The sequence below is a fragment of the Vibrio sp. 1F253 genome (assembly GCF_041439295.1).
GTDB lineage: Bacteria > Pseudomonadota > Gammaproteobacteria > Enterobacterales > Vibrionaceae > Vibrio > Vibrio tasmaniensis_A.
In genome coordinates, this window is sequence record NZ_JBGONU010000003.1 from 1 (window position 1) to 57,671 (window position 57,671).

39 protein-coding genes and 1 other annotated feature are annotated in these 57,671 nt (G+C 45.1%); of the genes, 13 read left to right on the forward strand and 26 right to left on the reverse strand.

Annotated elements, in window-relative coordinates; genetic code table 11:
* Positions 1-363: 363 nt before the first annotated feature.
* Positions 364-1,272 carry a deoxyribonuclease IV gene (nfo, locus tag ACED28_RS02235; protein WP_371709190.1) on the reverse strand — a complete coding sequence of 303 codons (909 nt, stop codon included), beginning with the start codon at positions 1,270-1,272 and terminating at the stop codon, positions 364-366.
* A 326-nt stretch (positions 1,273-1,598) separates the two neighbouring features.
* Here nfo and grcA point away from each other — a divergent pair, with 326 nt between their 5' ends.
* Complete coding sequence (gene grcA / locus ACED28_RS02240) at positions 1,599-1,976, forward strand: autonomous glycyl radical cofactor GrcA (RefSeq protein ID WP_009848415.1); 378 nt, start codon at positions 1,599-1,601, stop codon at positions 1,974-1,976.
* 78 nt (positions 1,977-2,054) lie between these two features.
* Here grcA and thrC read toward each other — a convergent pair whose 3' ends face one another.
* Genes thrC through thrA form a run of 3 tightly spaced genes read right to left on the reverse strand, consistent with a single transcriptional unit; the run spans position 2,055 to position 6,768 of the window.
* Positions 2,055-3,338, reverse strand: a complete 1,284-nt coding sequence (thrC, locus tag ACED28_RS02245) for a threonine synthase (RefSeq protein WP_017098329.1) — start codon at positions 3,336-3,338, stop codon at positions 2,055-2,057.
* Positions 3,335-4,291: a homoserine kinase gene (gene thrB, locus ACED28_RS02250; RefSeq protein WP_371695269.1), complete on the reverse strand. Its 957-nt coding sequence runs from the start codon at positions 4,289-4,291 to the stop codon at positions 3,335-3,337. The genes thrC and thrB overlap by 4 nt, the downstream gene beginning before the upstream one ends.
* A 17-nt stretch (positions 4,292-4,308) precedes the next feature.
* A complete protein-coding gene (gene thrA, locus ACED28_RS02255; RefSeq protein WP_371709191.1) occupies positions 4,309-6,768 on the reverse strand; it encodes a bifunctional aspartate kinase/homoserine dehydrogenase I in 2,460 nt (819 codons plus the stop codon).
* A 29-nt stretch (positions 6,769-6,797) separates the two neighbouring features.
* Positions 6,798-6,916: a sequence feature (Thr leader region), on the reverse strand.
* A gap of 317 nt (positions 6,917-7,233) precedes the next feature.
* Here thrA and ACED28_RS02260 point away from each other — a divergent pair.
* Positions 7,234-7,710 carry a hypothetical protein gene (locus ACED28_RS02260; RefSeq protein ID WP_009848411.1) on the forward strand — a complete coding sequence of 159 codons (477 nt, stop codon included), beginning with the start codon at positions 7,234-7,236 and terminating at the stop codon, positions 7,708-7,710.
* A 29-nt stretch (positions 7,711-7,739) separates the two neighbouring features.
* Here ACED28_RS02260 and ACED28_RS02265 read toward each other — a convergent pair whose 3' ends face one another.
* Positions 7,740-8,225, reverse strand: coding sequence for a putative 4-hydroxy-4-methyl-2-oxoglutarate aldolase (locus ACED28_RS02265; protein ID WP_017098326.1), 486 nt, complete (start codon positions 8,223-8,225; stop codon positions 7,740-7,742).
* A gap of 576 nt (positions 8,226-8,801) precedes the next feature.
* Here ACED28_RS02265 and arcA point away from each other — a divergent pair.
* Positions 8,802-9,518, forward strand: a complete 717-nt coding sequence (arcA, locus tag ACED28_RS02270) for a two-component system response regulator ArcA (RefSeq protein ID WP_004741534.1) — start codon at positions 8,802-8,804, stop codon at positions 9,516-9,518.
* 186 nt (positions 9,519-9,704) lie between these two features.
* Here the strand turns inward: arcA and ACED28_RS02275 are convergent, their stop codons facing one another.
* The 4 genes from ACED28_RS02275 to ACED28_RS02290 form a co-directional block, all read right to left on the reverse strand.
* Positions 9,705-10,148, reverse strand: coding sequence for a hypothetical protein (locus tag ACED28_RS02275; protein ID WP_012603236.1), 444 nt, complete (start codon positions 10,146-10,148; stop codon positions 9,705-9,707).
* 7 nt (positions 10,149-10,155) lie between these two features.
* Positions 10,156-12,543 carry an aerobic respiration two-component sensor histidine kinase ArcB gene (gene arcB, locus ACED28_RS02280; RefSeq protein ID WP_371709192.1) on the reverse strand — a complete coding sequence of 796 codons (2,388 nt, stop codon included), beginning with the start codon at positions 12,541-12,543 and terminating at the stop codon, positions 10,156-10,158.
* Between the two features lie 230 nt (positions 12,544-12,773).
* A complete protein-coding gene (locus ACED28_RS02285; RefSeq protein ID WP_371709193.1) occupies positions 12,774-14,525 on the reverse strand; it encodes a diguanylate cyclase domain-containing protein in 1,752 nt (583 codons plus the stop codon).
* Positions 14,526-14,617: 92 nt separating this feature from the next.
* A complete protein-coding gene (locus ACED28_RS02290) occupies positions 14,618-15,571 on the reverse strand; it encodes a TIGR01212 family radical SAM protein (RefSeq protein ID WP_371709194.1) in 954 nt (317 codons plus the stop codon).
* A gap of 529 nt (positions 15,572-16,100) precedes the next feature.
* Between ACED28_RS02290 and gltB (ACED28_RS02295) the strand changes: the two genes are divergently transcribed.
* The 10 genes from gltB (ACED28_RS02295) to ACED28_RS02340 all read left to right on the forward strand — a co-directional run bounded on the left by gltB (ACED28_RS02295) (position 16,101) and on the right by ACED28_RS02340 (position 33,441).
* On the forward strand, positions 16,101-20,648 hold the full coding sequence (gene gltB / locus ACED28_RS02295; RefSeq protein WP_135382880.1) for a glutamate synthase large subunit: 4,548 nt from the start codon (positions 16,101-16,103) through the stop codon (positions 20,646-20,648).
* Positions 20,648-22,117, forward strand: coding sequence for a glutamate synthase subunit beta (locus ACED28_RS02300; RefSeq protein WP_017098322.1), 1,470 nt, complete (start codon positions 20,648-20,650; stop codon positions 22,115-22,117). The genes gltB (ACED28_RS02295) and ACED28_RS02300 overlap by 1 nt, the downstream gene beginning before the upstream one ends.
* A 430-nt stretch (positions 22,118-22,547) precedes the next feature.
* A complete protein-coding gene (gltB, locus tag ACED28_RS02305; RefSeq protein WP_102352298.1) occupies positions 22,548-27,011 on the forward strand; it encodes a glutamate synthase large subunit in 4,464 nt (1,487 codons plus the stop codon).
* Between the two features lie 16 nt (positions 27,012-27,027).
* Positions 27,028-28,440 carry an FAD-dependent oxidoreductase gene (locus ACED28_RS02310; protein ID WP_009848402.1) on the forward strand — a complete coding sequence of 471 codons (1,413 nt, stop codon included), beginning with the start codon at positions 27,028-27,030 and terminating at the stop codon, positions 28,438-28,440.
* A gap of 171 nt (positions 28,441-28,611) precedes the next feature.
* On the forward strand, positions 28,612-29,040 hold the full coding sequence (locus tag ACED28_RS02315; protein WP_009848400.1) for a DUF1499 domain-containing protein: 429 nt from the start codon (positions 28,612-28,614) through the stop codon (positions 29,038-29,040).
* Positions 29,041-29,167: 127 nt separating this feature from the next.
* The gene (gene mtnN / locus ACED28_RS02320) at positions 29,168-29,863 is read left to right on the forward strand and encodes a 5'-methylthioadenosine/S-adenosylhomocysteine nucleosidase (protein WP_009848399.1); all 696 of its coding nucleotides are present in this window, start codon (positions 29,168-29,170) and stop codon (positions 29,861-29,863) included.
* 10 nt (positions 29,864-29,873) lie between these two features.
* Positions 29,874-30,827, forward strand: coding sequence for a cobalamin biosynthesis family protein (locus tag ACED28_RS02325; protein ID WP_122046584.1), 954 nt, complete (start codon positions 29,874-29,876; stop codon positions 30,825-30,827).
* 1 nt (position 30,828) lies between these two features.
* Positions 30,829-31,698 (forward strand): vitamin B12 ABC transporter substrate-binding protein BtuF, encoded by an 870-nt coding sequence (gene btuF, locus ACED28_RS02330; RefSeq protein ID WP_371709195.1) that lies wholly within the window; start codon positions 30,829-30,831, stop codon positions 31,696-31,698.
* Positions 31,699-31,772: 74 nt separating this feature from the next.
* Positions 31,773-32,390 (forward strand): TRIC cation channel family protein, encoded by a 618-nt coding sequence (locus tag ACED28_RS02335; protein WP_009848396.1) that lies wholly within the window; start codon positions 31,773-31,775, stop codon positions 32,388-32,390.
* A gap of 205 nt (positions 32,391-32,595) precedes the next feature.
* Entirely contained in the window at positions 32,596-33,441 is an 846-nt protein-coding gene (locus ACED28_RS02340; RefSeq protein ID WP_371709196.1) for a LysR family transcriptional regulator, read from the forward strand.
* Here ACED28_RS02340 and ACED28_RS02345 read toward each other — a convergent pair.
* From ACED28_RS02345 to murE, 17 genes are all read right to left on the reverse strand, one after another.
* The gene (locus tag ACED28_RS02345; RefSeq protein ID WP_009848394.1) at positions 33,392-34,171 is read right to left on the reverse strand and encodes a TSUP family transporter; all 780 of its coding nucleotides are present in this window, start codon (positions 34,169-34,171) and stop codon (positions 33,392-33,394) included. The two genes, ACED28_RS02340 and ACED28_RS02345, sit on opposite strands and share 50 nt — an antisense overlap.
* Positions 34,172-34,377: 206 nt before the next feature.
* Positions 34,378-37,608, reverse strand: coding sequence for a carbamoyl-phosphate synthase large subunit (gene carB / locus ACED28_RS02350; protein WP_009848393.1), 3,231 nt, complete (start codon positions 37,606-37,608; stop codon positions 34,378-34,380).
* Positions 37,609-37,624: 16 nt separating this feature from the next.
* The gene (carA, locus tag ACED28_RS02355) at positions 37,625-38,779 is read right to left on the reverse strand and encodes a glutamine-hydrolyzing carbamoyl-phosphate synthase small subunit (protein WP_017101343.1); all 1,155 of its coding nucleotides are present in this window, start codon (positions 38,777-38,779) and stop codon (positions 37,625-37,627) included.
* A 503-nt stretch (positions 38,780-39,282) separates the two neighbouring features.
* Positions 39,283-40,107 carry a 4-hydroxy-tetrahydrodipicolinate reductase gene (dapB, locus tag ACED28_RS02360; protein ID WP_020477212.1) on the reverse strand — a complete coding sequence of 275 codons (825 nt, stop codon included), beginning with the start codon at positions 40,105-40,107 and terminating at the stop codon, positions 39,283-39,285.
* A gap of 92 nt (positions 40,108-40,199) precedes the next feature.
* Positions 40,200-40,598, reverse strand: coding sequence for an 8-oxo-dGTP diphosphatase MutT (gene mutT / locus ACED28_RS02365; RefSeq protein WP_371709197.1), 399 nt, complete (start codon positions 40,596-40,598; stop codon positions 40,200-40,202).
* 357 nt (positions 40,599-40,955) lie between these two features.
* On the reverse strand, positions 40,956-43,682 hold the full coding sequence (gene secA, locus ACED28_RS02370) for a preprotein translocase subunit SecA (protein WP_371709198.1): 2,727 nt from the start codon (positions 43,680-43,682) through the stop codon (positions 40,956-40,958).
* A 388-nt stretch (positions 43,683-44,070) separates the two neighbouring features.
* Positions 44,071-44,988 (reverse strand): UDP-3-O-acyl-N-acetylglucosamine deacetylase, encoded by a 918-nt coding sequence (gene lpxC / locus ACED28_RS02375; RefSeq protein WP_009848388.1) that lies wholly within the window; start codon positions 44,986-44,988, stop codon positions 44,071-44,073.
* A gap of 96 nt (positions 44,989-45,084) precedes the next feature.
* Positions 45,085-46,314: a cell division protein FtsZ gene (gene ftsZ / locus ACED28_RS02380; protein ID WP_012603216.1), complete on the reverse strand. Its 1,230-nt coding sequence runs from the start codon at positions 46,312-46,314 to the stop codon at positions 45,085-45,087.
* 31 nt (positions 46,315-46,345) lie between these two features.
* Complete coding sequence (ftsA, locus tag ACED28_RS02385) at positions 46,346-47,614, reverse strand: cell division protein FtsA (RefSeq protein ID WP_004729844.1); 1,269 nt, start codon at positions 47,612-47,614, stop codon at positions 46,346-46,348.
* Entirely contained in the window at positions 47,607-48,386 is a 780-nt protein-coding gene (locus tag ACED28_RS02390) for a cell division protein FtsQ/DivIB (RefSeq protein ID WP_009848959.1), read from the reverse strand. Before ACED28_RS02390 ends, ftsA begins: the two co-directional genes overlap by 8 nt.
* A gap of 191 nt (positions 48,387-48,577) precedes the next feature.
* Complete coding sequence (gene murC / locus ACED28_RS02395; RefSeq protein WP_371709199.1) at positions 48,578-50,038, reverse strand: UDP-N-acetylmuramate--L-alanine ligase; 1,461 nt, start codon at positions 50,036-50,038, stop codon at positions 48,578-48,580.
* A 13-nt stretch (positions 50,039-50,051) separates the two neighbouring features.
* Positions 50,052-51,113 (reverse strand): undecaprenyldiphospho-muramoylpentapeptide beta-N-acetylglucosaminyltransferase, encoded by a 1,062-nt coding sequence (murG, locus tag ACED28_RS02400; RefSeq protein ID WP_371709200.1) that lies wholly within the window; start codon positions 51,111-51,113, stop codon positions 50,052-50,054.
* Between the two features lie 12 nt (positions 51,114-51,125).
* Entirely contained in the window at positions 51,126-52,322 is a 1,197-nt protein-coding gene (gene ftsW, locus ACED28_RS02405) for a cell division protein FtsW (protein WP_009848956.1), read from the reverse strand.
* Between the two features lie 22 nt (positions 52,323-52,344).
* Complete coding sequence (gene murD, locus ACED28_RS02410; RefSeq protein ID WP_371709201.1) at positions 52,345-53,661, reverse strand: UDP-N-acetylmuramoyl-L-alanine--D-glutamate ligase; 1,317 nt, start codon at positions 53,659-53,661, stop codon at positions 52,345-52,347.
* 57 nt (positions 53,662-53,718) lie between these two features.
* Positions 53,719-54,801, reverse strand: coding sequence for a phospho-N-acetylmuramoyl-pentapeptide-transferase (gene mraY / locus ACED28_RS02415; RefSeq protein ID WP_019824581.1), 1,083 nt, complete (start codon positions 54,799-54,801; stop codon positions 53,719-53,721).
* A complete protein-coding gene (gene murF / locus ACED28_RS02420; RefSeq protein WP_371709202.1) occupies positions 54,798-56,171 on the reverse strand; it encodes a UDP-N-acetylmuramoyl-tripeptide--D-alanyl-D-alanine ligase in 1,374 nt (457 codons plus the stop codon). Before murF ends, mraY begins: the two co-directional genes overlap by 4 nt.
* On the reverse strand, positions 56,171-57,655 hold the full coding sequence (gene murE / locus ACED28_RS02425) for a UDP-N-acetylmuramoyl-L-alanyl-D-glutamate--2,6-diaminopimelate ligase (RefSeq protein ID WP_371709203.1): 1,485 nt from the start codon (positions 57,653-57,655) through the stop codon (positions 56,171-56,173). The genes murF and murE overlap by 1 nt, the downstream gene beginning before the upstream one ends.
* Between the last annotated feature and the right edge of the window lie 16 nt (positions 57,656-57,671).

The window sequence follows — 57,671 nt, forward strand, 5'->3', positions numbered from 1 at the left end:
TATAAATACCCAGCAACTCGCTGCAAAAATCAGCTCGAAAGATCAACACGCCCTATTTATACCTCATACAGCTATCAATAAACATGATGTGTAGGGTTCACTTGTTGATGAATCATAATAATCAGTTCAAGTTGTGTTTATCTCGATTAACCACTTTTCTGCTGTGTACGATGGTGACCGTGGTTATGCACATGACGGTTTGGGGTTGGTAAACGGCGAGCAGCAGATACAGTTGAAGTTTGGGCTTGTGAATACATAAAGGCACCTCCTCTAAGACATCGTGAACTACATATTCACTTTAATACTATGAAAGAAAGGTGCCAATTTTTAGGAGTAGAAGGAAATTAATTATTCCCTCTATTATTACGCTTCTTCGCTCGCTAGCGTTGCTGAGCGGTGGAATATCCTAAGTTGTTGAATTTCCTCTTTCCAGATAGTCGAATCAATGGTTTCTAAAATGAGAGGGATACCATTAAAGCGAGAATCAGAGGCTATATACTCAAAACAATCCCAGCCTATTTCGCCTTTTCCTAAAGAATGATGTCGATCGACTCGACTCGCGAACTCAGCTTTTGAATCATTGATGTGCATTGCTCTTAGATAGTGCATACCCACGATGCGGTCGAACTCAGCAAAAGTATGCTCACACGCTTCTTTTGTCCGTAGGTCATAGCCAGCAGTAAAGGTATGACAGGTATCTAAACACACGCCGACGCGTGACTTATCTTCTACTTGGTGGATGATCTCTGCTAGGTGCTCAAACTTCCAGCCAAGGTTCGTGCCCTGCCCTGAGGTATTCTCAATCACCGCAATCACATCAGGCACCGCTTGGTGAGCCAAGTTAATCGACTCAGCGATCTTAGCCAAACATTCGCTTTCTGAGATTTTCTTTAAATGACTCCCAGGATGAAAATTCAAAAGCGTTAGTCCAAGTTGATTACAACGCTCCATTTCATCAATAAAAGCCGCACGTGATTTCTCTAGCTTCTCTTCTTCTGGTGCTCCTAAGTTAATAAGGTAGGAATCATGAGGAAGGATGTGTTCAGCGCTAAAACCTAACATTTTACAGTTGGCTTTAAAGGCGCTGATGGTTTTGGCTTCTAGCGGCTTTGCTGCCCACTGTCTTTGGTTTTTGGTGAACAGTGCAAAAGCATTGGCGCCAATCTCTCTTGCGCGTATTGGCGCCTGATCAACACCGCCTGCAGCAGACACATGCGCACCAATAAACTTAATATTAGTTTCAGGTTTTGAAGATGAATTATTGTTTGTCATTAAATCACTTTACACTTTCAGGATGCTTAATAATTAAAGGGTCGTATCACTTACAGGTCAATAAAAACACAACAAATGTAGTAAATTTACAACAAATTCCAATGTTAAATATTTTTTATACTTTAAAATATTTTGTAATTGCTTTGTTTTCAAAGGTTTTATTGATTTAACTCAAAGTAATCACCTTGAAAAAAATGAGGTTTTTGGTTGTTTTTTGACTTAAATCAATATTAAACTACCACAAACTAGGTATATATTACTCAGCTCAATAAAATTCGAAAGTTAACACCATAATCAAACCACATAAAGTGGACTAGGAGATAGTTATGATCCAAGGTATTCAAATTACTAAAGCAGCAAACGACGACCTACTAAACTCAATCTGGCTACTAGACAGCGAGAAGAACGAAGCTCGTTGTGTTGTTGCTACTTCAGGTTTCGAAGCTGACCAAGTTATCTCAGCAGCAGACCTAGGCGAGTACGAAAGCCGTGAAGTTGCTATCGAAGCAGCACCACGCATCGAAGGTGGTCAACACCTAAACGTTAACGTTCTTAAGCGTGAAACGCTAGAAGATGCCGTTGCTCACCCAGAGAACTACCCACAGCTAACTATCCGTGTATCGGGTTACGCTGTACGTTTCAACTCTCTAACTACTGAACAACAACGTGACGTTATCGCACGTACGTTCACTGAGTCTCTATAATTTTTAGAGCTTGAATTAGAATACAAAAACGGCGCTCATTGAGCGCCGTTTTTATTTGTTCAACAATACCGGTGTAGGTTACGGTTGAACTCGACGAAGCACTGCTTTTAGCGCTTCAAAATCGTTATCTAGATCTTCAGACAACAACTCCATCACCGCGTGCTTAGCCAGCGGGCCAGGAAGTTCAATGTCAGTACCTAAGATGTCATCAACCACTTCTTTGAATTTAGCCGGGTGTGCCGTACATAAGAACAGGCCTGTCTCATTCTCTTGCAGTTGCTCTTCCAATAGACGGTAAGCAATCGCACCATGAGGTTCACACAGGTAGCCTTGAGCTTTTAGGTCGCGCACTGATTCAGCACTCTGCTCATCAGATACTTTACCTTTACCCAAAGTATCCAGTCCCCAACCTTTCAGTTGGCAAAGCTCTTCGATACGTGGCCAGTTGTTTGGTTGGCTCACATCCATCGCGTTCGATGTTGTCGCAACGGTTGGCTTTGGATCCCATTGACCTGTTTCTAGGTAACGAGGAACCGTGTCATTTTCATTGGTTGCTGCAATGAAGCGTTTAACTGGTAAGCCTAGCGCTTTCGCTAATAGACCCGCAGTTAGGTTACCAAAGTTACCACTTGGTACAGAGATAACCAGATTTTCACGTTGCTCTTTGGTTAGCTGAGAAGCCGCCTCAAAGTAGTAACAGATCTGAGCCATCAAACGGCTGATGTTGATTGAGTTTGCTGAGTTCAAGCCAATCTCTTTGCGCAGTTCAGCGTCGTCAAACGCGTCTTTTACTAGTGCCTGACACGCATCAAAATCGCCATCAATCGCGACAGTATGAATGTTCTTACCTAGCGTACAGAATAGCTTTTCTTGCAGTGGGCTGATCTTGCCTTTCGGGTATAGGATAACAACGTTGATGTTTTCCATACCGTAGAATGCGTGTGCAACCGCAGCGCCAGTATCACCCGATGTTGCCGTTAAGATAGTGATTTGACCACCATCAGAAACCGCAGCCAAAGATTGAGCCATAAAACGGCCACCGAAATCTTTAAATGCTAACGTTGGACCGTGAAACAGTTCAAGTGCGTAAACGCCGTCTTTCACTTGGTTGATCGGTGCTGGGAATTGGAATGCCGCATCCACTAGTTGATCAATCTGTTCCTTTGGTAATTCATCACCAATTAGAGCAGAAAGAATCTTTGAACTACGAGGGACAAAGTCCTCTGCAAGTAGTGCATCGATGTCATCGAACTTAGGCAGCTCTGATGGGAAAAATAGACCTTGATTACGACCTAGACCTTGACGAACGGCTTGGCCAAAAGAGACTTGCTCATCGTTTTCTTTGATGTTGTACAGCTTCATAACTCACTTCCTGTAACGATCGAACCTTGTTTATCTAAGCGACAAACGTGGACGAATCCTTCTTCATTTTGTACGTAATTTTGTTCTAACCAGCGTGCAACACGCTCGGCGACATCTTGTTCTTTGCAAATGCTAAATAGCGTAGGGCCACTACCAGAAATTCCAGTAGCTAATGCTCCTGCTGACGTTGCATATTTACGTGCATCAGCAAACCCTGGAAGCAGTTTCTCACGATATGGTTCAGCAATCACGTCTTTGATCATCTTAGCGGCTAGCTCCGGCTGACCAGAGTGACAAGCATGAATAAAGCCCGCTAAATGACGACCATGGGCAATCACATCTTGACGGCGATACTGAGAAGGCAAGATCTCTCGTGCTTCGGCCGTTGAAACCTTGATGCCCGGATACGCCATTACCCAATACCAATCGTCAAAACATGGAACCTCTTGGCTAATAATGCCAAGCTCTTCCAACATTAATTGCACACCACCAAGGTAACATGGCGCTACGTTATCGTAATGTATGCCACCTGAAATCTTACCTTCCATTTCACCCATCAGAGCAAGCAGTTCAGTTTCATTCAACGGTTGGCCATGAAAACGGTTCAAGGCATCAAGCGCCGCAACAATTGAACATGCACTTGATCCTAAACCAGAGCCGATAGGCATGTTCTTCTCTAGCGTCATCTCTAGATACTTAACTGAGATACCTTTCTTGTCTAACTCGCGAGAGAACACAACCCAGCAGTCGTAGACAATATTTTCTTTGGTTTCAGTTGGCAGCTTAGAAACAAAGCTGCCTGCTGTTTTTAGCGAGAATGGTTCATCACCGGCTTTAACCATTACTCGGTCACCAAGCAATGTGCCATCCACTGGAGACACAGCGGCCCCCAGCACATCAAAACCTACACTGACATTGCCGATTGATGCAGGAGCATAAACAACAACATCCATATCACTTGAACTCATTCCTAAACTCCTAATTTCCAACCAAGAGTACGCATCACATCAGAGAATACGCCTGCTGCTGTAACTTCAGTACCTGCACCGTAGCCACGCAGAACGAGCGGGATTGGCTGGTAGTAACGGCTGTAGAATGCCAGAGCGTTCTCGCCATCTTTAATCTTAAACATTGGGTCATCGCCATCAACAGCTGCGATACGAACCTTACATTTACCTTCAGCGATCTCACCCACATAACGAAGTACTTTGCCTTCTTCTGCTGCGATAGCTGACTGCTCTTTGAAGTATGCATCCGCTTCTGGCAAGCGAGCCATGAACTCGTCAACTGTACCTGAGTCATCAAAACCCGGTGGCAATGCTTGGTCAACTTCAACATCTTCAAGCTCAAGTGCCATACCCGCTTCACGAGCAAGAATAAGCAGCTTACGCGCAACGTCCATACCAGACAGATCATCACGAGGATCCGGCTCAGTGAAGCCGTTATCTTTAGCAATGTTGGTTGCTTGGCTGAGTGTCATACCCTCATCCAGCTTACCGAAGATGTAAGACAGTGAACCAGAAAGAATACCGTTGAACTTCTCAAGCTCATCACCTGCAGAGATTAGGTTCTGTAAGTTTTCGATTACCGGTAGACCTGCGCCTACTGTTGTCTCGTACATCAACTTACGACGAGAGTTACGCGCCACTTCACGAAGCTGATGGTAGTAAGCCATGCTTGCTGTGTTGGCTTTTTTGTTTGGTGTTACAACGTGGAAACCAGCCGCTAGGAAATCTGCGTATTGTCCTGCAATACCTTCGCTAGACGTACAATCAACCAACACAGGGTTGATGATGTGATTACGTTGAACAAGTGCCGCTAAACGCGCTAGGCTAAACTCTTCTGTCGCACTCGACATACGATCACGCCACTGTTCTAGCGGTAGACCATCGCTGTCTAGCAGCAAGCCTTTGCTGTTTGCTAAACCACATACGCGAATCACGATGCCTTTTTCAGCCAGTTTGCCTTGTTGACGTTGGATCTGGTCAACAAGCTCACCACCAACACCGCCAACACCGACAACGAAGACGTCAAGGAAGTGCTTAGAGTTAAATAGGTTTTCATGACACGCTTTGATTGCTTCTGAGATTTTATCTTCCGGGATAACCGCAGAGATAGCGCGCTCTGAAGAGCCTTGAGCAATAGCAACGATGTTAACGTTCACTTCAGCTAAAGAAGAGAAGAACTGAGAAGCAACGCCACGTGATGTACGCATACCGTCACCCACCAGCGTCACAATCGCAACATCATCCATGAACTCAACTGGCTCTAATAGGCCATCTTTAAGTTCGAGTTCAAACGCATCTGATAACACTTGCTTCGCTTTCACTTTGTCAGCCGATTCAATACAGAAGCTGATGCTGTACTCAGAAGAAGATTGAGTAATAAGGACAATAGAAACGCCTGCAGAAGACATCGCGCCGAATACACGACTCGCCATGCCTACCATGCCCTTCATACCTGGGCCTGATACGTTAACCATCGTTAGGTCACTTAGCGTAGTGATACCTTTGATCGCCAGGTTATCTTCGCCAGTGTCTTGGCCAATCAAAGTGCCTGCACCCTGTGGGTTGAAGCTGTTTTTGATCAGACATGGAATATGGAATTGTGCGATAGGTGCGATTGTTTTCGGGTGTAGAACTGAAGCGCCGAAGTAAGAAAGCTCCATCGCTTCTTGGTAGCTGAGTGATTTAAGAAGACGGGCATCATCCACTAAGCGTGGGTCACAGTTGTAAACGCCATCGACGTCAGTCCAAATCTCACAGCAATCAGCACGTAGACATGCCGCTAGAACTGCAGCTGAGTAGTCAGAGCCGTTACGGCCAAGCGTTACTAACTCGCCTTTATCATTACCAGCAGTAAAGCCCGGCATGATATTTACGTGACCTTTAGGAAGCGGTGATTGGCGGAAGTTCTGAGTTGAAACATCCACATCCACCATGGCTTCAAGATGATCACCTTGAGCATAGAGGTATTCCACAGGGTCAATCAGGCTTGCTGGTTGGCCTTTCGCTTCCAGCACCGCTTTCATTAGCTGGATTGAAACTCGCTCACCTTTACTAATGATACGAGCATTTACGTGATTCGGGCACATGCCCAGTAGGTTAATACCATTCACGAACTGCTTAAGTTGAGCAAGAGAGGTATCGACTTGCTCTTGAAACGCAGAGCCATCTACTGACGGCAATACCGCTTGAATCTCTGCAAACAGCGCAGAAAATGATGATTCGATCTCTGAAATCTGTGTGTCAGCTTCACCGTTTTTCAGTGCAGCTTCAATAACAGCGACCAACTTATTGGTTGTTTTTCCTGGAGCCGATAGTACAACGGCTAGCTCTTCTTGCTGGGCATTATTAGCGATGATATCAGCTGCTCGTAAAAAACGATCTGCATCAGCTAATGATGAACCTCCAAACTTTAAAACGCGCATCCCTTTCTCCATAAGTCATAAAAATGGTACAAAAAAAGGCCTGTATCTTGTTGGATACAGGCCTTTTTTTTAAAATCCGTTACTTAGCAGCCTGCCCCAACAATGTGAATGTCGGTAATAATAATGGTGGTGGTCATTACTAGGTGGCTTACATGCTGCATATCAAATTCTCTGCTTGTGCTTTACTCTACGTGTATCAATTTTTACTACTATGCGTCAATGAAAAGTTGCGTTTTTTTTACATTCACACCGTTTTTCAGAGCAAACCTTCATTTAAGAGATAAAACACCCTGCATCAACCTGCCATTCAGAGAGTGGATTAACTCATCAAACAAACAGAAGTAATCAGTTGCATATATAGTCATAACAAAATGCTCTATCGATAGTACAGCGAACATACAAGTCCTGTGCTTTAATTGAACAATAACGTTCGAAAAACAATAATAATGACATCAGGAGTGGGAAATGAAGAGATTACTTATTCTTTTAGTCTTTGCTATGCCTGTTGTTTGTTCAGCGAACAGTTTACCGCTACTGAGCAGTTTGCCTTTGCTCCCCAGTCAAATCGATAGCTCTGCCCATAAGTTTTTTATCTCCACGCAAAGTGCATCGAGTGAAAGCTTTGATACTTGGACAGTAGACAGTGGTTATTCTTATAGCTTGTTTTCTGATGTGGATCTTTATGTCGGTACACGAATCAACACTGCTGCACTGAAATATGAGAGTGGATTCTTGAGTGGTGTTAGTTATCAGTTTTCCGAAAGAGTCTCTTTCAACAGCTCTCTACACACCTATAACAATGAAACAGAAGACAGTGATAAATCGGTAGCCGCAGAGCTTTCCAGCCGCGTGCAGCTAACCGACAATCTAGATATGCATGCCACCCTTGATTATGAAGAGTGGCAACAAGGTGTTGAGGTAGGATTAGGGTTTCGCTTCTAATCTATCCCACTTCTTTATTGATGAGCCCGTTAAGATTCAATCAACAATTCCGTTGAAATTAACACACCATTCCAATCGGCATAAATGTAATCACCGGGCTGAATCAGTTGATTGTGTATAGAGAGCGTCACATTCACTTGCCCAACACCGTGCTTCTCGGTTTTAAATGGAGAGGCTCCGAGAGCTTGAATACCAAGATCCATCTGCGCCATCATCGCAACATCACGCACCGCACCATTCACAATGACGCCTTCCCAACCATTTTCGATGGCTAGAATAGCCAATTGGTCGCCAAGTAACGCTTTTTGACACGAGCCATTACCGTCTACAACGAGTACTTTGCCGCAGCCATCGGTCTCTAAAACCTCACGAACCTTGGAATTATCGTGATAACAACGAACTGTTACAATTTTTCCCCAGAACGCACCACGCTGGCCGAAGTTCTGTAATGGCATATTCAGTAGCGTGACTTTGCTTTCAAACTCATCACATAAGTCAGGTGTTATATCGTGCATATATCCTCCGTGAGTAAGGCAAACCTATTAAGTCAGGTGAGCCTCTATGCTTTTATATATTATTAAAATTAATCCTTTTTTTTCATTGCTCTATGCCCAATTTAATACGAAATAAAAGTTGATTGAGCATCTTTATCTACTAGACTCTAAGGATAGCTTTCAGCTTCCTTGGTTCATAGTCCGGTCTTTAGCAAGCAAGATGTGCGAAATATCTCGAATAATCATTCTTATTTTGGTGCTAAATAGTCACCATAACATTGGTTAAGTTGTAGCCATACTATTAAAGTTTGTTGCGATACGGCAATTGATGTAAATCAACAAAGTGAATGGAATTAACATTCTCGCGTTGTTAGCATGCTGTTAACATTATAGAATCCTCTTAAATCACTAAAAGAATGATTGAAAGGCGTACTGGATCTACGTTATTGGGCAATACTTCAAGGAAGGCAGATAGCTGGAAGTAAGTGTTTTTTTGAAAACTTTAAGTTATCATCAAAAATACATTACCTGTATGTTATGTTTTGCCTAGAATTTATTCTATTAGCACAGTTTCGTCACAAATTTAGGTACCGCCAAATGCAAACCCCGCAGATTCTTATCGTTGAAGATGAGCAAGTAACTCGTAACACTCTAAAGAGTATTTTTGAAGCAGAGGGATATGCTGTTTTTGAGGCTAGCGACGGTGAAGAGATGCACCAAGTGCTATCTGATAACCAAGTTAACCTTGTAATTATGGACATCAACCTTCCAGGTAAGAATGGCCTACTACTTGCGCGTGAACTACGTGAGCAAGCAAATGTAGCGCTTATGTTCTTAACTGGTCGTGATAATGAAGTTGATAAGATCCTTGGCCTAGAAATCGGCGCTGATGACTACATCACTAAGCCTTTCAACCCTCGTGAGCTGACTATCCGTGCACGTAACCTTCTTAACCGTTCAATGAGCACAAGCTCTGTTCAAGAAGAAAAGCGTAGCGTTGAGAAGTACGAGTTCAATGGTTGGGTACTAGATATCAACAGTCGTTCTCTGGTTAGCCCAGATGGCGAAGGCTACAAGCTACCTCGTTCAGAGTTCCGTGCTCTACTTCACTTCTGTGAGAACCCAGGTAAGATCCAAACACGTGCAGACCTTCTTAAGAAGATGACTGGCCGTGAGCTTAAGCCACACGATCGTACTGTAGACGTAACAATCCGTCGTATTCGTAAGCACTTTGAATCTGTTTCTGGTACACCAGAAATCATCGCGACGATTCACGGTGAAGGCTACCGCTTTTGTGGTGACCTAGAAGACTAATTCGATTCGCGCTTCTGGCCGTTTAGTTCTTGCCGTCGATTAGCACTTCTAAACCGATAGCACTCTAACCAGTTAGTACTTATAAACAGTTAGTACTTCTAGCAATCGAAGCGTGAACAATCGTTATTAAAAAGGGAGAATGCCAACGCATTCTCCCTTTTTTATTGTTCATTGTTCGCTAAGGTTTTAGTAAACCGTATCTACCTTCACGTCTTTCTCGACTAACCACTTCACGGTTTCGCCATCTTTGAGTTCAATCGCAACATCAACAGGCTTATCACTGTCGATCTCTAACTGCCATACAAAAGCGACTTCCCACTGCGTTTCACTATGTGTTCTTAAATCTAGATCGTCAGCCGTTACCAACAAGGTATCTGCACCCTGTTTAACCGTCACACTCTCAACCGCAAGTGTTGCTGGTAATTGTGAGTCAGACTCTAGGTAGATAGCACCATGCAAAGTCTTATCTTGAGCCTCCCCAATCGTAGGCATTTTGTTGTGCCACAGGTTGCTTTTCATTGTGACTGTCGCTGCAGATACTTCGACTTGATTATCTTGCTGCCATTCTACTTGTGGCGCAGAACAACCCGCTAATGCTACTACACATGCGGCAAATGCTAATTTTTTCATCATTCTTCTACCTTTGATTTAACCAACTCTTTAAGACTTCAATATCATTTTGGTATTCGTTATTTATTTCATCAACCCAATCTGAAATGTTCTCCCACCACGCAGGCATATCTGGAGATTGAGCTTTCTGAGCAACTTGCTGTATGCGTTTCAGGCCAATGGAACCTGCTGCACCTTTAATCTTGTGTGCCTCAGAAACGATACTGCCTTGATCTTTCGCAACCATATTGGAATTCAATATTTCCATATATTCCGGCATCATATCTTCAAACATCACGATGCTATCCAAAACAGGTTTCGACCCGACAATGTCAACATAAGACTCTAGCATATCAATATCAAGCAAAGTGGTATCAATCGTTGAAAGAGCCGGCTTACTCGCTGTTACTTTCTCAACACCTGCTACTTTTTCAACATCCTTTGCTATATCAATACCCTCGGCTTTCTCAATAACCTCTGGGGCATCCTCAATCAACTCGCTGATGACATCCTGGATTGCACGAACCGACAGTGGTTTACTGATCGCTTCATCCATGCCTTTCTGGAAATACTCTTGCTTATTGTTTAATACATTCGCGGTTAATGCCACCAAAGGCGGCAATTGGCTATATTTCTCGCGGTAGTATTGGGCAATGTCGAAACCAGTCATATCTGGTAACTGGATATCCAGTAATACCAAATCATAATCTTTCGGGTTGAAAACGATTTGTGCCTCTTTACCCGTCATTACGACTGTCACTTCATGCCCTAGGCTTTCAAGTAAAGAACGAGCTACTGTGATATTGAGCTCAATGTCTTCGACCATGAAAATCTTAAGGTTGGACTGCTTTCTTGGCGTTTTGATCAGAGCCTGAGTATCGTGATTAACTGGAACTCGAATCGAAACCGTAAAGGTACTACCAAAACCCTCTTCACTGGTGACTTCAATGTGACCATCCATCATATTGATCAGCTGTTGAGATACAGCAAGACCAATTCCGGTACCGACAGCGTGTAAATTGTCAGTTCCCGATTTCACCTGATAGTACATCGCGAAGATCTTCTCGATTTCACTTTCAGGGATACCTATCCCGGTATCTTCTACTTCCATCGTGATGTTGGCAAAATCGCCATCAATTTCTGCGCTGACCGTCATCACGACACCACCATCTTTGGTGAACTTCATCGCGTTGCTTACAAGATTCCACAATACCTGTCTAAGACGAGTACCATCCACCTCAACTGCAGAAGGGAGATCGGACAATCTTTCTAGATCAAACCTCAACCCTTTCTGCTCTGCCATTAACGCAGAAATACTTTCGATCTCAACAACGAAATCTTCAAAATTGATAGGGGTTGGGAATAGCTCAAGCTTACGGCGGTCGAACTTATCCATGTCGATAATATCGTTAAAGATATTACCCAATGTTACCGCGCTCACCTTGATGGTTTGCATCTGCTTACGCTGCTCGGTCGTCAGCTGGCTATCCAATAACATGCGGCTCAAGCCGATGATGCCATTGAGCGGTGTTCTTAGCTCGTGGCTAATGGTTGAGATAAAGGTGGTCTTATCGCGGCTGGCTTTTTCTAGAGACTCTTGGTGCTCTTTACGCTCAGTGATATCGCGGCCGAAACCGACTAAACCTAAGTGGCGGCCATCTTTGCTGTAGAAAGGCACCTTACGCAGTTCGAAGTAACTCTTGCGACCATCTGGGTATTCAAGCCATTGGTCATAAGTCAGTGCTTGGTTGTCAGCAAAGACTTTCTTGTCGGTTTCAACAACTTGCTGGGCTACCTCTTTACTGTAGACATCCCAAGGCGTCAAACCGACTAGCTCTTTTTCTGTTTTGCCCGTGAGTTCTTCAACCGCTCGGTTGCAACCTGAAAACACCCCATCTTCATTGCGATAATAAATGAGGTCAGGCGAGGCATCGATAAACGAGCGCAACAGTGCCGTTCGTTCTGCTAATTCAAGCTGAGTTCGCTCACGCTGAAACACTTCGTTCTCAAGATCATGCATTGCTTCTGCACGCGCTTCTTCTGCTTTTTCACGATCTTCAATTTCTTGATTGAGCTTTTCGATATTGAGTTGCAGTTTATTGTTGAGTTCTTGATCTCGCTCTCGCATGTCACCCAACTTAGAGACCAATTTAGCCAACCTTTGACGAGACTCTTCCAGTTGATCGACCACGACTGAAAGAAAATAGACCGCCCAAGGTGTGATCACTAAACCGAAGAAAACCGAACGGACAATGTCGATATCATCAACATTACCTTTGAGTGCGAGGGTGATACCGACTTGTACAACAACAGCAAGGGCAACAAGCGCTAGGGCGAGTAAGATAGAAAAGCGGACAATCCCCAATTTTACGAGCAGATCCACGTAATACTGGGCAAGATTTTTCATGGGTTTCATTTAGCGCTCCACGCGATAAGACTAGCAACATTCTACCTTGTTTGAAGATAGTAGGTAAGCTAGCTACATCACACGCAGCAAGAGATTAGCGGTAATATCGAAGGTTAATCAACCAATATTAATACTAACCAAGCAATATCAATACTAGCCAAGCCACATAAATATTAACCAAGTAATATAAATGCTAAATAAGACAAAGACGGAGTCACTAAGTTACCCATTCTATAAAGTTAGTGAATAGAGTATGGATGCACTATCGAACGATTTCGACCATCAGATTTCGCTTGATACAACGCACTGTCAGCCAAGGCAACAGCAGACTCCATTTCGTCATCAGGTGTTGGTATATAAGAGACAATACCAATACTCACCGTGATGAAGTCTGACACTGTCGACTTCTCATGAGCTAATCCTAGTTTTTGCACTTCATCATGAATTCGACGAGCGACCATAAGCGCACCTTCTGTGGTTGTGTTTGGGAGAATAAAGCCAAACTCTTCACCACCGTATCGAGCCACGCAATCCGAAGAGCGATTCAACACCTGCTTAAAGGCTTGTGAAACCTGAATCAAAGCATCGTCACCTTGTTGGTGTCCATAGAAATCGTTATAGCCTTTAAAGAAGTCGATGTCACACAGCATAATCGTCAACGGCAATTTCTCACGCACATGATGATGCCACAATGTAGACAGCTGCTCATCGAAGCGACGTCGATTGGATACCTGAGTTAAACTATCCATAAAACTGAGGCGCTCAAGCTCTAAATTGGCTTCTTCAAGTTTCTGCTCGGCGAGGTAACGTTCTGTGATATCACGTGCCATGATCAGTACACCATTGGTACTCGATGCAGGGTCTCTAAAAGGCGACTTCACTACATCATACCAAGTAAACTCTCCATCACTTGAAACCAGTTTGTCGATGTAACGCAACGAGTTACCTTGATGAAGCACTTGATGATCACTCTCTGATACGCGCATATAAATGCTATTTGGTACTACGTCTTGTAGACGTTTACCCACTAAATCACTGACTTCAGAAATACCCAACGCTGCCACAAATGGCTTATTACACGCCTGGTAAACCATGTTTTCGTTGAAGATACCAATCGAGTCAGGGCTCGCTTCCAAGATGTTTTGTAAAATGGTGTCACGTTGTGCAAGTGCAACTTCAGTATCTTTACGCTTTTCCATTTCCCCACGCAGTTGTTGCTGCATGTCATGCCAATCCGTCACATCGTGACTTATCGAGAGCGTACCTATGGTTTCCCCACTTTGCGAGAGCAAAACACTTTGATAGGTTTCAAGGAGACACCCCTTACCATCTTGGTCTGTGGTCCATGAGCGCTCACTGACACGACCTTTTAAGGCACCACTAGACACACTTAAAGTGCCCTCTTCAGGGCGACCATGCCAAAACTTTTTAAACGCTCGATTACTCGCGACCAATTCACCCTTTTGATCGATGACATAGACCAACTCAGATAAAGAATCCAAAGCGGTACGAGCAACATTGAGATCACGAACCTCTTGGGAAATCTCTTCGTTGGTACTTTTATAAGGGGAAGCATGTATCATCCAAGCCTTTCTACTTCTAAAGTGGATCTTACGACCCACCAAGTTGATCTTAAAAGATTCAAATTCAGAAAGAACCCAAGACGAGAGATATTCAAACGTTCGAGAGTTGATGTGATCAGTGAGGTAATGACGAAAACTATTCTCAGCTTCCACTGTTGGAAAACGAAAGTGAGTACCTATTTGGCGGATACCAAGCAACTGCATGGCTTGGCGATTGGCGTACAAGATCTCGCCACTTCGGATGTCAACAAAATAAAGAGGTGAAGGTGTAGCAAGAAGAAGCTGTTCAATATATGACTGGTAACGTAAATAAATATGCCAGCAGATGAGACCTATCAGCAATAGAACAACGATATATATACCGTAGCCATACGCCCTATCCCATAACCAAGTCATTACCAGTTCCATCTGCTCTCAATCTATACTTATAAATTCTGTGAGGGAAATGTTACCACTATTTGTTGGTTTTATCTGCTGTTACCTACAGTCACCCATCCCTATCAATTGGTCGCGTTTAAAACAGGTTGCGTGTACTCGAATGCAAAGCCTGTTTTAATGCCTTGTGCGCCGGTTTTATCAAGCGAACGACCAATCTCAGTCATCGCCAACCAACGGTTCTCACACCATAAAGGGGAGAGTAGTGTCGGGCGTCTCGCCGCAGAAGATACACGATGATAAACCACGTCCGCTGGTGTGCGTTGAATGATCTCACTCGCGATATCAATGTACTCCTCAAGGCTTGGTGCTTCTAGCTTTCCTGCCTTCCAGGCTTTAGCCATAGTACTGCCTTCAACAATATGAAGCCCGTGAAGCTTGATACCATCAGTGCCAGCTGCTAATACCTTCTCTAGAGTTTCAAGGTTATCCACTTTGGTTTCTTTGGGCAGGCCGACAATAAGGTGAGTACATACCTTGATTCCTAAAGCACGTGCGCGCTGGGTGATCGTTTCATACACAGTGAAATCGTGTCCGCGGTTAATTCGCTTGAGGGTTTTATCATTGGCTGTTTGCAGGCCGAGCTCTAGCCAAATTTCGTAACCTTGCTTAACGTACTCCGCGAGCAGGTCCAGTACTGCATCAGGCACGCAGTCTGGTCTCGTGCCAACACAAAGGCCAACAATCTCTGCTCCGGGTGCTTTTAGAGCCTCTTCATACATATTCTTGAGTACCTGCACCTCAGCGTAAGTACTGGTGTACGCCTGAAAATAAGCAAGATACTTCTTGGCACGAGCGATTTCACCCGCACGATCTGTTAATTGATCAGCAATACTTTGAACTTGAGTTTGTTCATCGGCAAAAGAAGCTACGTTGCAGAAGGTACAACCGCCACGGCCAATTGTCCCGTCTCGGTTTGGGCAACTAAACCCACCGTGAAGTGTCAGCTTGTGAACCTTCTCGCCATAACGACGTTGGAGATCTTGGCCGATAGTATTAACTAACTCGTGTAATTGCATATTTTCAAAGCACTCAAGTAAATAAGAATGAATATCAGTCTTTTTTGAAAAAAAATTACATCCCTGCAAAATTCGACCAATTAGTTTACGCAAGGATTTTTGCGAGCAACCTATCAAATATCAATAAACATGCAAAAAATAAGCTCTATTTGCCTAATGTTGCACATTTGTTAGGCATTAAATTCAAAACAAAACGAAAAAAATGGTCTACATCGGTTAACTTTCATTGCAATTCGCCTAGACAAAATTGTAGGATACTTACACATATTGGCTATTTCTGAGTGTTTACTTACATCGAAAACTTGCCAATAAGTCGGTGATATCTAACTCCCACCTATATAAACCACTAGTTTGTGGTTAAAAATAAACAGGTATCACTAAGGATTGTTTTTCTCGCAATACTTTTCCTGCGAGATACGGAAAGGATTCAAACCGCCAGCATAGGCAGGTTTAGACCCATAAATATAAAAGGACAAGGCTGACTTTATACAAATAAGTTGCGCCTAGATTTAACTGGAAGGATGTATCTATGGTAGATCAAGAGCAGAACTCACAGGGTCTGTATACTCCTGAATTGGAGCATGACGCTTGTGGTATCGGTTTTGTTGCTCATCTTAAGAATCGCAAATCTCATGATGTAGTAACTCAAGCACTCGATATGCTTGCACGTATGGAACACCGTGGCGGCCAAGGCTGTGATCCGTGTTCTGGTGATGGTGCAGGTATCCTGCTACAGAAGCCACACGAATTCTTACTAGAAGAAGCCGTAAAGCTTGGAATTAAACTGCCATCTTTTGAAAAATATGGTGTTGGTGTTGTACTTTTCCCTAAGGATGAATACAAACGTGCACAGTGTCGTGACATTCTAGAACGCAATGCACAGCGCCTTGAGTTAGAAGTGATCGGTTACCGAGAACTTCCAACTGACAATTCAATGATTGGTGCTGACCCACTAAGCACTGAACCTCAATTTGAACACGTATTTATTTCTGGCGGCCCTGGTATCACACCAGAAGAGCTTGAGCGTAAACTGTATGTTCTACGTAACTACACTGTTCGTGTATGCCTAGAAAGCGTGTCAAACATCGGTGACGACTTCTACATCAACTCTATGTCTTACAAGACATTGGTGTACAAAGGTCAGCTAACAACAGAACAAGTTCCTCAGTACTTCCTAGACCTGCAAAACCCAACTATGGTGACAGCTCTAGCACTTGTACACTCTCGCTTCTCTACCAATACATTCCCTCGTTGGCGTCTGGCTCAGCCTTTCCGTTACATAGCGCATAATGGCGAAATCAATACGGTTCGCGGCAATCTAAACTGGATGAAAGCACGTGAAGCAATCCTAGAGTCGGATCTGTTTACACAAGCTGAAATCGACATGCTGCTTCCTATCTGTCAGGAAGGTAGCTCGGATTCATCAAACTTCGATATGGCGCTTGAGCTACTTGTTCTTTCAGGTCGTACTTTGCCACACGCATTAATGATGATGATCCCTGAAGCATGGCAAGAAAACAAAAACATGGATCCAACTCGTCGTGCGTTCTACCAGTACCACGCGAACGTAATGGAACCATGGGATGGCCCAGCTTCTGTCTGCTTCACTGATGGTGTTCAAGTTGGTGCAACGCTTGACCGTAACGGTCTGCGTCCTTCTCGCTACACAGTAACGAAAGACGACTTCCTAGTGATGGCGTCTGAATCTGGTGTTGTTGAGATCGCTCCCGAAAATGTTGAATACCGTGGTCGTTTACAACCAGGTCGTATCTTCGTTGCTGACCTTGAGCAAGGCCGCATCATTTCTGACGAAGAAGTGAAAGACGGTATTGCTAAAGCACAACCCTACGAAAAATGGGTTGAAGAGAACCTTCTGAGCTTGAAAAAGCTACCTGATGCGAACAACGAATTTAACCAACCTTCTCCAGAAAAGTTGCTTCATAAACAACAATCGTTTGGTGTGAGCTCTGAAGAAGTAAACGAAATCATTCTACCTCTTGCAAAAACAGGCTACGAGCCACTTTCTGCAATGGGCGCTGACTGGCCGCTAGCGATTCTTTCTCATCAATCGCAGCACCTTTCAAACTACTTCAAGCAATTATTTGCACAAGTAACAAACCCGCCAATCGATCCGATTCGTGAGCGTATGGTTATGTCTCTGAACACTTACCTAGGTAAGGATCAGAACCTACTTGCTGAAACGCCTGAACACTGTCAAAAAGTAGAACTTGAGTCTCCAGTTCTGTCTAACTCTGAGTTAGAGAAGCTACGTGCAATCGATAACGAGCACCTTCAAGCGAAGACGCTGGATATCGTATTCCAAGCAAACGGAGACAACGGTAAGTTAGAGCGCGCACTTAAGCGTATCTGCCAATACGCAGAAGACGCTGTGATTGATGGCTACTCTATCATCCTACTGACAGACCGTGCGGTTAACTCTACCCACGCCGCTATTCCAGCAATGCTGGCAGTTGGCGCGGTTCACCACCATCTTATCCGTAAAGGTCTAAGAGCTAAGTGTGACATTGTTGTTGAAACGGGCGATGCTCGCGAGACACACCACTTTGCAACGCTAATCGGCTACGGTGCGAACGCAGTTAACCCATACCTAGTTATTGAAACGATTGTTGAACTGCAACGTACGAAGAAGCTAGATCCAAACGTACACCCACGTGAGTTATTCGATAACTACCGTAAAGGTGTCAACGGCGGTCTACTGAAGATCTTCTCTAAGATGGGGATCTCTACGCTACAGTCTTACCACGGTGCGCAAATCTTTGAAGCACTTGGTGTAAGCAAGTCAGTGGTTGAAAAATACTTCACTGGTACTGTTTCTCGTATCCAAGGTCTAACGATCGATGATATCGCACGAGAAGTGCTAGTTCGTCACCGTGTTGGTTACCCAGCTCGTGAAATCCCAGCTCAGATCCTTGATGTTGGCGGTGTTTACCAGTGGAAACAACGTGGCGAGAAGCACCTATTCAACCCTGAAACGATTTCTCTACTTCAAGAGTCGACGCGTAACAAAGATTACGGTCAATTCAAGAAGTACGCAAAAGCAGTTGATGACCAAGGCGACAACGCAGCAACGCTACGTAGCCAACTGGATTTCATCAAGAATCCTGCAGGCTCTATTCCTCTAGCGGAAGTAGAACCCATCGAGAACATCCTTAAGCGTTTCGCAACCGGCGCAATGAGCTTTGGTTCAATCTCACATGAGGCTCACTCAACACTGGCTGTTGCAATGAACCGCATTGGCGCGAAGTCAAACTCAGGTGAAGGTGGTGAAGATCCAGCTCGTTTCGAACGTAAAGAAAACGGTGACTGGGAGCGTTCAGCAATCAAACAGGTGGCTTCTGGTCGCTTTGGTGTGACGTCTTACTACCTATCTAACGCTGATGAGCTGCAAATCAAGATGGCTCAAGGTGCAAAACCTGGCGAAGGTGGTCAACTACCTGGTGATAAGGTTGATGATTGGATCGGTGCAACACGTCACTCGACTCCCGGCGTAGGTCTTATCTCTCCACCGCCACACCACGATATCTACTCAATCGAAGATTTGGCTCAGCTGATCTACGATCTGAAAAACGCGAACCGTAACGGCCGTGTCAACGTGAAGCTAGTATCAGAAGCAGGCGTAGGTACGATTGCATCGGGTGTAGCAAAAGCGAAAGCTGACGTGGTACTTATCGCAGGTTTTGATGGTGGTACGGGTGCATCTCCTATGTCTTCTATCCGTCACACCGGTCTGCCTTGGGAGCTGGGTCTAGCGGAAACTCACCAAACACTACTGAAAAACGGCCTACGTAACCGTATCGTTGTTCAGTCTGATGGTCAGATGAAAACACCACGAGACCTTGCAGTAGCAACGTTACTTGGCGCTGAAGAATGGGGCGTAGCAACAGCAGCTCTAGTGGTTGAAGGCTGTATCATGATGCGTAAGTGTCACAAGAATACATGTCCTGTTGGTATCGCAACACAAAACAAGACCCTGCGTGAGCGTTTCGACGGCCGCGTAGAAGACGTAGTAACGTTCTTCCAATACATGGCAGAAGGTCTGCGTGAAGTAATGGCTGAACTTGGCTTCCGCTCTATCGATGAGATGGTTGGTCAATCGCACAAACTTAAAGTTCGTGATGACATCGGTCACTGGAAGTACAAGAACCTCGACCTAACACCTGTACTGCACATTGAGCAGGCACGTGAAGACGACGGTATCTACAACCAGAGACAACAAAACCACAACCTAGAAGATGTTCTTGACCGTAAACTGATTCAAGCTGCCATTCCAGCGCTTGAGAAAGGCGAAGCCGTGAATGCGACCTTCCCTATCATCAACACGGACCGCTCTGCGGGTACGATGCTATCGAATGAAATTTCGAAAGTTTACAAAGATCAAGGTTTACCACAACCAATGAACGTTAAGTTCTACGGTAGTGCTGGCCAATCTTTCGGTGCGTTCCTTGCGAAAGGCGTAAAATTCGAAGTAGAAGGCGACGCGAACGATTACTGGGGTAAAGGTCTGTCTGGCGGTACGTTGGTACTGTACCCAGATGCGAAATCTTCTATCGTTGCGGAAGATAATATTGTGGTTGGTAACGTATGTTTCTACGGTGCAACCTCAGGTGAATCTTTCATTCGCGGTATGGCTGGCGAACGTTTCTGTGTTCGTAACTCAGGTGCGAAGGTTGTAGTTGAAGGTGTTGGTGACCACGGTTGTGAATACATGACAGGTGGCGCGGCAATTATCCTTGGCTCAACGGGGCGTAACTTTGCTGCAGGTATGAGTGGCGGTGTCGCTTATGTTTGGGATAAAGCAGGCGACTTCGAAACCAAGCTCAACGCAGAACTTGTAGACCTAGATCCAATTGAACAAGAAGATAAAGATCTTCTACTAGATATGCTAACGAAGCATGTTGAATTCACAGGAAGTGAAGTTGCTCAGTCTTTCCTAGACAACTTTGAAGTAAGTGTCGCATCACTAGTTAAAGTAATGCCACGCGACTACAAAGCAGTTCTTGAGAAGCGTAAAGCTGAAGCACAACAGGCACAAACGGAAGAAGTGGAGGCAGTATAATGGGTAAGCCTACTGGATTTTTAGAACACGGTCGTGAGCTTCCAAAAAAGCTCGACCCGTCAGTTCGAATTGAAGACAACAAAGAGTTCGTACTTAACGAAGAGTTTGGTGAAAAGATCAGTACTCAAGCATCTCGTTGTATGGACTGTGGCGTACCTTTCTGTCACAACGGCTGTCCGATTGGTAACATCATTCCAGAATTCAATGACGCGGTTTATCGTGACAGCTGGGAAGAGGCTTGGAACATTCTAAGCTCTACCAACAACTTCCCTGAGTTTACAGGTCGTGTTTGTCCTGCTCCTTGTGAAAGTGCCTGTGTTCTTGGCATCAACCAAGACCCAATCACTATCTGTAATATCGAGAAAACGATTGTAGAAACTGCGTACCGTGAAGGGTACGCAAAGCCTAAGACACCACGCTCACGTACAGGTAAAACTGTCGCAGTTATCGGTTCAGGTCCTGCTGGCTTAGCCGCAGCTGAGCAGTTAAACAGCGCAGGTCACTCTGTAACGGTATTTGAACGTGACGAGAAAGTCGGTGGTCTACTTCGCTTCGGTATCCCAGATTTCAAACTGGGTATGGACGTGATTGATCGTAAGATCAACCTAATGGCTGAAGCTGGCGTTGAGTTTAAAGTCAATCAACACATCGGTGTTGATGTTAATGCTCAACAGCTACGCCAAGAATTTGATGTAGTATTGCTAACGGGTGGTTCTACGGTTCCACGTGACTTGCCAATCCCAGGTCGTGAGCTGAAAGGCGTTCACTTTGCCATGGAATTCCTTGGTCAAAACAACCGCCGTGCCAACGACTTAGATCTTAAGACAGAAGAACTTCACGCTAAAGATAAGCACATTGTGGTTATCGGTGGTGGTGATACGGGTTCTGACTGTGTGGGCACATCAAACCGTCATAAAGCAGCAAGCATTACTCAGGTTGAGATCATGCCGATCCCACCAGAGAAACGTCCTGCAAATATGCCTTGGCCTCAATACCCAATGATCATGAAAACGACCACTTCTCACGAAGAGGGTTGTGAACGTCATTGGAACATCCTGACTAAAGAGTTCATCTCTGACGATAACGGTAATGTAACCGGACTTCGTATCGCTGACATCGTTTGGCAAGACGCAAAACCAGGCGAACGTCCAGGTTTTGATGAAGTAGCGAACTCTGAACGTGTTATTCCGTGTGACATGGCATTCCTTGCAATGGGCTTCTTACACCCAGAGCCAACAGGTGTGCTTGCTCAGCTAGACATTAAACTGGACGAGCGCGGTAACGTTGCTTCTGAAGGCTTTGCGACCAACCAGAAAGGCGTTTTCGCTGCTGGTGATATGCGTACTGGCCAGTCTCTGGTTGTACGTTGTATTAACGAAGGTCGTGAATGTGCAATTGCCATTGATGACTTCTTAATGGGCAACTCAAACTTAGAAGCGAAAGCTGATTCACTCATGCTTTCCGCATAATATTTCTCAGGCTAATGTCGTTGACGTTAGCCTAGGGAAAAAGCAACACCCTTCCTAACTTTTATATTTGGCTAGCACTCGATGCTAGCCTTTTTTCTATCTAGCCTTTCACTCTTTCTCAATTACTCCTACTGCATATGTTAAATCCCGTTAACATCTAGCTTTTATATGCCATTGATCTTCATCGACTATTTTAGATTATTACGTGGCTAATCGCGTTTACACATGATAATTAACCATGAACTTGACCTTAAACACAATTAGCTATACGTTGTAAAGCTGATGAAAATAAAACCAATCGGTTTTGTTAACACAACCAATAACGTTTTAGCTAGCTAAAAACAAACTATAAGTTCATAAAAAATAACAAGTACATGAATAGTTAGTCATTTACTGTCTGGATGACAGCGAAGCAAAAGGGAGAATTGCAATGGCTCTATATGATCCTAGTCTTGAAAAAGACAACTGTGGATTTGGTTTAATAGCGCAAATGGAAGGCCAACCGAGTCATAAGTTGGTACGAACTGCTATTTCAGCCCTCGATCGCATGACACACCGTGGTGGTATCGCCGCGGATGGTAAAACCGGAGATGGCTGTGGCTTATTGCTACAGAAGCCCGACTCTTATCTCAGAATTATTGCTGAAGAGAATAACTTCAAGCTCGGCAAGCAATACGCTGTCGGCATGATTTTCTTCAGCCAAGACCCAATCAAAGCGCAATCGGCACAAGACATCGTCAATAAAGAGCTCGCTCAAGAGACTTTAACCGTAGCTGGCTGGCGTGTCGTGCCAACCAACACCGATGTTTTAGGCCCAATCGCCAAAGATTCTGTTCCCAATATTCAACAAGTGTTTATCTCGGCCCCTGCGGGTTGGCGTGAACGCGATATTGAACGACGCCTTTATATCGCTCGTCGTCGAATTGAAAAGCAGATCACCGAAGACAAAGATTTCTATATTTGTAGCCTGTCGACTCAAGTCATGGTCTACAAAGGCTTGTGTATGCCCGCCGATCTTCCGCGATTTTACCTCGATCTTGCAGACTTACGTATGGAATCAGCAATATGTCTGTTCCACCAGCGTTTCTCAACTAACACTCAGCCGCGTTGGCCACTTGCTCAACCATTCCGTTATTTGGCGCACAATGGTGAGATCAATACCATTGAAGGCAACCGTCAATGGGCTAAGGCTCGCGCCTATAAATTCTCTTCACCGCTGCTGCCCGATTTACAAACGGCTGCACCTTTTGTGAATGAGACAGGATCAGATTCATCAAGCCTAGATAACATGCTCGACCTGTTCCTTGCTGGGGGTATGGATGTGTTCCGAGCGATGCGTATGCTTGTGCCGCCCGCTTGGCAAAACCACCCAGACATGGATCCTGAGCTTCGTGCCTTTTACGATTTCAACTCAAAACACATGGAACCGTGGGATGGCCCTGCCGGTATCGTACTGTCTGACGGCCGTTATGCTGCATGTAACCTCGACAGAAACGGCTTACGCCCTGCTCGCTATGTGATCACAAAAGACAACCTAATCACCTTGGCATCTGAAGTCGGTATCTGGAATTATGCGCCAGACGAAGTGGCAGAGAAAGGACGTGTTGGCCCTGGTGAATTACTCGTTATTGATACGCGTCGCGGTAAGCTATGGCAGTCGAACGAGATCGACAATGATCTTAAAGGCCGTCACCCATATAAAGAGTGGATGGATAAGAACGTTCACAAATTAACACCGTTTTCCGCACTAGCAGATGACCAAGTCGGTAAGCGTAATTTTGATGATGACACCCTAAAGACCTATCAAAAACAGTTTGCAATGAGCAACGAAGAGTCAGACCAAGTACTGCGTGTACTCGGTGACATGGGACAAGAAGCGGTCGGTTCTATGGGCGACGATACGCCAATGGCAGTGCTGTCTTCTAAAGAGCGCCTAATCACCGACTATTTCCGTCAGAAGTTTGCTCAAGTCACCAACCCACCGATTGATCCTTTGCGTGAAAAACACGTTATGTCTCTGGCAACCAGTATCGGCCAAGAGATGAATGTGTTCTGTGAAACCGATGGGCATGCTTACCGTGTGACGTTTGATTCACCCGTTCTGCTTTATTCTGATATGCAGCAACTTCTGCAATTAAATCAAAAGCATTATGGCCATACGATTCTTAGCATGCACTATGACCCAGCAGAAAAAGATCTCGAACAAGCCATCAATGACTTGTGTGATCGTGCGGTTCAAGATGTACGTGACGGCGCCGTTTTGGTTGTGCTTTCAGACAAAGGTTTAGAGAAAGGTAAGCTACCCGTTCCAGCAGCTATGGCTGTCGGTGCGGTGCAAACTCGACTCGCAGACACCAACCTACGTTGTGATGCTAACATCGTGGTTGAAACAGCAACTGCACGCGACCCACATCAATTTGCCGTACTGCTTGGCTTCGGCGCAACCGCGGTTTACCCGTATCTCGCTTATGAAGCTCTGGGCAAAATGTTGGACGATGGTTCATTAGATAAAGACTATCGCACTGCATTACAAAATTACCAAAACGGCATCAACAAAGGCCTGTATAAGATCATGTCGAAGATGGGTATCTCGACGATTGCTTCGTATCGCTGCTCGCAGTTATTTGAGGCGGTCGGTTTGCATACCGATGTCGTTGATTTGTGTTTCCGTGGCGTAACGACTCGTATCCAAGGCGCTAGCTTTAGCGACTTCCAACAAGATATCTATAATCTATCTCGCAAAGCATGGACTAAGCGTAAACCACTGGAACATGGTGGCTTACTCAAATACGTACATGGCGGCGAATACCACGCGTACAACCCAGACGTAGTCAGCACCTTACAAACCGCAGTAAAGACAGGTGAAACATCGGATTATCAATCTTTTGCGAAGCAAGTTAATGCTCGTCCTGCTGCTATGCTGCGCGACTTAATGAGCCTCAAAAAAGCCGATCAACCTCTACCTCTAGAACAAGTCGAGCCAAGTAGCGATCTCTTTAAGCGCTTCGACTCTGCGGCAATGTCGATTGGTGCCTTGAGCCCAGAAGCTCATGAAGCATTAGCAATGGCGATGAACCGCTTAGGTGGTTATTCTAACTCTGGTGAAGGCGGTGAAGATCCACGACGCTTTGGGACAGATCGTAACTCGCGTATCAAACAGATAGCATCCGGTCGTTTTGGTGTGACGCCACATTACTTAACCAATGCGGATGTTCTACAAATCAAAGTCGCACAAGGTGCGAAACCAGGAGAAGGCGGTCAACTACCGGGTCATAAAGTCACGGCAGAAATCGCTAAGCTGAGATACTCAGTTCAAGGCGTGACTCTGATCTCTCCTCCTCCACATCACGATATTTATTCTATCGAAGATCTGGCGCAGCTGATTTTCGACCTTAAGCAAGTTAACCCTAAAGCCTTGGTTTCAGTGAAGTTAGTCTCTGAACCGGGTGTAGGCACCATTGCCACAGGTGTAGCGAAAGCTTATGCCGACTTGATTACGATCTCCGGTTACGACGGTGGTACTGCAGCAAGCCCGCTGACTTCAGTGAAATACGCAGGTTGTCCTTGGGAGCTTGGCTTAGCCGAAACTCAACAAGCACTCGTCGCCAACGGGCTTCGTCATAAGATCCGCCTGCAAGTCGATGGTGGTCTGAAAACCGGCCTCGACGTCATTAAAGGCGCGATTCTAGGCGCTGAAAGCTTTGGTTTTGGTACTGCACCAATGGTCGCAATGGGTTGTAAGTTCTTAAGAATTTGTCACCTAAATAACTGTGCGACAGGTGTGGCGACTCAAGATGAAACCCTACGCCGCGAATACTTCAAAGGCCTACCAGACATGGTGGTGAACTACTTTACCGGCCTAGCCGATGAAGTTCGCCAGTACCTTGCAGAACTTGGCGTAGAGAAACTTACTGATCTGATTGGTCGTACTGATTTGCTTGAAGCCGTTCAAGGCCTCACGGCGAAACAAAGCAAGCTCGATCTCTCTTCGATATTGGAAGCTCCGGTATCTCCAGAAGGTCACCCACTGTTTTGGACAGAGCCAAACGCACCGTTTGATAAGGCTCAGCTCAACCAACAGATCCTTGATGACGCAATCGATGCGATTGAGAAACGTCAATCCACCAGCCTTTACTACAACGTGATCAACACCGATCGCTCGATTGGTGCTCGTATCTCAGGTGAAATTGCCAAACGTTACGGTAACCAAGGCATGGCCGGTTCACCAATTAAGTTGTATCTCGATGGCACGGCAGGCCAATCCTTTGCGGTTTGGAACGCTGGCGGCGTAGAGCTGTATCTGACGGGTGATGCCAATGACTATGTCGGCAAAGGCATGGCTGGCGGCAAAGTAGTGATCAAACCTCACCAAGGCACAGCCTTTACTTGTAACGAAGCGACCATCATAGGCAACACTTGTCTGTATGGCGCAACCGGAGGCAAGCTATTTGCCGCAGGTACTGCGGGCGAGCGATTTGGCGTGCGTAACTCAGGTACCGTTGCTGTGATTGAAGGTGCGGGTGACAACGCCTGTGAATACATGACTGGCGGTATTGTTGCTATTCTTGGCGCAACTGGCGTCAACTTCGGCGCCGGTATGACAGGTGGTTTTGCTTATGTGATGGATAAGAACGAAGACTTCCAAGGTCGTGTGAACAACGAATCAGTCGAAGCTCTTTCTCTGTCTGATCTATTTATCCACCAAGAACATCTACGCGGCCTGATTGCAGAGCACTTAGAAGAGACTGGCTCAGTACACGCTGAAGCTATTCTGGCGAACTTTGATGAATGGATTCCGAAGTTCTACCTAGTGAAGCCAAAGACGGCGGATCTTAACACCTTGCTCGGTCACCAAAGCCGTAGCTCTGCTGAACTTCGTGTTCAAGCGCAATAATTGGAAGGAGCCAATAATGAGCCAGAATGTATACCAATTTATTGATGTGAATCGCGTAGACCCAGCGAAGAAGCCAATCAAGATACGTAAAATTGAGTTTGTAGAGATCTACGAACCTTTCACTAAGCAACAAGCCAAAGCGCAAGCTGACCGTTGTTTAGACTGTGGTAACCCTTACTGTGAATGGAAATGTCCAGTTCATAACTACATCCCTCAGTGGCTTAAGCTTGCCAATGAAGGGCGCATTATCGAAGCCGCTGAACTGTCTCACCAAACCAACAGCTTACCTGAGGTGTGTGGACGAGTTTGTCCTCAGGATCGACTGTGCGAAGGATCTTGTACCCTCAATGATGATTTCGGCGCAGTAACCATCGGCAACATTGAAAAATACATCAATGACAAAGCGTTTGAGATGGGCTGGAAACCAGACATGTCTCACGTTGAATGGACCGACAAAAAGGTCGCGATCATCGGGGCTGGCCCAGCAGGTCTTGCTGCCGCTGATATCTTAGTTCGAAACGGTGTGAAGGCCGTGGTATTTGACCGCTACCCCGAGATCGGTGGCCTGCTGACGTTTGGTATACCATCGTTCAAGCTTGAGAAAGGCATCATGGAAAACCGTCGCCGTATCTTTAGTGGAATGGGCGTTGAATTTAAGATGAATACCGAAGTCGGTAAAGATGTTCAACTGCAACAACTGGTCGATGACTATGATGCTGTTTTCTTGGGTGTCGGCACCTATAAAAATATGCGTGCTGGGTTAGACAACGAAGAAGCACCGGGCGTTTATGATGCCCTACCATTTCTTGTTTCCAACACCTACAAGGTCATGGAGCTGGATAACCCAACGCCATTCATCGACATGAAAGGCAAAAAAGTGGTTGTGCTTGGTGGTGGTGATACCGCGATGGACTGTGTCCGAACGTCGATTCGTCAACACGCTGCTAATGTTGTTTGTGCTTATCGCCGAGATGAAGCAAACATGCCGGGCTCTCGCCGTGAGGTGAAAAATGCAAAAGAGGAGGGCGTGAAGTTCATGTTCAACCTTCAACCATTAGCACTGGAAACCGATTCATCCGGTCATGTGACTGGCGTTAAAGTGGTGAAAACAGCCTTGGGTGAACCAGATGAGGCAGGCCGCCGTCGTCCTGAACCGGTTGAAGGCAGTGAGCATGTTCTTGAGGCTGATGCCGTGATCATGGCATTTGGTTTCCAACCTCATGCAATGGAATGGCTAGAACCATTTGGTGTAGAGCTCGACCAATGGGGTCGCATCAAGGCTCCCGGCAAACAAGAGTTTCAATACCAAACCACCAACAGCAAGATATTCGCTGGTGGCGATGCCGTTCGAGGCTCTGACTTAGTGGTAACCGCTATCGATGAAGGCCGTAAAGCCGCAGAAGGGATCTTGGATTACCTAGAAGTGTGATTGGGTTTCCTTTATTACTCAGTTCGTTACTATAAAAAAGGATCCAATGATGGATCCTTTTTTGAATTAGATTCGTTTATCACAAGCATCACGAAAATACGTAAAACAATTACAAATAAGCCAATACCGATAACTACAATTAGAATTAAAAACAACGCCATAGGACACACTATGAAAAAAGCCGCTCTCCTTTCTCTATCTCTTTTGACTTTAACCGCTTGTAGCCAAGGAATCACGGACATGAAAGACAGAACTTCATCACCTTGTGGAGACAAACCAAACTGCGTATCAACTCAAGATGACCGTGAACAGTATACATTGGCCGCGTTTGAGTTATCAGGTTCAGCAAACTTAGATGCGATTGAGCAGGTTGCGCTGACCTTACCAGGAGCGAAAACAGCCAACAAAACCGAAGACTACCTACGTGTTGAATGTACTTCTCGCATCATGCGCTTTGTCGATGATTTAGAGCTTAAGATCACTGATGGCAAACTGATCGTGCGTTCAGAGTCTCGCACTGGCCATTCTGATTTTGGCGTAAACCGAAAACGAGCGGATCAACTTCGTGCTAGCTTGAAAAACGAAGGCTTCATCAAATAGATAAAAGAATACACAGATAAATCGTCTGTATTCGGATGAGAAGTGCTTCTGGGCAGTCGCTCGACACTTCTCTTCCATGCTACAATTTCGCTCTACTGTTTAAATATTATTTATTAAGAGACTACACATGAAAATCGGCATCATTGGCGCAATGGAGCAAGAAGTTGCGATCCTAAAAGCAGCAATTTCAGACATTACTGAAATTAATAAAGGCGGTTGTACCTTTTTCTCTGGTCAGCTAAATGGTGTTGACGTTGTTTTGCTTCAATCAGGCATTGGTAAAGTAGCAGCCGCTGTTGGTACTTCAATCCTGCTAAGTGAATACCAACCAGATGTCGTTCTAAACACTGGCTCTGCTGGCGGTTTTGATTCAACACTGAACCTTGGCGATGTGGTTATCTCTACTGAAGTTCGTCACCACGATGCTGACGTTACAGCTTTCGGTTACGAAATTGGTCAAATGGCAGGTCAACCAGCAGCGTTCAAAGCTGACGACAAACTGATGGCTGTTGCTGAACAAGCTCTAGCACAAATGGAAGATAAGCACGCCGTTCGCGGTCTTATCTGTACTGGCGACGCATTTGTTTGCACAGCAGAACGTCAAGCGTTCATCCGCAAGCACTTCCCATCAGTGGTTGCTGTAGAGATGGAAGCATCGGCTATCGCTCAAGCTTGTCACCAATTCCAAGTACCATTCGTGGTTGTTCGTGCAATCTCTGACGTTGCAGACAAAGAATCACCAATGAGCTTCGAAGAGTTCCTGCCACTAGCAGCACAAAGCTCTTCTGAGATGGTTATCAAGATGGTTGCCCTACTAAAGTAAGCGACTAGACATGCAAACACTGTTTGATCAGGTATTTGCAAATGGCGTGCTCCTTGTAATGTGGGGAGCACTGCTTTTTCATTTAATTTTACCTATCCCCCATGCCGCACATCCCACGACCTTATGGCATAAGTTTGCTGAACTTTTAGCAACCAAGGTTAATAACAATCAAAATTATTCCCAAAGCTTAATCTCAGGCACTTTAGCTTGGGGGTTAATGGTCTTGCCTGCTCTGGTTATTCTATTGGCACTGCAGCCACTGGTTTGGCAATCACAACTGTTTGAATTAGCGCTGTTGTTACTCGCTATTGATTGGCGTAACAATGAAAAGTTGGCAAATCAGTTGATCAAAGCACTTGGCCGAGAAGATAAAGCCGCGGCTCGCCAGTTATTGGCTCCGATTGTTAACCGTCAAACTGAATCACTGTCATCACTTGGACTTGGCAAAGCCGCGGCTGAAACTATCATCATGGGTTACGCTCGTAATGTGGTTTGTGTTTTATTCTGGTACGCCATTGGTGGTGGAATCGCCGCGTTAATGTATCGCCTGATTGTTGAGTTAGCGCGTGCATGGTCACCAAGTCGAAAGCGATTTTCTCCATTTGGATCAACGGCAATCAAGATTGTCGCTATCCTAGAATTCATACCAATGCGCTTGTTTGCCTTGATGATTGTATGTGGTGATAAAGCGTCTCACACATTCAAGATGATGCTCGTTCAGAGTCGATCTTGGCCATTGCCCGGCCCAGCATGGTTGATTACTGCTGTCGGCAACAAGCTTGAGCTGTCACTGGGCGGCCCTGCGATTTACGACAACACCAAAGCTATTCGAGCAAAATTAGGCGGCAGAGTCGCCCCTTCAGCCCTGCACTTGTCTCAAGTTCAAAAACTGCTGTTTGGTCGCATCGCTATCTGGATATTTTTACAAAGCCTAATCTTACTATTTGTTCACCAAGGGATTTAGAGTGAAACCATCAGCACTTGTTACAAGCCTTACTATTTTGTCTTCCAGCTTATGGCTGCCTTTATCATTTGCAGAAGAAGCACTACTGATTTCAGAAAAAGTTCAACCTGCTCAACGTGTGGTTAGCCTTGCTCCTCATGCCACTGAACTCGCATACAGCGCTGGTTTAGGTGATAAGCTTGTTGCGGTGAGTGAGCGAAGTGATTATCCACTACAAGCTGACAAGCTAGAGAAAGTGGCGAATTACCAAGGCATCAAGGTTGAGAAGATCATCGCCCTGCAACCGGATCTCATTCTCGCATGGCCAGCTGGAAACCCGCCCAGAGAACTCGCGAAACTGGAGCAATTTGGTTTTAATATTTATTACTCAAAAACCAAGAGCCTAGATAACATCGCGACCAATATTGAGCAACTTAGCCAATTCGCAAGCGATCCAAGTATTGGCGAAAATAACGCTCAACAATACAGAGAGCAGCTCAACGCGTTGAGACTAAAATACAAAGATGCCGAGCCAGTAAACTACTTCTACCAACTCAGTGAGAAGCCGATCATCACTGTTGCTCAAGGGCACTGGCCAAGTGAGGTGTTTGAGTTTTGTGGTGGCCACAATATTTTCGAAGACAGTGCTTCCCCTTACCCGCAAGTTGGCATTGAACAAGTTGTGTTAAGGAAGCCGCAAGTGATCTTCACTTCTCAGCACGCAATTGAGAATGGAACCATGTGGCAAACTTGGGAAGACGAGATCCCGGCAGTCGCTCAACATCAGATTTGGTCACTCAACTCTGATTGGATTAATCGCCCAACGACGAGAACTTTGAAAGCGATCCAACAAGTATGCGATTTCTTCGATAGAGCTAGACAAAACCACTAACTATTTGCTGCGTTTTTTCGTACAATTCGCCACCGACCTGTCCCTACAATTTCAACCATAAGAGCACCAGTATCATGGACTCCATGCTGCTTTATATTATCGATTTATTTGGCACCGCCATCTTTGCCGTCTCAGGCGTATTTGTCGCTGGCCGTCTTAAGATGGATCCCTTTGGCGTAGCCGTTTTAGGCAGCGTAACCGCGATTGGCGGCGGTACTATTCGTGACATGGCATTGGGCGCGACACCGGTGTTTTGGATCACTGATACCACCTACCTTTGGGTTATCATCACCACCTGTTTGCTGACCATGATTATAGTAAGACGCCCCAAGCGTCTGGCGTGGTGGATCCTACCAGTATGCGATGCGATCGGCTTAGCGGTGTTTGTTGGTATTGGTGTAGAAAAAGCACTGATTTATCAAGACTCGGCATTAGTGGCCATTATAATGGGTGTTATCACAGGCTGTGGTGGCGGTATTATCCGTGACGTGCTTGCACGCGAAGTGCCAATGATTCTAAGAAGTGAAGTCTATGCGACCGCTTGTATCATTGGTGGTACTTTCCATACCATGGCGCTCAACATGGGACACGACTCAGAAACCGCCTTTTTGGCCGGCGTGTTCACGACACTATTGATTAGGCTTGGCGCTATTCGCTGGCACTTATCACTGCCAACCTTTGCTATCAAATAAGCTATCGTTACAAAGTGAAAGGCTCCGCAAAGGAGTCTTTTTTAATCCAGCTCGCTCTGCAATCCATTCGAATGCTCTCGTGACACTTTGCGTTCACAATTTAAAATACCTAACTGAGTTCAAACCTTTAGTTTCAAATCTAGAGAATGAATGTTGTTTGAGGTAAGTTGAAACAATCATTCCCAACTTTCATGAATATCACTCAATGTTACTCGAAGGAATCGAAACTCTATTGGTGCTGAGTAAAGCAAAAACCATGAGCCGCACAGGCAGTTTGCTTTATATCAGCCAATCAGCGGTCAGCAAACGGATTTCGAATTTAGAAAAGAAGCTAGGTAAAAAGCTCATCGAGCCGAGTGGCCGACAGATAAAACTGACGCCGGATGCGATTGCATTAATCGAGAGCATAGGCCCTACAGTCAATGAACTTAGAGGGCTTATTTATGAACAGCAAGAGTTGGAAGATACCACTCTCATTACTTTAGATAGCTCTAAGTCTCTGATAGCGGGTTATTTAGGTGAGATGATGGGCCAATTTATCCAACAAGATAAATACATCACCATCACCACTAACCATACACCAAGAATTATCGAGCGAGTGCAGTCTGGTAAGGCGACCTTGGGGTTGTGTGCTGGCTTACTGCCGCCGCATCATGGATTGATGACCTTCCATCTATTTGATGAGCCGTTTTACATAGTGAGTAAGTCGCCGCTAACGGAGCTTCCTCCATTGGTGATTACCAACGATATGACCAACCCTGCCAACTCTTATCAGCTCTCAGTGTTAGAAAAGTTTGGTATTAAACCCTTGATGGAGATGGATGCCTATACCGCAGCAGCCCAGCTAGCGCTAGGAGGAACGGGGCCGGCTTTGAGCCCGCTTTCTATCGTAAAAACACTCAACATTAAGCCTCAATACCTGTTTAGCTTTCCCGAATTGCAAGGATTGATTAGACCGATTCATATCTGTGTGAGACCAAACAGCTATCAATCTCCGCGAGTTAAAATACTGATAGAATCCATTGTTGATGCTGTTCCCAAAGCAGTTTAGACGCCATTAACATCGACATCACGATCACAAGAGGGCGAATCCATTTCTGCCCTTTTGTTACCACTACTTTAGCGCCAAGTTGAGCGCCCATAAAACCACCAACTGCCATCACTAATCCTAATTCCCAAATTGGCAAGCCAGCTAAAATAAAGAAGATCAATGCGGCTATATTCGATGTGAAGTTAAGTATCTTGGTGCGTGCCGTTGCATCCACTAAAGAGAAGTGACCGATAGCGACAAAACATACCGTGAAAATTGAACCTGTTCCTGGGCCAAAAAAGCCATCGTAGAAGCCAACTCCGCCACCAATACACAAAGCAAACATCGCCTCAGAGATCTTCTGCTTTCCTTCAGACGCTCTAGTTTGGGGTGCTAACAGGAAATAGAGAGAGATAGCGATAAGCAGCAGCGGTATCACGCTAGTCAGTAAACTCGCATCAATGTGCTGGACTAACTCGGCACCAATTGCAGAGCCAATAAAAGTACAAAAGATCGCGAGGCGCATCTCTTTAATACTAACGATGCCGTTGCGTACGAAATACCAACTGGCAGAAAAACTACCAAATGAGCTTTGAAGTTTATTGGTTGCCAGTGCTTGCGTTGGTGGCACTCCGGCCGCTAGCAATGCAGGTAGAGTCAACAATCCACCGCCGCCAGCCATTGCATCAATAAAGCCTGCCGCCGTTGCAACAACAAACAAGATAGCCAATATTTCTAGAGTGATTTCCATATACCCAACGCCTTAAATTCTCGTATAGCGACAAGTTACCACTCACGGCAGATGAGCAATAACGAAACACAAGATTGTAACCTATTCCAAATATTCATCATTTAGCCATCACCAGATTTTCACCAGATAACAGACATAAAAAAGCCCACTCCGAAGAGTGGGCTTTGAGCATTTATATCCGCTTAACAGCGATACGCGTTAGTCTATTAAGCTAGAGAAGCTTTAACTTGTGCGTGTAGCTCTTGAACTGAAGTTACTGACGTTTTCGCGTCTGCAGTGTGCGCCATACAAGTCGCGAATGCAGCGTTTAGCGTAGTCGTGTAGTTCACTTTCTCAGCCAACGCGCCACGACGAAGAACTTTAGAATCTTCAATCGCTTGACGGCCAGCTGCAGTGTTCACGATGTACGTGTACTCGTTGTTCTTGATACGGTCAAGAATGTGAGGACGACCTTCGTGTACCTTGTTTACTAGACGTGGGTTGATACCCGCTTCGCCAAGGATAACAGCTGTACCGTGAGTTGCGTCTAGCTGGTAACCAAGCTTAGATAGCTTAGATGCTAGGTCAACAACACGCTCTTTGTCGCCTTCGCGAACAGAAAGCAATGCACGACCGCCTTCAGGGTAGATGTGACCACAACCCAATTCAGCTTTAGAGTATGCTTCAGCAAACGTTGCACCAACACCCATAACTTCACCAGTAGAGCGCATTTCTGGGCCTAATAGTGGGTCAACACCAGGGAATTTGTTGAACGGAAGAACAACTTCTTTCACTGAGTAGTATGGTGGGATGATTTCTTTCGTAAAGCCTTGAGACTCTAACGATTGACCTGCCATCACACGAGCTGCAATCTTAGCGACTGCTGCGCCTGTTGCTTTCGATACGAACGGCACTGTACGTGCTGCACGAGGGTTAACCTCGATTAGGTACACTTGGTTGTTCTTAACAGCAAACTGCGTATTCATCAGACCACGAACACCCAACTCGAACGCTAGCTTTTCAACTTGCTCACGCATTACGTCTTGGATTTCTTGGCTTAACGTGTAAGCCGGAAGAGAACATGCTGAGTCACCTGAGTGAACACCCGCTTGCTCGATATGCTCCATGATACCCGCAATAACAACGCGCTCACCGTCACAAATCGCATCAACGTCCACTTCAACAGCATCATCTAGGAAGCTATCAAGTAGTACTGGAGATTCGTTTGAAACGCTAACTGCTTCGTTGAAGTAGCGGCGTAAGTCTTGCTCATCGTATACGATTTCCATCGCTCGACCACCAAGAACATAAGAAGGACGAACAACCAATGGGAAGCCGATTTCGCGAGATTTCTCTACCGCTTGCTCCATTGTTGTTACTGTCGCGTTTTCTGGTTGTAGAAGACCAAGACGGTCAACAGCAACTTGGAAACGCTCACGGTCTTCTGCACGGTCGATTGCGTCTGGGCTAGTACCAATGATTGGTACGCCAGCAGCTTCAAGCTCACGAGCCAGTTTCAGTGGTGTTTGACCACCGTACTGAACGATAACGCCTTTTGGCTTCTCAACACGAACGATTGCTAGTACGTCTTCCAGTGTTACTGGTTCAAAGTACAGACGGTCAGACGTATCGTAGTCAGTCGAAACTGTCTCAGGGTTACAGTTAACCATTATTGTTTCGTAGCCATCTTCACGTAGTGCTAGAGATGCATGTACACAACAGTAATCGAATTCAATACCTTGGCCGATACGGTTTGGACCGCCGCCTAAGATCATGATTTTCTCTTTGTCTGTTGGGTTCGATTCACATTCGTCATCGTAAGATGAGTACATGTAAGCCGTATCAGAAGAGAACTCAGCCGCACACGTATCTACACGCTTGTAGACTGGGTGAATATCGTATTGGTCACGTAGACGACGAATTTCACTTTCAGCCACACCTAGAATCTTAGACAGGCGAGCATCAGCAAAACCTTTACGCTTAAGCTTCATTAGCTCGTCTTTATTCAGACCAGCAAAGCCTTTCGCTTTAAGTTCTTGCTCTAGTTTTACGATGTCTTCGATTTGAACTAGGAACCAACGGTCAATTTGCGTTAGGTTGAATACACCATCAACTGACATACCAGCACGGAAAGCATCTGCGATGTACCAAATACGGTCAGAACCAGCTTCTTTAAGCTCATGGCGAATCGTCGTTAGTGCGTCAGGTGCATCTAGGTCGACCATTTCGTCAAAACCAGTTGCGCCAACTTCTAGACCGCGAAGTGCTTTCTGTAGAGATTCTTGTTGGTTACGACCGATAGCCATAACTTCACCAACCGACTTCATTTGAGTCGTTAGACGGTCGTTAGCACCTGCAAACTTCTCGAAGTTAAAACGAGGAATCTTAGTTACAACGTAATCGATTGTTGGTTCGAATGATGCTGGTGTTGCGCCACCAGTGATGTCATTCATTAGCTCGTCTAGCGTAAAGCCAACAGCCAGTTTCGCTGCAATCTTAGCGATTGGGAAACCTGTTGCTTTAGAAGCAAGTGCAGAAGAACGAGATACACGTGGGTTCATCTCGATGATAACCATACGGCCATCTTTCGGGTTAATACCAAACTGTACGTTTGAGCCACCCGTTTCAACACCAATCTCACGCAGTACCGCTAGAGAAGCGTTACGCATTAGTTGATATTCTTTGTCTGTTAGCGTTTGAGCAGGAGCCACAGTGATCGAGTCACCAGTGTGAATACCCATTGGGTCAAAGTTTTCAATCGCACATACGATGATGCAGTTGTCGTTCTTGTCGCGAACCACTTCCATCTCATACTCTTTCCAACCGATAAGTGACTCATCGATTAGAAGTTCGTTGGTTGGAGAAAGATCCAGACCACGACGACAAATTTCTTCAAATTCTTCTTTGTTATAAGCGATACCACCGCCTGTACCACCCATCGTAAACGATGGACGAATGATACAAGGGAAACCAACCATTTCTTGAACTTTGTAAGCTTCTTCCATCGTTTTCGCTGTATCAGCCGTTGGACACTCAAGACCAATAGCTTTCATTGCTTTATCAAAACGAGAGCGGTCTTCAGCTTTATCGATAGCGTCAGCAGTTGCGCCAATCATCTCTACGCCGAACTCTTCAAGTACGCCGTATTTTTCTAAATCTAACGCACAGTTAAGTGCAGTTTGGCCGCCCATTGTCGGTAAAACTGCATCAGGCTTCTCTTTAGCGATGATGTTACGAACCACTTCCCATTGGATAGGTTCGATGTAAGTCGCATCAGCCATGTCTGGGTCAGTCATGATTGTCGCTGGGTTCGAGTTTACAAGAATAACTCGGTAACCTTCTTCGCGAAGTGCTTTACAAGCTTGAGCACCAGAGTAATCAAACTCACATGCTTGACCGATAACAATCGGACCAGCACCTAGAATTAGAACACTTTTAATGTCAGTACGTTTTGGCATTATCTACTACTCCGGATTACGCTGTGTGCTGTTTAATTAATTCAATGAAGTGGTCGAATAGCGGCGCCGCATCTTCTGGACCTGGACTTGCTTCTGGGTGACCTTGGAAGCTAAATGCTGGTTTGTCTGTACGGTGGATACCTTGTAGAGAACCATCAAATAGAGACTTATGAGTCGCTCGTAATGTCTCTGGAAGCGTATCTTCGTCAGCAGCAAAGCCGTGGTTTTGTGAAGTAATCATCACAACATCACGATCTAAATCTTTAACCGGGTGGTTTGCACCGTGGTGACCAAACTTCATTTTCACTGTCTTAGCGCCTGACGCAAGAGCAAGAATCTGGTGACCTAGACAGATACCAAAGATTGGTAAACCTTTTTCTAGGAACACTTTTGTTGCTTCAATTGCGTAAGTACATGGTTCTGGGTCACCAGGGCCATTTGAAAGGAAAACACCGTCTGGGTTCAGAGCAAGTACTTCTTCAGCAGAAGTTTCAGCAGGAACAACCGTTAGGCGGCAGCCGCGGTCAACAAGCATTCGTAAGATGTTTCGTTTTGCACCGAAGTCATAAGCAACAACGTGGTATGGCAATTCAGAGTCTGCTTTCGCTTCAGGAAGTCCACCCGTAAGCGTCCACGAACCTTGTTTCCATTGATACGCTTCTTTTGTTGTAACTTCTTTCGCAAGGTCCATACCTTTCAGGCCAGGGAATTCTTTTGCTTTAGCTAGAGCCAAAGCTTCGTCTAAATTTCCATCATTTACTGAAGAGCCAGCTACGATACAACCGTTCTGTGCGCCTTTTTCACGAAGAATACGCGTCAGCTTACGAGTATCGATATCAGCGATACCAACAACGTTTTGCGACTTAAGGTAATCAGAAAGGGATTGTTCATTACGGAAGTTAGAAGCGATTAGAGGGAGATCGCGAATCACAAGGCCTTGAGCGTGGATTGAAGAAGATTCTTCATCTTCGGAATTGGTTCCGGTATTGCCAATGTGAGGGTAAGTAAGGGTAACGATTTGTTGAGAATAGGAAGGATCAGTGAGGATTTCTTGGTACCCCGTCATCGAGGTATTAAAAACGACTTCACCAACTGCAGAACCTACAGCGCCAATGGCTTCACCGTGAAATACTGTCCCATCTTCTAGGACGAGTAGTGCTGACTTCTTCAAGACAACCTCCAGAAATAAAAATGCATTAAAATTGATTTAATTTGCAAATCTACCTTCCTGCAACACCAAAAACTGCGTGTTTATGGAAATTAGACAAATTGGCGGTATTTTAGTGATCTGCGTGATATGTGTCAACATTTAACGCAAAAGAAATTAAACATTTGTAATAACTAATTCAATTTTCCCCATCAAAGCTTCAAAAGTTCAACTTTCATACTCTATTAATAGGAATATTACGATTTTCTAATTTTCTCCCGTCATTTTCACCCACCGTTAGGTGGCAAAAATATCACCAACAAAACGCAATCGATAAATACAATGAGTAAGCACGTAGATTTAAAGCTTTAAATCAAAAATAAAAACCAAACAGCGATAAACAACAACTAAATGCAGTTCTAATCAGAAAAATCGGAGAATAAGAAGAAAGTGACCAAGAGGAGTTTAAGTAGAAAAAAGGGGCAAATAAAGAAAGCGCCGGCAATTGCCAGCGCATAAATATCTATTTACAGGTCATTCAAACCAAGGACGTCTGTCATGGTATAAAAGCCTGCTGGTTTATCATTTAACCAAACTGCGGCCTTGATTGCGCCATTGGCAAAGGTCATTCTATCCGTTGCTTTATGGGTAATTTCTACTCGCTCACCGATATCAGCAAACATAGCGGTATGCTCACCAATAATGTCACCGGCACGAATTGTCGCAAAACCGATCTCATCTTTGGTACGCTCGCCCGTAATGCCTTCGCGTGACCAGACTGCGACATCGTTTAGCTCATTGCCCATCGCACCAGCGATCGCTTCGCCCATACCAATTGCAGTACCAGAAGGCGCATCGACTTTATGACGGTGATGAGCCTCAACGATCTCGACATCACAGTAATCGCCCATCACTTTAGCGGCCTTCTCTAACAACTTAAAAACCAAGTTCACACCAACGCTATAGTTCGGTGCCATTACGATAGCCATCTCTTTTGAAGCCGCATCGATAACCTGCTTTTCTTCTTCAGAGAAACCCGTAGTGCCGATGATCAGTTTTTTACCGTGACGTTTACAAAGTTCAATATTCGCTAATGTGCTTACAGGTGCGGTAAAGTCGACGATCACGTCAAACTGTTCAATCGCTTTCGAAAGGTCATCAACTAGAGCCACATCAAAACGACCTTCACCGCATAACTCGCCGACGTCAACACCGACCAAAGATGATTCTGGACGTTCTGAACCAGCACCAACGCTTGCTTCTGAATTATGGTGAGCGGCTTTCACCAAGTTACGACCCATACGGCCAGCTGCTCCTGCAATTGCAATTCTTACCACTGCGAATATCTCCATTGTTTTGGTTACCGTTGCCACTTATCTCTTGCAGCAACGTTCAATCGATTAATCTCTTTAAACTAACAACAATCTCAAACTCAGGCTAGCAATTACGAAAACTCTTTTATTACTCGCTCTAAAATTGGCACGTTTGCTTCGGGGAAGGCGTATTGATTCAATGATTCAAGATCGACCCATTCACCTTGTTGACCTTCTTTACCATAAGGCTGCTCTTCAAAATCAGTAACTAAGATAAAATCAAACTTAAGAGACTTATCTGTGTAATCAAATTCCAAGTGTTCAAACAGAGACTGTTCTGTCACCTTAATACCAATTTCTTCATCAAGTTCACGAGCCATTGCTTGTTCAATGGTTTCACCCACTTCAACCTTACCTCCAGGAAACTCCCAGAAGCCGCCTTTATGCTTGTCGTCTGGGCGTTTAGTAATAAAGACCTGTGACTTATCTTGGTTGAAGATAATACCCGCGACAATATGGATTCTTTTCATATGATGATGTTCCTTAATAAACGCTTCGCTCAAGCAGCCCCTGAATACGTCATCCTCAAGAAGGAGTAACGACTGAGTTGGGAAGCTAATACAACAACCTTAAGCCAAACTATCAAACAAGATTCCCTACTGCGCTCGTTCCTCGCTATAGGGAATGACGACTTTCCTTTCGACAAAAAGATAAGTCATGAAATTTACATACAAAAAGAGCCGCCTAAGCGACTCTTTTTAATAGCAGTAAGTTTTTGTGAAGCTAAGTTGTAACGCGTTAAGTGCAAGGAGGAGGCACGGAGCTTACGTTAGTAAGTGAGTACCTCCGACACTGCAATTATCCGTTACAGCGAAGGTTCACCAAACTTAGTCAATTTTACCGTGACACTGTTTGTACTTCTTGCCGCTTCCACATGGACATGGTTCGTTACGACCCACTTTACGCTCATCGCGTACTACCGTTTGTGGAGATGCCGCATCCGCTTCATCGTCAGCTAGCTGGTTTTCAGCCGTTGCATGTTGTGCTTGTGCACGACGCGCCGCTTGTTCAGCTTGAGCTTGACGTTGAGCTTCCATCTTTTCAACTTCTTCTTGTTGCTGAACACGAACTTTAGAAAGGATGGTCACAACGTCTGTTTTCAGTACATCTAGTAGGCCTTCAAACAGTTCAAACGACTCGCGCTTGTACTCTTGTTTCGGGTTCTTCTGAGCATAACCACGTAAGTGGATACCTTGACGAAGGTGATCCATCGCAGCCAAGTGCTCTTTCCAAAGGCCGTCTAGCGTTTGTAGCATCACAGACTTTTCGAAGTTACGCAGTACTTGAGCACCAACCACTTCTTCTTTCTGTTTGTACGAATCTACCGCCATAGCAAGAATGCGCTCACGCAATGCTTCTTCATAAAGCTTGTCGTCTTCGTCTAACCAACCTTGAATATCAAAGTCTAGGTCGAAGTCATTCTTCAGACGATCTTGCAGACCCGCGATATCCCACATATCTTCAAGAGACTGAGGAGCGATGTATTCATCAATAACTGACGCCAGTACATCTTCACGGTTGTGTTCGATCATTTCACTGATGTCATCTGAACTCATCAGTTCATCACGTAGCTCATAAACAACCTTACGTTGGTCATTGGCTACATCATCGTACTCAAGAAGCTGCTTACGGATGTCGAAGTTACGACCTTCCACTTTACGTTGTGCTTTTTCAATTGAGCGAGACAGCATCTTAGATTCAATCGCTTCGCCTTCGTCCATACCACTTTGGATAAGACCAGCCATACGATCAGACGTAAATATACGTAGTAGAGAATCTTCCATTGATAGGTAGAAACGAGAAGAACCCGCATCACCTTGACGACCAGAACGACCACGTAGCTGGTTATCGATACGGCGAGATTCATGACGCTCAGTACCAATGATGTGCAGACCACCTGACTCAAGTACTTTATCGTGAATGATTCTCCAATCAGCTTTGATCTTCTCGATCTGCTCTTTGGTTGGGTTCTCTATCTTCTCAAGTTGTGCCTGCCAGCTACCACCTAGCACGATATCGGTACCACGACCGGCCATGTTAGTTGCGATAGTTACCGCACCAGGCATACCAGCTTGTGCAACGATCTCAGCTTCCATTTCATGAAACTTAGCATTTAGAACGTTGTGCTTAATTTTTGATTTTTTCAATGCGTTAGACAGCAGTTCAGATTTCTCGATAGAAACTGTACCAACCAGTGATGGCTGACCAGCCGCTACACGGTCTTTGATGTCTTCAATGATCGCATTGAACTTGTCTTCTTCAGTACGATAAACCACATCTGGCATATCGTTACGAACCATAGGCTTGTTGGTTGGGATAACCACCGTTTCTAGGCCGTAGATAGACTGGAATTCGAACGCTTCTGTATCAGCAGTACCTGTCATACCTGACAGTTTTTCATACAGACGGAAGAAATTCTGGAATGTGATCGATGCTAATGTTTGGTTTTCATTTTGAATCTTCACACCTTCTTTAGCTTCAACAGCTTGGTGTAAACCTTCAGACCAACGACGACCTGGCATAGTACGACCAGTATGTTCATCAACGATAACCACTTCGCCTTCTTCAGTAACGATGTAGTCGACGTTTTTCTCAAACAATACGTGTGCACGAAGCGCAGCATTTACATGGTGCAATAGGCTGATATTGGTTGGAGAGTAAAGTGTGTCACCCTCTTCCATCAAGCCGTTTTTGACCATTAGTTCTTCTACAAACTCTTGACCGTTTTCAGTCAGGTGAACCTGTTTTGATTTTTCGTCCATGGTGTAGTGACCTTCACCACGGTACTCTTCTGAATCTTCTTTATCTTGACGCTCTAGAGAAGGAATTAGAGTGTTAATGCGCGTATAAAGGTCAGAACTATCTTCAGCGGGGCCAGAGATAATTAACGGAGTACGAGCTTCATCAATTAAGATTGAGTCAACCTCATCGACTACAGCAAAGAAGCGCTCACGTTGAACTCGGTCTTCAGCACGGAAAGCCATGTTGTCACGAAGGTAATCAAAACCAAACTCGTTGTTTGTTCCGTATAGGATGTCAGCTTGGTACGCTTCTTTTTTCTCTGGCGGAGCCATGTTTGCCACATTCACGCCAACAGTCATGCCAAGGAATTCAAATAATGGGCGGTTTGTTTCCGCATCACGCTTCGCTAGGTAATCGTTCACCGTTATTACGTGAACACCTTTGCTTGGTAGCGCGTTTAGATAAGCTGGTAGGGTTGCGGTAAGTGTCTTACCTTCACCAGTACGCATCTCTGCAATTTGGCCAGCATTTAGAACCATGCCACCAATCATTTGCACGTCAAAATGACGCATGCCGTAAACACGCTTCGACGCTTCACGTACCGTAGCGAATGCTTCAGGTAGAAGTTGATCTAACGATTCACCTTTATCTAAGCGCTCACGAAACTCAACCGTTTTTGCTTTTAGTTCATCGTCTGAAAGAGCTTCAAACGTTGGTTCGAAGTTATTAATTTCTTTTACAATTTTTCTAAGGCGGCGCAGTGTTCTGTCATTGCGACTGCCAATTACCTTTGTCAGCAGCTTAGTAATCATGTGCTTGGAATCTCTTCGTTCTCAGATCGTCCGCGATCTATTTTAAATGCCGTCAGTCTCTACTAGCTATAAACTAGTCTTTAGTTACTAACCAAGGATACTGAGATAAATCTAGTATCTTTGATATTGTACTTGAGAGTAGAGTTTTCAAGGCTTTCGTTAAAATTAATGCCCTCTAGTGTAAGTAATTTTCACACCAACGACCATTTATAACCCCATTTGTTTGATGTGCTTGGTACTTTTCTTTCTAATTGTTGATGGATTAGCCAGACTGTAGCCAAATACTAGGCAACTTTTAAATACTGACGACACTGTATCTGGAAAATAGATACAAAAAAACCAGGTCAATGACCTGGTTTTCAAAATCTTATATTGTCGTAAACAACAATTACGCTAGAACCATTCCTGGTTCGGCAAACGCAACAGGAGAACCAACTTCTTCTTCGAATGTTGCCCATTCCCAAGCTTCTGCATCAGCAAGTACTGCGCGTAGTAGTTGATTATTTAGGCCGTGACCTGATTTGTATGCACGGAACTCACCGATAATAGCGTGTCCACACATGTAAAGGTCACCAATCGCATCTAGCACTTTATGCGTTACGAACTCGTTTTCGAAACGTAGACCTTCTTCATTAAGAATTCGGTATTCGTCTAGTACTATTGCGCAATCAAAGCTACCACCCAAACACAAGTTTTGTGATTGTAGATATTCAATATCACGCATGAAGCCGAAGGTACGAGCACGAGAAATTTCTTTCACAAAGCCTTGTGAAGAAAAATCAAACAACAGGTGCTGTTCATCAGATTCAATTGCTGGATGGTTGAATTCGATTTCGAAGTCCATACGGAAGCCGTTAAATGGCACAAACTCTGCCCACTTATCGCCATCTTCAAAACGGATTGGCTTTTTGATTCGAATAAAACGTTTCGCTGCATTCAGTGTTTCTACACCCGCTTGCTGTAGCAAGTATACGAATGGGCTTGCGCTACCATCCATAATTGGGATCTCTGGTGCATCGACTTCAACAATAATGTTGTCGATACCCATACCCGCTAGAGCTGCGTTAAGGTGTTCCACTGTAGAGATACGTACGCCTTCGTCATTAACAAGAGCAGTACATAACATAGTGTCACGAACTGACGCTGGATCAGCTGGGAAATCTACAGGTGGATTTACATCTGTACGACGATAAACAATACCTGTATTTGCAGCTGCCGGGCGAAGAGTAAGTGTGACTTTACGACCAGAGTGGAGACCCACACCAGTTGTTTTCACAATTTCTTTCAGAGTACGTTGTCTGATCATCTGCTTGCCTCGTTATCAGTGCTACAAATCACGGTCAGTATTTACCGACCGCGAATTTTACCATTAATTCGACGATAGTCAAACTTTGGGTATTTGTTAATCAGCCTGACGTCGTAAGAATGCCGGAATATCTAAGTATCCACTCTCTTTCTCAGCTTTAGGTGCTGCACTTTGGCTAGCGCCTGTACCTGAAGAAACAGGTGACGTTGTTGGCTGCGGCTTAACTTGAGGTTTTACCTCAGTTTTCTCTTGCAATGGTTGTGCCACTTTATCTTCCACTTTTGGTGCAGTTTGAGCCGCGACCTGTGGTTGAGGAGTTGGTGCAACCTTAGCTTTACCACCAGCAACTAATGTAATGTCTGGTTTTTTCTCTGTGCCGATACCTGTTGCTACAACAGTTACACGGATTTCATCCGTCATATCAGGGTCTAGAGAAGTACCAATCACAACTGTTGCGTTATCAGATGCGAATGCCTTAACTGTATTACCTACTGTTTCGAATTCATCTAAGCGCATATCTAGGCCCGCTGTGATGTTCACAAGAACGCCACGAGCGCCAGCTAGGTCGATGTCTTCTAGTAGTGGGCTAGAAATTGCCGTTTCAGCAGCTTCTTCAGCACGGTCTTCACCTTTTGCGATACCGCTACCCATCATTGCATGACCCATCTCTGACATCACGGTGCGAACATCCGCGAAATCGACGTTAATCATACCAGGGCGAGTAATTAGCTCAGCGATACCTTGTACAGCATTTTTAAGTACATCATTTGCACTTGCGAAAGCTTCTAGCAGAGTGACGCCGCGGCCAAGTACCTTAAGTAGCTTTTCATTTGGAATCGTAATTAAAGAATCCACATGCTTAGAAAGCTCTTCGATGCCTTGCTCAGCAAACGCTAAACGCTTTTTGCCTTCGAAGCTAAATGGCTTAGTTACAACAGCAACCGTTAGCACACCCAGCTCTTTCGCAACTTCAGCAATAACTGGAGCAGCACCTGTCCCCGTACCACCGCCCATACCAGCTGCGATAAATACCATATCGGCGCCAGTTAGAACTTCTTTAATTCTTTCTCGATCTTCGAGAGCTGCATCACGGCCTACTTGTGGGTTTGCACCAGCGCCCAAACCTTTAGTGATATCACCACCAATTTGGATCACGCTGCTAACGCTTGTTTTACGAAGTGCTTGTGCATCAGTGTTAACACTGATGAATTCTACACCTTCGATTGATTCACGCACCATGTGCTCAACAGCGTTACCGCCACCGCCACCAACTCCAACGACTTTAATTACTGCATCGTCAGACATTTCCATCATCGGTTCAAACATGTGTTATCTCCGTTTTTTCCTGCAACTCAGGTTAAAACTCTTTTTGTATCCAATTACGCAATTTACCAAATAAACCAGACATAGAAGGTGCTGAACGCTTAGGTTCGCTGTAATCACCTTCATCGCTGATCTGACAATCTCTTGCGTAATGAAGTAAACCAACCGCCGTAGAATGATACGGCTCTTTAACATAGTCGGTTAAACCACTAACTTCTAACGGCTTACCAACTCGAACTTGATTGCGGAAAACACGTTCCGCACACTCTACCAATCCGTCAATTTGTGCCGCTCCACCAGTGAGAACGACGCCAGCTGCAAGGTGGTGTTTAATACCTTCATCTCGTAGCTGTAATTGAACCGTATCAATAGTTTGGTTAACGAGCCCCATAAGTTCAGTGTAACGTGGTTCAATCACTTCCGACAAAGTTTGTCTTTGCAAACTTCTCGATGGACGGCCACCTACACTAGGGACGTTAACAGAATCATCCTTGCTTACGAGTTCACTCAGAGCGCAACCATGGTTTACTTTTATCTCTTCAGCATCGCTCACTGGCGTGCCAAAAGCGAAGGCAATATCACTGGTTACTGCATTTCCTGCGTAGGAAAAGACTTCTGTGTGTCGCAGTGCGCCGCCAGTCCAAATGGAAATATCCATCGTACCAGCACCAATATCAACAACACAGACTCCAAGCTCTCTCTCGTCGTCAGTAATTACCGCATTACTTGAGGCAAGTCCTGAAAACACGATTTGTTCTACAGTGAGACCACATCGTTCAACAGCTTTAATAATGTTTCTCGCCATGTCGCTATGGCAAGAAATTAGGTGAACACTGACTTCCATTCGAACACCAGATAAACCAAGAGGGTTCTTAATCCCTTCTTGATAATCAATGGTAAATTCTTGTGGGATCACGTGCAGAATTCTCTGCTCATCACCTATTTTAATTGATTTCGCGGTATGGATCGCTCGATCCATATCGTCTTGAGACACTTCTTCATCAGAGATAGTGCCCATACCTTTTTCAATTCGGCTTGCGATATGTTTACCCGATAGCGAGATAAATACATTGCTGATTTGGCATTCCGCCATCAACTCTGCTTGATCAATAGCTCGCTGAACCGACTTAACTACCGACTCTAGGTCGTTTACACCACCTTTATCCATACCTCTGGATGGGCTTTGCCCAGAACCAATGATATTGATTTGACCATCAGGCAATATTTCACCAACTAGAGCTGATATGGTCGCAGTGCCTATATCAAGACCAACGATTATGTTGTCATCTGCGGTCTTAGTCATCTGTACTCTCTTCTAACTCTTGCTCTGGAAACCAGCCTACAGCGGCTCCCGTATCGTACCTGAGGTCGATGTAGCTCACTTGATTCGCCTTACTACCTAATTCGTTGTAAAGCGAAATAAAGCGCTCAACACGCTCATCTAAAAAATCTTTACCTAATTCTAAACGAATACCGTTGTCTAGAATGATTTGCCAGGCGCGACGCTCATTGAGAACGAGCGAGGTAACGGTTAACCCTAGGCTGTTAATTAAAGGCGTTATCTGTCGCCACTTTTCAATCACTTGTTGGCTAGTGCCATCTGGACCGTAAAGTTTAACTCTATCCCCCTTCAAAAGGCCAATATCACCATTAAACACCTGACCATCTTCATTCAACAGCATATTGCCATTCCAGATAGCTGTCGCATGATACTCAGTCAAAAATACTTTTATTGTGTCTGGCCACTGCTTACGAATCGAGACAACAGAAACCCAAGGCAACGCTTCTAAACTGTGTTGCAACACGCCAATATCTTGAGACATGAATGTTCCAATATGCTCTAGCTCGCTAAAGGCATGTTGAACATCACCAGCGGTTACATAAGTTAAGTCGCCTTGCAGTACTATTTTAGAGAGAGGTAATCGCTGATCGTCCCACATCCAAGTCAGTGTGGTATAGAAAAGAAATCCAATGAATAGCAATACCATGACAAAAAAAGACCCGCCTAAGGCGTGTTTCTTGAGCGACGGTAAACTGAATAGGTGGCGGTTTTCGCTAAAAGTACTTTCTACCAAAGCCCGCATTCCCTGTCGTTGGTTCGCAATTCTATTCCCTATCTTCGTAATAGAGGTAAAAGCACTTACTTTAACCTATGAATTATACTGAGCAAAATTAAACTATCAAACGTTGATAATAAGATTTTTGGTCAATTTTAGGTCAATCGCAAGAAGTGAGCGATTGACCACAGTCTGTAGACAGTATTCTGTTACGCGTTCTGCATCTTATTAATGTCTAACTGCAATGATTCCAACTGCTTCGCTACTCGGCCAACATCGCCCGCACCCTGCGTTAAAACAAGGTCACCACCTTGAATTACGTTGGCTAAAGCCGATGGCAGTGCGTTGATATCGGCAACAAAAATTGGATCTATCTTACCACGCCCGCGAATAGTTCGACTTAATGAACGCCCATCAGCCCCTGCAATTGGTTTCTCACCTGCAGAATAAACATCCAATAGAATAAGTACATCAACTTGCTCAAGAACATTCGCAAAATCATCATATAGATCACGAGTACGGCTGTAACGGTGCGGTTGGAAGATCATAACAAGACGCTTATCAGTCCAACCACTTCGTGCTGCTTGAATGGTTACGTCCACTTCGGTTGGATGATGACCGTAATCATCGACCAGCATTGCAACGCCTTTACCTGTTTCGTACTCACCTAGGTGATCGAAACGACGACCCGTGCCTTCGGTTCCAGCCATCGCTTTTAGAATCGCTTCATCGCTGATGTCATCTTCCGTTGCAACAGCAATCGCAGCGGATGCATTCAATGCATTGTGACGACCCGGAATGTTTAGCGTAATATCAAGGTTAGCTTTACCTTTGCGTACCACCGTGAACTTGCCTTGCTGACCTTGTTGTACGTAGTTTTCAATACGGATATCAGCATCTTCTGAGAAGCCGTAAGTAATCACTTGGCGGCTAACCTGAGGAATAAGCTCACGCACTACAGGATCATCAACACACATAACAGCCTGGCCGTAGAATGGCAGGTTGTGTAAGAAATCAATAAACGTCTGCTTCAGCGTTTCAAAATCTCCGCCGTAAGTATCCATATGATCCGCTTCGATGTTAGTGACAATACTAGCCATTGGTTGCAGATGTAAGAATGAAGCATCACTCTCATCGGCTTCAGCGATAAGAATACGGCTTGAACCTAAACGTGCGTTAGTGCCGGCACTTTTCACCAAACCACCGTTTACGAAGGTTGGATCTAGGCCTGCTTCAGAGTAAATCTGTGTCACTAGCGCAGTGGTGGTTGTTTTACCGTGTGTACCTGCCACAGCAATGCCGTGACGAAAACGCATCAGCTCAGCCAGCATTTCAGCACGACGAACGATCGGTGTGCGCGCTTCACGAGCAGCAATAATTTCTGGGTTTTCTTCGTTGATAGCGGTTGAAACCACCACCACACTTGCATCGGCAACGTTACTTGCTTGGTGACCAACGTAAACAGTAGCCCCCTTGCTAACTAAGCGTTCTGTCACTGGATTTTGAGCAATATCAGAACCTGTGATCTGGTAGCCTTCATTAAGCAAGACTTCAGCAATCCCGCTCATTCCGGCACCACCAATACCAATGAAGTGGATAGATTTAACACGGCGCATCTCTGGCACCATTGCACGGATTTGCGCTAAGTCTTGGGTATGTTCAATCGTCATCAATTCAATCTCATTATTTTGCTAAAGCTTTGATCGCTTCAGCGACAGTCACATCAGCATCAAGCTTGGCGGCTTGACGAGCTTTTGTTGCCATCATTTTTAATTCATTTCTATCAAGCTGCGCGATAGTGTTCGCGAGTTTATCAGCCGTTAGTTGAGGCTGTTCAATCATTAACGCCGCGCCACATTCTACTAAATGATCGGCATTCAACGCTTGTTGTCTGTCTTTGTGCATAAACGGAACGAAAATAGAACCTACACCAGCAGCAGACACTTCAGATACGGTTAATGCACCAGAGCGACACACTAATAGATCTGCCCACTCATAAGCTTGCGCCACATCATCAATAAATTCAGTTACTTGAACATTATCTACAGAATGTGATTTGTATTGTTCAATCACTTGCTGTTGATTGTTCTTACCTGCTTGATGCACCACAGTGAAGCCTTCACCAAGCTGCGCCATCGTTACTGGCAAGGTATCGTTCAGGATTTTTGCGCCCTGACTACCACCCATAACCAAGATGCGGATGTCACCATCACGCTCAGCCATGCGTTGCTCGGGTTCAGCTAAGGCAACAACATCTTCGCGTACTGGGTTACCCACCACTTCTGCGGTAGAAAACGCACCAGGAAAAGCTTGGAAAACCTTTTTAGCAATCTTAGACAGCCATTGGTTGGTTAAACCTGCCACTGCATTTTGTTCATGTAGAACCACTGGAATACCAGATAACCAAGCCGCGATACCACCCGGGCCACTGACGTAACCACCCATGCCAAGCACCACATCAGGTTGCCATGCTTTAATATGTCGTCTGGCTTGAAGTATGGCATTAATAATCTGGAACGGCGCTTTAATTAGCTTGCTAATGCCTTGACCACGCAGGCCTTTCACCTTAATGAAGTCGATCTCAATACCATACTTTGGCACCAGATCCGCTTCCATTCGGTCCGCAGTTCCTAACCAGCGAATTTCCCAACCTTGTTGCTGAAGCTTTTTCGCCACCGCTAACCCAGGGAAAACGTGACCGCCAGTACCACCAGCCATCACTAAAAGTTTTTTGTTTTGTTTCATAACGTTAGATTCTTATTCTACTAATTCGTTTTGATTGTCGGCTTGTTCTTTTTGTTGCACTCGGCATTCATGATCGATACGCAGCAGCATAGAAACCGCTACTGACATCACGATAAGGCTTGAGCCACCGTAACTGATCAGCGGTAAGGTTAACCCCTTGGTCGGAACAATACCTGAAGCGGCACCTACATTAACAAGCGTCTGAAAAGCAAACCAAATACCAATGCCAAACGCCAGATAACCGCTGAACACTTGGTCGTTTTCGAAAGCTTTTTTGCCAATAAAAATAGCTTTAAAAACCAAACTAAAGATCAGCATCAACACTAAGGTTACGCCAACAAAACCCAACTCTTCAGCCAGTACAGCAAAAACAAAATCGGTGTGTGCTTCAGGTAGGTACTCGAGTTTTTGAATTGAATTACCAAGCCCTTGCCCCATCCAATCACCACGACCGAACGCCATCAATGATTGAGTTAGCTGATAACCACTACCAAACGGGTCACTCCAAGGTTCCCAGAATGACGTAACACGTCGAACACGATAAGGCTCAATAACAATCAATCCCACAACGGCAGCAATACCTGCCACCATTAAGGCTATAAATTGTGACAGCTTAGCACCTGCGATAAACAACATGCCAAACAAGGTAACCAACATTACGACAACGGTACCCAAATCGGGCTGGCCAAGTAGCAACACCGCAAAGGCACCGAACACCATGATCGGTTTACCAAAACCACCGAAGAAGGTTTTTCTCACTTCATCCTGTTTACGAACCAAATAGCCCGCCATAAAGATAAACAGAGATAACTTAGCGACTTCAGCAGGTTGTAAGTTAAACAGCCCGAGAGGAATCCAACGTGAGGCACCGTTAACCGACTTACCGACGGCTAACACCACCACTAGCAAAAAGAAGGATAAGCCCAATAGGTACATACTGTATTGAAACCAGCGTTTCATCGGGATTTGTAATATTACGCTGGATACACCTAACGCTAACACCAGGAAAATGGCGTGGCGGAACATGAAGTGAAACGGCTGATCGGTTAAACGAGCACTGATTGGGAACGAAGCCGACGTTACCATCACCAAGCCCGTCAGCATCAGTCCAAGAGCAATCCATACCAACTGACGATCGTAGAGCGCCTCTGGTGTGGCACGGTTAAGCCATTGCCAAATAGATTGATTAATCTCTTTCACTCTTTGCACTGAATGTTAGTCCTTCAACACGTTAGGCATACTCATGAGCAAGTTCAGTGAACGCATCACCTCTCGCCATGAAGTTATTAAATTGATCGAAGCTTGCACATGCAGGAGACAACATCACCATGTCACCCGACACCAATTGTGCAGAGATACTCTCGATGATGTCACGCATGGTATCAAACGTCTTAGCTGATGGATGTAATGGCATAAATTGCGCAGCATCTTCACCGAAGCAACACAGTTGTACGCGGTCTAGTTGCGCCAACACAGGCTTAAGCTCGCTAAAGTCAGCGCCTTTGCCCACACCTCCGACTAAGAGATACAAAGTACCTTGGTACTCTAACCCCGACAGAGCCGCTAATGTACTGGCTACGTTGGTCGCTTTCGAGTCGTTAACCCATTTGATTTCGCGTTTGTTAGCCACTACTTGGCAGCGATGCGTTAAACCATTGTAGGCTTTCAGAGCTTCAAGGCTTTTGTTGTAATCAATACCGACTTGCTTCAATAACGCTAACGAGACTAACGCATTCGCCACGTTATGACGTCCAACCAATGTTAAATCTTGGGTAGCAAGTACTGACTTACCGTTATCCACTAGCCATTCGGTGCCATCGACCATTGATACACCAAACTCTTGGTCATCAAGTCCAAATGTCACCAATGACATCGTATGGTCAGGATAAGTCTCTTTGTCTTCGCGGTTTACAATCGCGTACTGAGCATTGTTAAAAATTCTTAATTTAGCGTCACGGTAATCGACCATGCCTTGATAGCGATCCATATGATCTTCTGACAGGTTCAAAAAAGCCGCCGCTGCAAGATTTAGACTGGATGTTGTCTCTAGCTGAAAGCTTGAAAGCTCAAGGACATACAAGTCAGCATCAAGCTCAAGAAGGTCTAAGGCAGGAATACCGATGTTGCCACCAACACCTACGTTAAGACCAGCAGCTTTAGCAAGCACACCCGTTAGATCGGTCACCGTACTTTTGCCATTGGAGCCTGTTATTGCCACGACGGGTTTGTCTACCGCCCAACCAAACAGTTCAATATCGCCAACAACCGGAGTTCCCGCTTGAATAACATCTTGTATTTCAGGGGTCGCCAAGGCGATACCTGGGTTAGCAACCACCAAATCAGCCTCAGCCAACCATTGGCTATTCCAACTTCCAGAATGCAGCTCTACCGATTCAGGCAAAGATTCTCGGCCTGGTGGTAGTTCTCGTGTATCAATCACTCTCACATGAGTCTGAGGTTGATATTTTACGAGATGTTTAACGACAGAGAGCCCGGTAATACCGAGCCCCACAACCACTACATTTTGAATATTTTGCCAATGTTCCATTTAAACAAGATGCTCTTAATAGTTTTAAAGAGCCCCTACTCAGAGGCTCACATAGGATTAACGAACTTTCAGTGTCGCTAGGCCAACCAGTACTAATACCATTGAGATGATCCAAAAACGCACGATAACACGCGGCTCTGGCCAACCTTTCAGTTCATAGTGATGGTGAATCGGTGCCATGCGGAAAATACGCTGACCACGCAATTTGTAAGAGCCCACCTGCAGAATCACTGACAGAGTCTCCATTACAAACACACCACCCATGATAACCAGTACCAACTCTTGGCGAACTAACACAGCAATCACACCCAGTGCACCGCCCAGTGCTAGCGAACCAACATCGCCCATGAATACTTGAGCTGGGTAGGTGTTGAACCATAGGAAACCAAGTCCAGCACCGACGATAGCAGTACATACAACTACAAGCTCAGAAGTGTACGGGATGTATGGAATGTGTAGATATGCTGCGAAGTTAACGTTACCTGTCGCCCAAGCAATCACAGCAAAACCAGCAGCAACCATCACTGTTGGCATAATCGCCAAACCATCTAGGCCGTCTGTTAGGTTCACCGCGTTACTAGTACCCACAATAACAAAATAAGTCAGTACGATGTACAATAAACCTAATTGTGGCATCACATCTTTAAAGAAAGGAACCACCAATTGGGTTGCCGCAGTATCGTGTCCATGAGCATACAGAGCAAATGCCACAACTAAAGCAATCGCTGATTGCCAGAAGTACTTCCAGCGCGCGATCAAACCATCAGTGTTTTTACGAACCACTTTACGGTAGTCATCAACAAAGCCAACCGCACCGTAACCGCCAAGGACAACCAATACCGCCCAAACGTAAGGATTAGAAAGATCAGCCCACATTAATACCGTAATAATAATGGCAGCTAGGATCATCACACCACCCATAGTAGGTGTACCACGTTTGCTAAAGTGAGATTCAGGGCCGTCATTACGAACAACTTGGCCAATTTGTAGCATTTGCAGACGCTCAATTAAACGAGGTCCCATCCACAGCGACAGACATAAAGCCGTCAAAATACTCGCGATTGCACGAAACGATAGGTATTCGAACAAACGGAAAAAAGAAAGGTGTGGCTGTAGTAGCTCTGCAAGCCAAATTATCATGAAAAGTTCTCCTTTAAAGCAGCGGCTATTTTACTCATTCCTGCACTATTTGCGCCTTTTACCAACAAGGTATGTGACGCGTTTTCTGGCAAGCATAAGTGCTGCTCTATGTGCGCGATCATCGCTTGATGTGTTGCAAAGTGGGTACCATTACAGACCTCACTAATCACCTTGGTATCATCACCGTAAGTGAGTACATGCTCAAAAGCGAATGGGGCAGCATATTCACCGACTTGACGGTGAAGTGCAAGGCTTTCGTCGCCTAATTCAGCCATATTGCCTAAAATCAACCAACGTTGACCTTTGAAGCTCGACAGCAGTTTGGCTGCCGCCTTCATCGCGGGTACGCTGGCGTTATAACTGTCATCTATCAGCTTGATATTCTGACTTAATTGTTGAACCTCAACTCGCCCTTTGACAGAGATAAGATTCGCTAAACCATTTTTTACTTCTTCAAGCGTGGCACCAAACTGAATGCTCAACGCTGCTGCGGCCAACGCATTCGCTACGTTATGCTGACCGATAATGCCAAGCTCAACCGGCATAGCGCCTTGCGGTGTTTGCATCTCAAAGCAAGCTTCGCCCTGTTCATTAATGCGAATATGCTTAGCAAAGTAATCTGCCGTGTTGTCGCTTTCTGAAAATGTCAGTACCGTTTTATCTGCGAGTACTTCATTCCAGAAGTCACCACCGTTGCTTTCTAGATTAACAATAGCAGTATCACCGGCAGCAAGCCCCTGAAAGATTTCACCTTTCGCTTGTTTAACACCATCAATTGAGCCAAAGCCCTCTAGATGCGCGGCAGCAACGTTATTCACTAAGGCCACCTGTGGTTTCACAAGCTGCGTGGTATAGGCGATTTCACCAATGTGGTTCGCGCCCAGTTCTATCACGGCGTAGTCGTCATTGGGTTCACTACGCAGCAAGGTTAGTGGTACTCCAATATCATTATTGAAGTTACCTGCCGTAAACAGCACCTTGCCACGTTGTTGCAGAATGCTCGCCACCATCTCTTTGACGGTTGTTTTACCACAGCTTCCTGTTATCGCCATGGTTGGCACGTCACATTGTTTGTGGATCCAAGCACTTAGCTGACCTAAAGCAAGTTTAGTGTCTTCAACAACCACCTGAGTAATATTTAGGTCAAGTTTTCGTTCGACTAACAACGCGCTCGTATTAGCCTCTACCGCTTGATGACAAAAGTCATGCGCATCAAAGCGTTCGCCAACAAGAGCAACAAACAGTGCGCCCTCTTCAACGGTTCGAGTGTCAGTAGAAACCGCATTAATAACACTATTGCTCGACTTGCCAGCCTCAATCAGCTGACCGCTCACCGCTGAACAAATCTGCTCGAGTGATACATCAATCATTATGAAATACCTAAAAGTTGTAGCGCAGACTCTCGATCTGAGTAATGGATCGTTTCGTCTTTCAATACTTGGTAATCCTCATGGCCTTTACCAGCCAAAAGAATAATGTCATTACAGCCGGCCTGTTCTAGGGCAAACTTAACCGCTTGATAGCGATCGTGCTCGACGAATGCAGATTCTGGTTCGCTTAAGCCAGCTAGCATGTCTTTAACAATCAGTGCAGGATCTTCGCTGCGAGGGTTGTCATCTGAAATAATAATTTTGTCGGCGAACTGCTCTGCCGTTACCGTCATCATTGGGCGCTTACCTGTGTCGCGATCGCCACCACAGCCGAAGATAGCCCACAGCTTTCCTGAGCAGTGTACACGCAGTGCAGCCAATGCTTTTTCTAGAGCATCTGGCGTGTGCGCGTAATCGACAACGACTTTTGCTTTGCTCGGAACTTGAAACAGTTCCATACGACCAATAACAGGTTGAAGCTGAGGCGCGGTGTCGACCAAGGTTTGCTTGTCGATGCCCAATGAAAGCAAAGTCGCGAAAGCAACCAGTACGTTTGATGCGTTGAACTGACCAATCAATGGAACCGAAAGATCACCTTGCCCCCAGGTACCATCGAAAGAGAGCTTAATCCCAGTTTCTGCATAGGCGACATCAGATGCCCATACCGATTGTTGATAGCCCGTTAGCGGTGACAGCGAAACGGCTATGGCATTGGACAAATCTGACATCCACGCTTTGCCGACTTCATCATCCACATTGATCACTGCATGTTTGCATTTGTGTTGAGTAAACAGGCTTTTCTTAGCCAATGCGTACTCTTCCATCGTGCCGTGGTAATCAAGGTGATCACGACTCAGGTTAGTGAACACACCAACCTCAAAATCCAACGCTTTTACTCGGCCTTGAACCAAACCATGAGAAGAGATTTCCATCGCGGTATAAACTGCACTTTCCTCAGCCAACTCGCTCAGTGTGCGTTGTATTTCAATCGCGCTGCCTGTGGTATTAGCCGCTGTTTTTAGGTTATCTAAGAAGCCATTACCCGTGGTGCCCATTACCGCCGAACGCTGGCCGACCAAATCAAGCCACTGAACAATCAATTGGGTGATGGTGGTTTTGCCATTGGTACCGGTAACACCAATCAACTTAGTCGCTTGAGAAGAATAAACTCGGCCAGCCAGTTCAGAGAGAATTGAATTTAGCTCAGATACATAAACAACAGGAACAGCATTTAACCACTCAACCAAGCCATGAGTTTTGTCATCACTCGCTTGTGCAATGACAGCTTTCGCACCTTGAGCGACGGCTTTGTCGATAAAGCGACGACCATCAATGGCATGTCCAACAATGGCAACAAAAATATCGCCTTCCTTGATTGCACGGCTATCCAACTCCAATTGCTCAACAGCAATCGCATCTAGCTCAAGTGAACTAAAGTCCCCCCAAGGAGAAAGTAAAGATGACAGCGTGAGGCTATTACTCATATTGAATCCTGATTGG

Excerpts from the sequence above, each read along its gene's own strand:
- nfo (WP_371709190.1), bottom strand. The coding sequence starts at position 1,272 with ATGACAAACAATAATTCATCTTCAAAACCTGAAACTAATATTAAGTTT.
- grcA (WP_009848415.1), top strand. The coding sequence starts at position 1,599 with ATGATCCAAGGTATTCAAATTACTAAAGCAGCAAACGACGACCTACTA.
- thrC (WP_017098329.1), bottom strand. The coding sequence starts at position 3,338 with ATGAAGCTGTACAACATCAAAGAAAACGATGAGCAAGTCTCTTTTGGC.
- thrB (WP_371695269.1), bottom strand. The coding sequence starts at position 4,291 with ATGGATGTTGTTGTTTATGCTCCTGCATCAATCGGCAATGTCAGTGTA.
- thrA (WP_371709191.1), bottom strand. The coding sequence starts at position 6,768 with ATGCGCGTTTTAAAGTTTGGAGGTTCATCATTAGCTGATGCAGATCGT.
- ACED28_RS02260 (WP_009848411.1), top strand. The coding sequence starts at position 7,234 with ATGAAGAGATTACTTATTCTTTTAGTCTTTGCTATGCCTGTTGTTTGT.
- ACED28_RS02265 (WP_017098326.1), bottom strand. The coding sequence starts at position 8,225 with ATGCACGATATAACACCTGACTTATGTGATGAGTTTGAAAGCAAAGTC.
- arcA (WP_004741534.1), top strand. The coding sequence starts at position 8,802 with ATGCAAACCCCGCAGATTCTTATCGTTGAAGATGAGCAAGTAACTCGT.
- ACED28_RS02275 (WP_012603236.1), bottom strand. The coding sequence starts at position 10,148 with ATGAAAAAATTAGCATTTGCCGCATGTGTAGTAGCATTAGCGGGTTGT.
- arcB (WP_371709192.1), bottom strand. The coding sequence starts at position 12,543 with ATGAAACCCATGAAAAATCTTGCCCAGTATTACGTGGATCTGCTCGTA.
- ACED28_RS02285 (WP_371709193.1), bottom strand. The coding sequence starts at position 14,525 with ATGGAACTGGTAATGACTTGGTTATGGGATAGGGCGTATGGCTACGGT.
- ACED28_RS02290 (WP_371709194.1), bottom strand. The coding sequence starts at position 15,571 with ATGCAATTACACGAGTTAGTTAATACTATCGGCCAAGATCTCCAACGT.
- gltB (WP_135382880.1), top strand. The coding sequence starts at position 16,101 with ATGGTAGATCAAGAGCAGAACTCACAGGGTCTGTATACTCCTGAATTG.
- ACED28_RS02300 (WP_017098322.1), top strand. The coding sequence starts at position 20,648 with ATGGGTAAGCCTACTGGATTTTTAGAACACGGTCGTGAGCTTCCAAAA.
- gltB (WP_102352298.1), top strand. The coding sequence starts at position 22,548 with ATGGCTCTATATGATCCTAGTCTTGAAAAAGACAACTGTGGATTTGGT.
- ACED28_RS02310 (WP_009848402.1), top strand. The coding sequence starts at position 27,028 with ATGAGCCAGAATGTATACCAATTTATTGATGTGAATCGCGTAGACCCA.
- ACED28_RS02315 (WP_009848400.1), top strand. The coding sequence starts at position 28,612 with ATGAAAAAAGCCGCTCTCCTTTCTCTATCTCTTTTGACTTTAACCGCT.
- mtnN (WP_009848399.1), top strand. The coding sequence starts at position 29,168 with ATGAAAATCGGCATCATTGGCGCAATGGAGCAAGAAGTTGCGATCCTA.
- ACED28_RS02325 (WP_122046584.1), top strand. The coding sequence starts at position 29,874 with ATGCAAACACTGTTTGATCAGGTATTTGCAAATGGCGTGCTCCTTGTA.
- ACED28_RS02335 (WP_009848396.1), top strand. The coding sequence starts at position 31,773 with ATGGACTCCATGCTGCTTTATATTATCGATTTATTTGGCACCGCCATC.
- ACED28_RS02340 (WP_371709196.1), top strand. The coding sequence starts at position 32,596 with ATGTTACTCGAAGGAATCGAAACTCTATTGGTGCTGAGTAAAGCAAAA.
- ACED28_RS02345 (WP_009848394.1), bottom strand. The coding sequence starts at position 34,171 with ATGGAAATCACTCTAGAAATATTGGCTATCTTGTTTGTTGTTGCAACG.
- carB (WP_009848393.1), bottom strand. The coding sequence starts at position 37,608 with ATGCCAAAACGTACTGACATTAAAAGTGTTCTAATTCTAGGTGCTGGT.
- dapB (WP_020477212.1), bottom strand. The coding sequence starts at position 40,107 with ATGGAGATATTCGCAGTGGTAAGAATTGCAATTGCAGGAGCAGCTGGC.
- mutT (WP_371709197.1), bottom strand. The coding sequence starts at position 40,598 with ATGAAAAGAATCCATATTGTCGCGGGTATTATCTTCAACCAAGATAAG.
- secA (WP_371709198.1), bottom strand. The coding sequence starts at position 43,682 with ATGATTACTAAGCTGCTGACAAAGGTAATTGGCAGTCGCAATGACAGA.
- lpxC (WP_009848388.1), bottom strand. The coding sequence starts at position 44,988 with ATGATCAGACAACGTACTCTGAAAGAAATTGTGAAAACAACTGGTGTG.
- ftsZ (WP_012603216.1), bottom strand. The coding sequence starts at position 46,314 with ATGTTTGAACCGATGATGGAAATGTCTGACGATGCAGTAATTAAAGTC.
- ftsA (WP_004729844.1), bottom strand. The coding sequence starts at position 47,614 with ATGACTAAGACCGCAGATGACAACATAATCGTTGGTCTTGATATAGGC.
- murC (WP_371709199.1), bottom strand. The coding sequence starts at position 50,038 with ATGACGATTGAACATACCCAAGACTTAGCGCAAATCCGTGCAATGGTG.
- murG (WP_371709200.1), bottom strand. The coding sequence starts at position 51,113 with ATGAAACAAAACAAAAAACTTTTAGTGATGGCTGGTGGTACTGGCGGT.
- murD (WP_371709201.1), bottom strand. The coding sequence starts at position 53,661 with ATGGAACATTGGCAAAATATTCAAAATGTAGTGGTTGTGGGGCTCGGT.
- mraY (WP_019824581.1), bottom strand. The coding sequence starts at position 54,801 with ATGATAATTTGGCTTGCAGAGCTACTACAGCCACACCTTTCTTTTTTC.
- murF (WP_371709202.1), bottom strand. The coding sequence starts at position 56,171 with ATGATTGATGTATCACTCGAGCAGATTTGTTCAGCGGTGAGCGGTCAG.
- murE (WP_371709203.1), bottom strand. The coding sequence starts at position 57,655 with ATGAGTAATAGCCTCACGCTGTCATCTTTACTTTCTCCTTGGGGGGAC.